Genomic DNA, 40,720 nt, shown 5'->3' on the forward strand with positions numbered 1-40,720 from the left:
CGCGGCTGCAACCCTGCTTGCTCAAAATCTATTCAAACATGGTTGTGCTTTGGGGAAATTATGAGGGGATCCCTCAGTGCTGAGCACCCAAATAAAGCCATTGAAATTAATAACAAAATATATTGGTAAAACTTTTTCATCACCCTAATTCCTAGCCTTTGTTTTTTAATGCTAATTCATAGTGCTTAGCGAAGTCTTCTAAATAGAACGGAGACTCTTTATTGATAATATCATCGGATAACTTTTCATGAATATCCTCAAACCTCTTCCAACTTTGAGCATATTTTCTAGCTGGAATAACCTTATTGATAACCGTGTCTTTCGCTAAAGCATCTGAGTATATAGAAGTAGGTTCAACAAGTGACATAACACTCGAAACCGTACCTTCAACACCTTTCATTAAGGCTTGCTCATGACTTTCGATGTCATTAAATGCTTCTTTAATGGCTGCATTTGGCTTTAAGAAGCTAGCAGTTTGACGGTTATATAAGTTATGAATCGCATCTTCTAAGTTTGCAGAAAACTTTAAAGGGTTATTTTCTGACTTACGAAATGCGGTATGACTAAGTCGATTTGTTTGCTTAAACACCGCTCTGTTATGCAGTGTTTCCATTAAACCAACTAGCATCAAAGAAAATGACTCCCCCAGTTGTTCAAACCATTCCTCTCGGTTATCGCTGGGAATCATCATTGGATCTATACCCACCCCTCTAACAAAAGCCGCAAGTTCACCCCCATTGGTATCAAAGTTGGGAGTCGATAGGTGTTCTGATTGTCGGTTAACTTTCGGTAAAGTTTCAGATACGGTGCTCTGTTTTTCGGGCTTTGGGATATCAATAAAATCATCGACTAAACCAATATCTAGCTGAAAGTCAGAAGGAACACTTTCGTTTAAGAGTTCACTAGCACTAAGGCCTAGGTCAACAAATTCCTCTTCCGATGGACTTGAGACTACTTCAGGGGGGGCGCTAGAAAGACTTTTACTTGTCTCAAGGCTGAATACATCTGTATCTGTTTGAACAGAAACTGAAATTTGATAATCCCCTAAGCTAACCATATCGTCATTGCTTAGTGCTATTTCATTTCCTTGACCCACAGGAGTTACAGCATTATTTACAAAAGTACCATTAGTTGAGAGGTCTTTTATCAAGTATTTGTCACCAAACTTAATCAGTTCTCCGTGGGTTCCGGATACCACTCTTTCAGGATCTGGTAGTGTCCAATCACATTGTTCAGACCTACCAAATGTAACCTTGGCATGTTCATCACTTGATTCAAACACGAACTCACTCTCAATCTCTGGAGTAAATTTGTGAAAACTTGTTATGGTTAAAACCAACTTCATGTAAACCTCGCCAAAGACCTGCTAGATATTATTTTTAATTTTATTATTAACTGCTTTCTTATTAACAGTAAGATTAATAAAAACCTTAATACTGCCATTGAAAATCATGCACGGAATAATGAATCATTTTTTTATCAAAGCAATCACGTATTGTTCAACAATTTTAATTATCCAACCAAGTTCAAATTTTTGACACTTAGACTTTCATCAATAAAAAAACGAATGTTAGTTTGGCCGAGAAATTCTAACATAATGACTTTTCATTGAGCAGAAAGGTATATATTCCCCCATCATTTATACGGAGTTCTTGTGATGGAAGACAGTAATAAAAACAATTCTATAAATAACGAAGAAAGCGGAGATAAAACTAAAATTGTAAAGACTCAAAAACGAGACAATGCAATTAAAACAACTAAACTCACTAATAATGAAACCTCCGTTAAAAATAAAAATGAAACAAATACAAAACTGTCTCAAAAAGAAAACACTCCGTTAGTTAATAAGAAAAAAAACAATAAAGATGACTCATTAAATAATAACAAAGATGTTATTAACAAAAGCTTAATAGGAACGACCGTTAAAAATCGGTATGAAATTGAGTCGGTTATTGGGCATGGTGGGCTTTGCGATGTTTACTTAGCTAAAGATAAGATTCTTGAATCTTCAGGTTCAGAAACACCCTACGTTGCGTTAAAAATATTACAGAAAGAGTTTGCTTCTCAACCAGAGACTGCACGCATGTTAATACGTGAAGCTCAACAAACTCAAAGGTTAAGCCACCCTAATATCATTAGGGTTTTTGATTTTGGTGTTGATGGCGAAATATACTTTTTAGTTATGGAGTATATTAACGGAGAAACATTAGAGAGTTTAATACAGCGTTCTAGGCCCCATGGGCTGAAGTTTAATGCAACTTTATCAATCCTAAATCAGGTACTCGATGCACTCTCATATGCTCACTCTCTTGGTGTAGTGCACGCCGACCTAAAGCCCGCTAATGTGATTTTAACGTCTGAGGGTAACGTTAAGCTGCTTGATTTTGGTGTATCTAAAACACATCAATTAAAGCAGGATCAATATGCGGCTAAACGTAAATCCGAAAATGTTGAAACGCTTGGTTATACTCCCAACTATGCATCACTCAACCTGTTATCCGGTAAGGAACCGAACTTAAGCGACGATATGTTTGCTCTATTTTGTATTGCTTATGAGTTATTGAGTTGCAAACACCCTTACGCAAGAACTCCAGTTAATGAAGCTCTCAAAAAGAAGATCAAGGTCTCTAAACCAACTAACATGCCTGCATCTAAGTGGCCAATATTTTCAAGCGTATTTTCAACTGGCATCATTCCGAACGAGCTGACCCCTGAGCAGTTGAAACGCAAATTGAATATGCGCTATTGGCCTATCGCTAGCGGCGCGGCAGCGAGTATATTATTAGTTAGCGGCATTGTATTTGGTTATCAGCAGCAACAAGAAACCATCGCCAATTTGGAAACCGTTATTAGCAAGCAAAATGATCAAATTGCCGGACAAGAGTGGCAGCTTGATACGCCAGAAGAAAAAAGTTTGGCACTGATTGATAGTGAAAAAAGCTTACATCCAGTCGTTAAGGCTGGCTTATTACGATTACACAAGACCTATATTCTCAGCGAGTTTGAATCTGAAATTGATCAGGTTTTGAATTCTGATGCCAACAACTACCCGAATTATGATGAAATTGAGTCCATACTTGATAAAGCAAAAACCTACTACCCTGACTCACATAAAATAGAAGTTCTTGCCTTAGATATTCAGTCAAGCAAGCACTCCACGTTACTTTCGATAGCAAGGCAAATCAACAGTCAACTTGAAAAGTCTCGGTACAGTAAAGAAGACGGCAGTAAATCCATCTATGAGCTCAAGGATGAGTTAAATCAGATTCATCAAGGTTATCCTTTCACGCCAAGTTCGTTATCTAGCGATGTTTTCGGTCAGCACCTCACTGAAGCACTCAAAAAGAAAGACGCAGCTGCACTTGTTGCTCTTATTAAGGTTGGGAACACCTTCTTTTCAAACGTAGAAGAGCATCAAGAGAACTTACAGATAAGTAATGCGATGAAAGATGCAGTGCTGGAAATGAAATTATATGAGACAGCGCTAGATTCCAACAGCCCTCTACCGTTTCCAGAAGATGCCGCTAGAATCCTGTTCCAAGAAGAGTTTGAAAACTTTTATTCTCGCCTAGAAAAGGCAAGGACGACAACTCATCTCGATAACTTGGTGAAGGATGTGGATCTGTTCTCGAAAAACTTTCCTATTGGTTTTCAGGATGTTAACGATTTAAGATTCAAAACTGCTGATAAATACTTACGCTTCTCCGATATATTGCTTAATAAGCGAAGGACTTCAAGCGCAAGACGCGCTATGAAGAAAGCCAACGAGCTTATGAAGCAAATAGAACAGGACTCTAAGCAAAGCTAGTAATACAAAAGGGACGCGAGTCCCTTTTTTGCCGTAGATTACTTGCCAATATGCAACTAGATTGCTAATTTATACTTGTACTTAATGAGGAGAGTTAGCCTTGACTGAAGGAATAGTCAAAGTTGGCGAACGTCTGGCGTCCGTATGTAACGATAGCCTTAAACTAGGACTGCAAGACACTTACCGACTCGGCGTTTTACTTGGAAACATCCCCTTTGCTACTTGTGTTAAAAACACGCGAGTTGAAGTTTTTCCATCCCTACATTTCGACCATTGCCGTTTGGATATAAGTCAAAATATCTTTAACAATGACTTTCTTTTTGTAAGTTTATCTCAAGCGACAAGCAAACTATTTCTGCTCAAATACTGGTTATGCCATTCATACCTTCGGCTAAGCCTTCATTATCCGAAACATTCCTCTACCTCAACGTTTAATAGGGGTATACATGATTAATTTTGATGTTCTCAATACATACATGGATAACGACGTAGATCTGATCGTCACTGTTTTTTCTACATACCTTGAAGATCACACGAATGATATAGAGCGTATAGATGAGCTATATGCAAGCAGATGTTGGTCAGAACTCTATCTATTAGCTCATAGTTTAAAAGGCATTCTAGAGAGTTTCGGAGAAGACACCGCGGTCATTGCGTTTCAAAGAATAGAAGAAAAAACCAGAAACGATACAGCGCCAGATAGCTCAGATATAGCTATAGTTACTAAAGAGCTAGCTGCAATTAATCAACAAATCTTCGCTTACTTGAAGAATATGCAATAAAGAAATTCAAGGCTTAACTGGGGGAAATATGGCAATGAATAATAGCAATTTCAGGGAGTTGATTGAGTCTCTCAAAGACCTAACACCAACTCAAAAAAGGTACTTACTTAGCCGTACAAAGATGGCGCTAGATGATGAAAGTAATATGTTAAACATCAGTGATATCCTAACACCAGAAGAGTTGGAGGCGTTACTATCACCAGCACCAACAACGAATACAAAATAACAATGATATACAACGCCACCGTCAGATTAACGCTAGGGACCAAGTGAAGCAAATCGACTTTGCTTGGTTGTTAGTTTCTCTCCCAATTCCTTTTCACTACAACAAACGTATTGTTTTCGAAACCTTTTTCCAATTTAAACAGGTCAGATAATTGAGCGACTAACATCAGTCCGCGACCAGAGGAGGACCAACTATCGTCATCCATTAAGTTAGGTGCCTCAATCTGTTTATTTTTATGTTGGATGAACGTCTTTTCATTGATCGGCGCTCCGCAATCAGAGACTCTAAGTTCCACGAAACCGGACACTTGGTCATCCCCAACCCTACACTCCACTTCAATTGGCTGGCCTTCTATTTCACTGTAAGAATGAATATAAGCGTTATTCATGAGCTCAACGACACAAAGCTCCAATGATTGAATTGCATTTAAGGGGATTTGATGACCCATCAAAAACCGAACAACGTCTTTGCTCGCACTTCGTGAGTGAGTAAGGGAGCTCCCGTAAGTTCGTTTAAATTCGCTCTTTGACATTCTTTTCCTTAAAATCGAGCCTCTCACCATGCCATTTTACCTGTAAAAGGCTGGCATCATCATCAAACTCATCTTCGTTGTGCCAAGATTGTACTTTTTTAAAGACGTCTCCCACTTGATCTTCAACTGGCAGCGTGCAAACAGCTTTTATACTCGATGCCAATCGTTGTAGTGAAAACATCTCCTCACCCTGCCTCGCTTCAATCAAACCATCCGAATAAAGCCACAATGCATCGCCCTCATCTAGACTAATTTGGTTACCGCTATATTCCATCGGCTGCATTGCACCAACGATAAAGTTATCGTCACCTATCTGTTCCATCGTTTTCGTACTCGCTCGCCAAACTAAGATCCTGGGGTGGCCAGCCGTGCAATAGCTAAGTCGCCCTGATTTTGTGTTAAGAATGGCGTAAGCCATAGTAAAGTAAAGTTGACTGTTTCTAGTTTGCTGATAACGCCGATTTAGCCGTTCAATCACAGATGCTGGCTCACTTACGCAATAGCCGTCATCTCTCAACTCCATCGTGATCGAATCAGGCCCCTGACTTTGAGATAGTGTCTGTTGAATAGAAAAAGCCATCAAAGCTGAAGAAATACCATGACCAGAAACATCACATACATAAAACGCAACATGGTGTTCATCGAGCTCCAAATACCCCAACATATCACCACCAATCTGGGAGCATGGTTTGTAGACATAGCTAAAATTTACATTCTGAATAGTTGATTCAGCAGGGAGTAGTTGCTCCATCAGATGACTCGCAGACTGTAGGTCTTGGTGGATTGTTTGATAGGCCGCATCTAGCTCTTTGTTTCTCTCTACGAGCTTGTTGTGCAATTCTAAAGTACGAAACCCCGCACGGATTCTGGCCTGAAGTTCCTCTACAGACGTCTTCTTATCTACGAAATCATCTGCGCCAGCATCAATGCCTTTCACGATCGAACTTTGGTCATTTCTAGAAGACAGTAGAACAAAGAAAATGTAACGTTCGCTAACTTTAGATTTTAACTGGCGACACAATTCAATACCATTAATTCCAGGCATCATTAAATCACTCAGCACAAACTGAATATCAGGGCGGTGAGTTAGCACCTCAAGCGCCGCTCTTCCGTCTTCAACTGCAACCACTTCATAGCCCTGCTTTTCCAATGCACTGCTGATGTAAAGCAGTACTGTTTTACTATCATCGACCAAAAGAATGGGTTTCATCTTCCTCCTTAATACGGTTGCTTTACTGGCTAACGCAAAACACTAGTCACTGACTGCTCATTTCTAAAACGGCTGTAGTCTTCGGCTAATAATTGGTGTTGATATCGAGTGTAAGACAACGCTTCATTAGAAATTAGTATCTGATGCTCTTTTTCGATTAACTGACTTTGCAGCCTTTCAATCTGTTCATTCTGCTGTATGTAATTGAGGTACAGTGCGAATAGACCAAAAACCGAAACCATTAACAGGGCGATTAGAATATTATTGATAGTTTTCACTTGAATACTCATGACCTCTCCTTGTCTATTATTAGACTTTCCATGATGAAAGAGAGCGTCTACGGACCAAGAGCTCGAGGCTCTAAAACGCAACGAAGCAAATTGAGGTTGTTTTTCCAATTATAGGCGATAGGAGAAAAAATAAGAAAAATCTGAAAAAATTTAAATATCCTGCTGAGTTAAGAATCGGTAAGGTGGTAGCAGCGAGCTATCATCCACTCGCTGCAATACATTAACTCTGAAATGCAGGTCTAGCTAAAATTTGGTTATACCATCGAGCAATGTTTGGCGACGTCGATAGCACATCAATTTCTAGGCCTTTAATTGCGAAACTGATCAAAATAAAGCCTGTTATATCGACAATAGTAAAATGGTCTACGGCGATAAAATAATTATGTTCAAGCCGCTTGTCTAAGACAGGCAGAAATTCATAGACGCGTTGTTTTGATTCTTCGCCCCATGCTTCAACGCAACGTTCTCTGTCTCCATAAACTCCGGTCATGTTTCGAAACGCCTGAAATGCCGCATTTAGTCCTTGGAACTCCACCACACGATGCCACATTTCCACCTGAGCACGTTCAAGCTGGTTAGCACCAAACAGCGCCAGATCATTTTCAAACGCTTCATCTAGGTAGCGACAAATCGCCACACTTTCACAGATCGTCGTACCATCATCCAGTTCGAGCAGAGGCACTTTACCGTTCACGCTTTTCGATTTAAACGGTTCAGATAGGTTATCGCCCTCACGAACGTTCAGCGCAATTCGCTCAACCTCGCCACCGATTTCCTTTAGAAAAATGCTAACTCGCTTACAACTTGGAGTCATTGCGGTTTCATAGAGCTTCATTTCACATCCTTTTATCTTTTTCTAACCGATTGGTTAGGATATACTGTAGCCAGTTTATAAACGATCAGTCAAGAACTTCACTATCAAAAATTTTCAAACAGTTGTGGGTCTGTTTGCTGAGCGAGATTTTTGATGCCGTTTGTGAGTTCACATGAATTTGGAGGCTGATACCCAAGAATAGATGGGTATTCATCATATTGGTTCAGTTCGAACGCTAGAGGTTCTCTGTACCATCCCTCCAAAGCAATTTAATTACCCGATAAGCAGACCCAGGCAGGTAATTTATGGCAAGAAAAGCCAACTTCGACCGAGATGAAAAGCTTCTCGTGGCTATGGATGTGTTTTGGCGCAAGGGCTTTGCGAACACGTCTATCTCGGATCTCACCGACGAGTTGAACATCAACCGCTTCAGTCTTTACAACACCTATGGTGACAAGCAACAGCTCTACTACGAAGCGCTCGATACTTACTTAAAAAAGGTCTCACTACCGTCACTGAATGATTTGGAAAAAGACGATGCGTCTTTACCTGAGTTGGAATCGTTCCTTAAATCTTTTGCTGAACTGCAACGCAAACGCAACTGTGGGTGTTTTATCCAAAATGCGTTGATTGAGCACGCTGGTGAAGACGATGATGTACTGCGTAAAGGGCATTTCTTATTTGACCATCTTATAGACATCATTGCGGATGCACTGACTAATGCGCAGAAAGAAACCTTAGTGCCAAAAACGCTGAAACCAGAAGAACTCGCTCGTTTTGTTCTCAACAACATGCAAGGTATGCGTGTACTTGGCAAAGCCAAACGTTATGCCGACTTGGATACGGCGCTTTCCTGCTTGCTGGTTTTGATTAGGAAGTGACATGTCGATTGAAGTTATAGCAGTACGTCTTACCAAAGGCATGGACTTAAAGCTGAGCCTAGCGAAATTGGTCGAGCAGCATGGTATCAAAGCAGGCTCGATTGCTTCATGCGTTGGCTGTGTCTCTCACCTCAACCTTCGTTTGGCAGGAGCAGAGAGTACGTTAACCAAACAAGAGCCATTTGAAATCGTCTCTGTGATGGGAACCCTAACGGCTGAACATCAACACGTTCATATCTCGGTGTCTGATTGTGAAGGACGAGTTTGGGGTGGGCATTTGCTGGAAGACACAGTGATTGATACTACCGCAGAATTGATCATCCATTCTTACTCAGAACTTGAGTTCACTAGAGCGATGGACGACTCGACTGGCTATACCGAACTACAAGTGAATCCTTCCAAATAATTAAAAGCTCCAGAGCCTTACAGTGTGGTCTCTGGAGCTTTATTCGCTTATCTCTTACGCTAAGAATTTACTCATATCGAGCAGGCAAATTTCTAGGATCATTCTTCGACTAAATAACAAACCTGATTATCGTCGACTGTTACTTGCCACGTTTTTAGACAGTGCGCTTCGTTTTCTAAGCACTCCCCGCTCGTTAAGCTGAAATGCTGTTTGTACAGTGGTGACGCAACACACATCTCACCATCAATATCACCGACAATCCCTCGACTCATCACATAAGCCTTACCAATTGGGTCCCAATCTTGAACGGCGTAAACACCGTTATCGGGAATGTAGAATAACGCGACATGCTCGCCTTCAATCAACACCGTGGCACCGATGAACGGCATTAGGTCATCAAGCTGACACAATTTCACTTTGGTTAAAGCTGTCATTTACACCTCCTGTTTCACGGGTATACGCTGACCACGCACACGTTGGTACGGTAAGACTTTGCTGCCCGACGTGCTGTTCAAGAAAGGACGGAAGCGTTGCAATTTTTGAGGATTATCCAACGTACTCTTCCACTCACATTGATAAGTATCTACGACGCGCGCCATCTGTTCATCCAAAGAATCACATAGATTTAGAGAGTCATCCAAAATCACTTGTTTAAGGTAATCTAAGCCCCCTTCCATGTTCTCCATCCACACGGACGTGCGCTGTAAGCGATCAGCAGTGCTGACGTAGAACATCAAAACCCGGTCGATCATGGTGATCAACTCTGATTTGGATAAGTCGGATGCAAACAAATCAGCGTGTCTTGGTCTCATGCCGCCATTACCACAAACGTATAGATTCCAGCCGTTTTCGGTGGCGATCACCCCAATGTCTTTACTTTGCGCTTCTGCACACTCGCGAGTACAGCCCGATACGGCAAACTTAAGCTTATGGGGCGCTCGCAATCCTTTGTAGCGGTTCTCTAACTCAATAGCTAATCCGACCGAGTCATCAACACCATAGCGACACCAAGTAGAACCCACGCAAGATTTCACGGTGCGCACCGATTTGCCGTAGGCGTGCCCGGTTTCAAAACCAGCATCAATTAAGGTTTGCCAGATTTCAGGAAGCTGTTCTAACTGCGCACCAAATAAATCCACGCGCTGACCGCCAGTGATCTTGGTGTACAGATCGTATTGCTGAGCAACTTCGCCTAGCACGATGAGTTTGTCTGGTGTGATTTCGCCACCTGGCACACGAGGTACAATCGAGTAAGAGCCATCTTTTTGCAGGTTAGCCATGAAAGCATCGTTAGAATCTTGCAGAGATTGATGTTGAGGCTCCATGATGTGTTCATTCCACAAAGAAGCAAACACAGATGCCGCTGTCGGCTTACAGATATCACACCCATGCCCTTTGCCATGCAGTGCAATTAAGGTGTCGAAGTCTTTGATTTGTTCCACTTGGCAAATATGGAACATCTCTTGGCGACTAAGCTCAAAGTGCTCACAAAGGTGGTTGTTAACCTCTACCCCCATGGCTGCCAATTGAGTATCCAATACCGACTTCACCATATTGCTACAGCCACCACAGCCAGTACCGGCTTTAGTGTTGGCTTTAAGGTCCGTCAGGTTGGTAGTGCCAGCTTGAATCTCGGCAACTAAGTCGCCTTTTGTGACGTTGTGACAAGAACAGATGATGGCGCTGTCTGGCATCTCTCCGTCCAGCATTCCGGTATCAAACAGCAGGTTCGCTGCGTGGTCTGGCAAGACAGTTTTGTTCAAATAACACTGTAAGAGCGCATCGTAGTCGCTATTGTCACCGACGAGAATCGCACCAAGTAATTGGGTGCCGCTCGCATCAACCACCAGCTTTTTGTAGATGCCTGCGACCGCATCTTGCAAGACCATTTCTTGTGCGCCTTCGGTTTGCATTTGTGCATCGCCGATAGACGCCACATCTACCCCAAGTAGTTTGAGTTTGGTGCTCATGTCTGCACCTTTAAAACCTTCGCTCGGCATACCAGTCAAGGCATCGGCAGTGGTTCTCGCCATGGTGTAACCGGGTGCGACTAAACCAAATATCTTCTGCTCCCAAAGGGCACATTCGCCAATCGCGTATATGTTCTCATCGCTGGTTTGGCATTGGTTGTTAATCACAATGCCGCCTCGCTCGCCTACTTCTAGCTCAGCCAGCCTTGCCAACTCATCTTGAGGGCGAATACCTGCGGAAAAGACAATCACATCCACTTCGAGAGGATCTTTGTCTTTAAACACCATACGATGCTTAGCCGTTTCACCATCGCAGATTCGCTCCGTACCCGTCGAGGTGTGAACGGTTAGCCCTAGCGCTTCAATCTTCTCTTTTAACACTAAGCCAGCACCATCGTCTAACTGCACGGGCATCAGGCGGGGAGCAAATTCAATAACGTGAGTTTCTAACCCCAATAGCTTGAGTGCGTTTGCCGCTTCTAAACCCAATAAGCCACCGCCAATCACTGCGCCTGTTCTTGCGGCTTCACATGCCTTTTTGATTTGTGAAAGATCATCAAGCGTGCGATAGACAAACACGTTGTCTCGGTCTTTACCTTCAATTGGCGGCACAAACGGGTAAGAACCGGTCGCGAGCACGAGTTGGTCGTAACCCAGCACATCTTCACCATCAAGCAGAATACGCTTTTGCTCTCTGTCGATGCCTGTTACTTGGCTGCCAAGTACGAGTTGGATGCCATGCATGTCGTACCATTCTTGGTTACTCAGCATCAAATCATCATGAGACTTACCCGCAAACAAAGAGGACAACTGTACACGGTCATACGCAATAAAGCGCTCTGCACCAATAACGGTAATTCGGTGCTCCAAATGCGCGTTTTTCTGCACTAATTGCTCGACGAGGTGTTGCCCGACCATACCGTTACCTACCACAACGATGTGGCTCAATGCGTTCTTTACTGGAATCGTTAAAGGACTGTTCATCGCTGCCTCCTTATGCCGTTTGCGCTGCGGTTTTGGGTTTGTCTTCTTTCGAAGCAGGAATCTCGACTTTGGATTGCTTCTCATAAAGGAACTTCAACACAGCTTGTCGACACTTCTGATACTGCGCATCATCTGCCAGTGCGACACGCTCACGAGGGCGAGGTAGATTTACTTCTAACACTTCTCCAATGGTTGCTGCCGGTCCGTTAGTCATCATCACGATTTTGTCAGATAGCAGCACAGCTTCATCCACGTCATGGGTAATCATGATGACGGTATTGTTTAACTCGGCTTGAATCTTCATCAGTGCATCCTGTAAATGCGCACGAGTTAACGCATCCAACGCGCCAAATGGTTCATCCATCAATAAAACCTTTGGTTGAAGTGCCAGTGCTCTTGCGATGCCGACTCGCTGCTTCATACCACCAGAGATTTCATCCGGCTTTTTGTGCGCGGCATGCTGCATTTGAATCAACTCCAAATAGTGATTCACTTGCTCCTGAATCCACGCTTTGCCCTTTTTGCCGGCAATTTGTTTTACAGCTAGCTCAACGTTTTGATATACGGTGAGCCAAGGCAACAATGAATGGTTTTGGAACACCACTGCGCGGTCTGGTCCCGGCCCTGCCACTTCTCGCCCATCGACGATCACGCCGCCGTCTGTTGGCATGTGTAGCCCTGCAACTAAGTTCAATACCGTTGATTTACCACAGCCAGAGTGACCAATCAGCGATACAAACTCGCCCTTATTGATTTGTAAATCGACGTTCTTAAGCGCGATGAACTCGCCATCTGGCGTTGGGAATCGCATCCCTAAACGCGTTAGATCTAATAATGCTTTTTCCATGATCTTTTCCCTTATCTCAACGCTTGTTGTTTATTCCAAGACAGCCACTTTTGAAGTTGCAGCATGCCTCTATCGAGCATCAAACCGATAAAACCAATAGTGATGACTGCCACCATGATGCGCCCCAATGATGCTGAACTGCCGTTCTGGAACTCATCCCAAACGAACTTGCCTAACCCAGGGTTCTGAGCGAGCATTTCTGCCGCAATCAACACCATCCAAGCGATACCTAAAGAGAGACGTAAACCTGTGAAGATCATTGGAATGGCAGAAGGTAAAACGATGGTGCGAATGTGTTGCCACCACGAAAGTTGAAGCACTTTACTCACGTTGATTAAGTCTTTATCAACGCTCGTTACACCCACTGCGGTATTTATCAGCGTCGGCCATAAGCTACACAGCGCTACAGTGATCAGAGAGTTAATGAACGACTTAGCAAACATCGGGTCATCACTCACATAAGTGGCACTTACAACCATAGTGACGATAGGCAGCCAAGCTAAAGGTGATACGGGCTTGAGCAGTTGAATGATTGGGTTGAACGCTTGATACAGCCCTTGATTAAGACCAAGCACGATGCCAAGTGGAATCGCGATAACCGTCGCCAGCAAAAAGCCCGCAGTCACAGTCACTAAGCTTGTTATGATTTGATCGAAGAACGTCGGCTTACCTGTGTAGGGACGAATCTTCACTTCCGCGTCTGGATTCTTGGCTAACTTCGCAGCATTGCGTTTTTCCTGACGCTCGATAAACGCTTGTTCCTTTTCTCGCTCTTGCCAATGGTCATCGACAAGGTTGCTGAACTGCTGAAAAGTTTGCACAGGTCCCGGTAGCGTACCTAATGAAGTTTGCACTTCTCTCGCTGCTAAGTGCCACATTGCCAAAAAGATCAGCAAGCCAATGACGGGCAAAAGCACCAGCCGACTTCGGTTCACTACTTGCTTAGCAGGAAACAGGGAAATGACATTACTAGACATACTCACTCCTAAGAAATTTACATCCTTGTTGCCACAAGCGAATTCCCTCGCCTGTGGCGTTTATCGTTATGGTTAAACCTTGTCTTTTCCTTTAAGCCCGATAGAGAACTTCTCTAGATATTTATTTGGCTCGCGACCGTCATAAACGATGTTGTCGATAAAGTGTGTTTGTGGCGCACGGAAACCATCTTCAGCACTAAAATCTGGGAAGTCTTTTTTGCTCAACACACCATCTTCAATCAGTGCTTGAGCCGCTTGTTGGTAAATGTCCGGACGGTAAACCTCTTTTGCGACATCCATGTACCAATCATCGGATTTCTCGCTTGAGATTTGCCCCCAACGGCGCATTTGAGTCAGGTACCAAATCGCATCGCTGTAATACGGATACGTGGCGTTATGACGGAAGAACACGTTGAAGTCTGGCACGTCTCGTTTGTCACCTTTCTCGTATTCAAATGTGCCCGTCATTGAGTTGGCGATAACTTCGGCATCGGCTCCAACGTATTCGCTTTTTGATAGCATCTTCACTGCTTCTTGGCGGTTGGCATTGTCGTTTTCATCCAACCAATGCGCCGCTCGAATTAAGGCTTTCACTACGCGTATGTGTGTGTTTGGATACTTCTCAGCCCAAGCTTTGGAAACACCGAATACTTTCTCTGGGTTGTTCTTCCAGATCTCGTAATCGGTCACGACTGGTGTGCCAATGCCTTTGAATACGGCTTGTTGGTTCCATGGTTCGCCTACGCAGTACCCTTTGATCGTGCCCGCTTCCATTGTCGCTGGCATTTGTGGTGGCGGTGTAACACTCAAAAGAACGTCAGCATCCAACTGGCCACTGTTATCGCCTGAGTCTGGTGCGTAAAAGCCTGGATGAATCCCACCTGCCGCTAACCAGTATCGCAACTCATAGTTGTGCGTCGATACAGGAAACACCATGCCCATGTTGAACGGTTTACCTTTATCCAGATAGCTGTCGACCACAGGCTTCAGTGCATCCGCTTTGATTGGGTGAACAGGCTTGCCATCCGGTTGTTTTGGAATGTATTGCTTCATCTGCTCCCAAGTATCATTGGAAACCGTGATTGCGTTGCCGTTCAAATCCATACTGAACGCAGTAATCACTTCTGCTTTTGTGCCAACACCAATCGTTGCGCCCAATGGCTGACCAGCAAGCATGTGCGCGCCAGCAAGCTCACCGTCGATGACTCGGTCTAATAGCACCTTCCAGTTTGCTTGTGCTTCTAAAGTGACGTACAAGCCTTCGTCTTCAAAAAAGCCTTTCTCATAAGCAACCGCCAGCGGTGCCATATCGGTTAACTTAATAAAACCAAACTTCAGGTCTTCAATTTCTGGCTCACCCAACTCTGCCTTTACGCTGACCGTGGTGAATACCGATAACGAAATTGCTGACACTTTCAGCATCGAACTCCATTTCATTGGTTTGCTCCCATAAAAAAAGCGCCACTACTCCGAAGAGCAGTAGCGCCGTTGCTAAGTCTACAATTACCGCCGTTGATAATTGAGATAAGCGATTCAACAATAAACCCAATTCTTCTAATCCAATTACTGTGCCAACTTATTTTTTACAGTAAATACAATAGATTAATATATCTTGTCGTTTGTTATTCCCTGTTATTGCTTGCTGATAGTGCAACACGCACCACGTTAGAAAACGCCCCCTACCCCCAAAGTGGTAGAACAACTAATCCAACACTTCCAAAGTAGTTATCAAATTCTTGGCAACCTGTGCGAGCGTTTGGCTCGATTGCATGGCTGAATTTCTTAGCGCTTTATAAGCCTGATCTTCATCAACGCTGTGCATCTTCATAAGCAGACCTTTGGCTTTTTCCACCAGCTTGCGCTCTTCAATCTTATTGGTCAGTAATTCAATTTCCGATTGCATACTTTCGAATTTCGCTCTCACTAGTGTCGCATGTTCAATCCAAGGCTGAAGCGCAAACTCACTATCGTGCGGCATGAGCACATAGTCCATTTTTTCTGATAACCGATTGATATCATTAGATGATAACTGCTTTAAGACGATAAGAAGTGGTGCCGATTTTCTGCGGCAGAAATCGACGATCAAACGCAGTTCCGCGGTTGGTTGCTGCCATCCAACCACAACGCTTGCCGACGGTTCTCGTTGCATTAACGTTTCTAGTTGTGCCAATTGGCAGCCGATGATGTTGTCGTAATCTTTGCTCAATAAGCCGGACAATCGAGCCTGCTCTTGGAGGCTATCACAACATACTATGATGGGTGTTTTTGACGTTGATTGAGTCATGCACATTCCTTGTTTATATCTCACTCACTAAGAGAGACATAACAAGGAATGTGCCAACTAAAGTAGACGCGCTTTAACTAGAGGCGAGATGTTCTTTGAAGAAGCCGAGTGTGCGCTCCCAAGCGAGTGCTGCTTCTTCCGGTGCGTAGCGTGCTGTTGAGTCGTTATGGAAGCCGTGGTTGACGTTCTCATACATTAGCGCTTGATACTGAGCGTCGGTTGCAATTAACTGCTGCTCATAGGCAGGCCATGTGTCGTTAACACGCTTATCGAGCCCTGCAAAGTGAATCATCAAAGGCCCTTTGACTTGCTTTTGGATCTCTTGCGCCGCTGGTGTTCCATAGAAAGGCACACCTGCATCGAGCTCTTCTGGCATTACCGCTGCAAGCATGTTGACAATGTATCCACCGAAGCAGAATCCAACCGCGCCCAATTTACCGTTTCCACCCTCGTATTGTTTGAGGAAGTTAGCGGCTGCAATAAAGTCTTGTTCTATCTTGGCTCTGTCCATATCTTTCTGCATAGCGCGACCCTCATCGTCGTTCCCCGGATAGCCGCCGAGTGGATAAAGCGCGTCTGGAGCGAAAGCAATAAAGCCATCTTTTGCAAGTCGTCTTGCTACATCTTTGATATAAGGGTTCAGACCTCGGTTTTCATGAATCACCAACACGGTCGGCGATTTCAAGGTCTTCTTCTGTGGCATCACCAAATAACCACGCCCTTCTCCATGCCCATTTGGAGATGGAAAGGTTTCGTAAGTTGCTTTGATGTCAGGATCGTTAAATGAAACTTGTTCTGCGAGTGCGTAATTCGGGGTTAACGCATCGACCAGTGCTGTCATACTAAAGCCGAGCACAGCAAGGCCACCCAGCCTATTAAGAAACTCACGGCGCGTGATTTTTCCGTGGGCGTATTCGTCGTACCAATCGAAGGCTTCTTGCGGGATCGGGTGAGAAGCCTTTTCACTAGGAGTGGTATGCTTTAGAACCATTATCCATGTCCTCTGTGTCTTACCATATGGGAATTTCTAATTCTCAAACGCGAAGTAAAGAATGAGCGCAATTGAGGTCAAAACTGCAGTTTCACCTCTCTGATACGGGCAAGGTGGTGAAACACATCATTGGCGAGCTAGGATCTTTTACCTTCTTCAAACAATAGATAATGGATTCAGATTCAACAACTTTGCGTCGTTGGTTTTACATTAATTGACAATAGTGCGTTATTGTTGGCCACAATAGGCTTGCCAGTATGAGAAGGCACGTTCGAATGCTTTTTCTCTGTCGTGCATTTGTGCAAACAAGACCACTGTCATGGTGGCAAGAACCGTATTCGCCATTTGGTTCATGTCATCTTCTGACGTCCCAAACGGGCAGTTTGTAGGCATTGGCACCTCAGACAGCATTTGTTCCGTCCAGTAGTGCGATGTCACGCCGCTTGTTTGGCTTAACCATACCGTTTGGCTTACTTTCGGGTTGTATTCTGACTCACCCGATTGTCCTTTGAATGACACAACGGCATGAGCGGTTTGACCAATCTCGTATTCGACTTCAGCATGAAGTTGTTGAAACCCAGGATGGAAGCTACCACGAATACCAACCGTCGCCTGCCCCGGATTCAATGCACGAACCACGGTATTAATCGGCGTTCTAAGCCCATAACGATTCTTCCAACCGATCATGGTTTCTGCTTGAGGAGCGAACGCACTGAGCGGCAGATACACGATGTTTTGCGTTTCTAAGACACGCTTTGCTTCTTCTGCTGATTCCGCTTTCTCGATAGCAAACTTGTCGAGGTAATCTTCTGCGTGTGAACGTCCAGATTGGCGGTCGTGATAGCCGTGCATCAGCACTTTATGGCCATTATCGGCGAGGATCTTCGCTGCCAACAGGTGCCAAGGTTGACCTGCCGCTTCACGTTTGCCTGCATAACATGGCCAATCAATGTCCGCACCAATAGCAGGCATGCGGGATTGGAATGCTTTCACAAAGCCAGCGATTTCTTGTTGAGTTTCGTTCTGTACGCGGATCAGCATCAATAACATTGCCATCTGATCGTCGTCGCACTCACCGTTTAGGTATTCATCCATAACTCGAAACGCTTGGTCAAAGTTCAGTGGTTTTCTACCACGTTCGCCACGACCGACTGTTCTAATACATTCCAAAATGCTGCTCATATTCCCTCGTATTCCGTCACTGACTGTACGGTTTCTATTAGTTGTTCGCGCAGTTTGACAACTTCTCCCATCACAATCAATGCTGGGCTCACGCCTTTAAGTGTAATCGATAAATCATTGAGCTGATTGAGTTGTGTAACGTGCACTTGTTGTTGAGGGCTACAACCATGAGTGATGATCGCGACTGGGAAATCTGCTCTCAAACCGGAGTTGATTAATCCCGTTTGTATTTGCGATGACTTTTCTAACCCCATATAGAAGACTAACGTTTGTCCGCTTTGCATCAGTTGGCTCCACGCTTCAAATGCACCTGTTACCACTTGCCCTGTAACAAAGGTAACGCTGCGAGCAACGCCACGATGAGTCAGCGGAATCAAGCTGTTTGCTGAACATCCAATCGCAGCAGTAATACCGGGGATGACTTCGTACGCGACTGAGTTTTTGACGAGCGCTAACGCCTCTTCGCCTCCACGACCAAATACAAAAGGATCTCCCCCTTTTAAGCGCACAACTCGCTTTCCTTGTTGAGCGAGCGATACTATCAAATCACAAATTTCTTCCTGACCAATACTAGGTTGTCCGCATCTTTTGCCCACGTAAATCCAATCAGCTTGTGGCGAAGCCAACTCCAAAATATCTTTGTTAACCAAACGGTCGTACAGCAGCACCTCTGCCGACATAATCGCTTTCACTGCCTTTACGGTTAACAAGTCAGGATCGTGCGGCCCTGCTCCAACAATCGAGACAAAACCTTTGTGGTTCGCATCTAGATCTACTGAATGGTCTCCTAAAAGTTGGTTCAGTTTGCTTGCTTGGTCATGCTTAGAAAAGCGAGACGAACGTTCTTGTTTCTGACTCGCTTGTCCTTTCTTAAACCAAGACTTTTGATAAGGCGCTTCCATGTGCTTATCCTCTTTATGACTTACTTTATTTGAATAGCCAGACTTTGCTGGTTCGCTTGCTGTTTGCCCTTTTGATGCTGATGGCTGTCGACCATTTGTTTGATTTGAGAGACGCACGAGCCACAGTTAGTGCCGCATTTGAGTTTGTTTTGAAGTTGAGTCAGTGACGTGCAGTCTTGTTTCTCCATCGCGTCATGTATTTGTTTATCAGTGACACGGAAACAACTACAAACCAGTTTGGCACTGCTTTGCGATTGAGTGATGGTAAGCAGTTGCGATAGCTCCATCGGTTTGCCAATCAAGCCGGTAAAGTTGGTGTAGTCGGTTTGAATCGGTTCACTAGACACCACCAAAACAGAGCGAATGATACGAACGTCTCCAACAAGGTCGTAATCCACCGCTAGCCAACCCTGGGCAATATCTATCGTAATTCTGCAGCTCTTTTCCGTTCGACAAAAACTCTGCTTCTTTGGTCGCTTATCGTGTGCAAAGCGCCAAATGCCCAAATTGCTTTCTGCTTGAAATGCGCTGTAGAGAAATTTACCGGAATCAAACTGTGTACCGATGAACATACCGTAGGTTTTTACCGCCGAATCTTGCACTTCAACATAAGATGACTTAAACGCAGGCTGCCCAGAAATAGGGTCTTTTGCGCTGTTTACTATTGCGTTAACACCGCTTTCACCGCCATATCGACCCGCCCAGTGCATTGACATAAATAGCTCTTGAAAACCCAAACCTTCATCAATGGCAACTTTGGCATAAATACTGGTGTTTGAAGTAGGCTGAAACAGCTTGGTGAGTTGTCCTGCTTTTAAGCGATTTTGAGTAGCAGAGAGAGTGTTCATGTACACGGTTGGTTCTAACTCAGAGGCGGCAAGGTGGGCGATATGCCCTGTGCGCGTCATGGTATGCCATTGGTCGCGTTGTCTGCCCGTATTGAGCCACCAGCCTTTTGTTCTCTCTAAACGCGTTGGAGATTCACTGGTCACGACAAAACGCGCTTTACCATCTGGGTGCGAATAGACGCCATCAGCAAAAGGACGCTCTCCTCCCCATTGTGTCGGCACCCACTCTTCGTATTCTTGCTCAGTTAAGTTCGAGTGTTGAGACAGGTCGAGCTTCAATGGCGAATCTGCATTCATGCCTGTCATTGCCGCATATTCCCTGAATACCGACCGCTCAGAAGTAAATGCAAAACCATTTTGTGTCTTTTCCAATGCACACAGAGCTTGTCCGACTTGGCTTATCGCCCACCAATCTGATTTTGCTTCACCCGGAGGCGCTTGAAACTGGCGCTGCCTAGAAAGTCGACGCTCAGAGTTGGTTACCATGCCTTGCTTCTCACCCCAACCAGCGGCGGGCAGCAACAGATCCGCGTAATGCGCTACATCCGAATCCGCTGTGATATCCGAAACAATCACAAACGGACAAATCTCTAGTGCACGTTTTACCAATTGGTTATCTGGCAAAGAGACAACAGGATTGGTTGCCATGATCCAGAGAACTTTAATCTCACCACGTTCTACCGCCTCAAACAGTTCAACAGCTTTTAAACCGGGCTGAGTGGCAATTTCTGGTGAATCCCAAAACGCCTGCACTTGCTTTATAGACTTTGCGTCAAAAGCACGATGAACCGCTAACTGGTTTGCCAATCCACCGACTTCTCGCCCACCCATCGCATTGGGCTGACCTGTAATAGAAAACGGCCCACAACCTGACTTGGCAATTTTACCCGTCGCCAAGTGTGCATTAATGATTGCATTGCCTTTGTCGACGCCATTTTCGGCTTGGTTTACCCCTTGGCAAAACAACGTAATTGCGGTTGGGCTTTGCGCAAACCATTGGAAGAATGTCGTGAGTTTTTCTTCTGAAATGCCAATGGAAGACGTCAAATTAGTGACATCGTAACGCAAATCAGAAACTTCTTCTCTAAGTGCATTAAATCCGTCGGTATAAGAATTTATGTATTCAGAATCAATCAATTGTTGTTCAATAAGAAACTTGAGCAGCCCATTGAAGAGTGACACATCACCATCGTTTTTAATCGGTAGATGCAAATCCGCTTGCTGTGCGGTGACCGTTTCACGCGGGTCAATGACCACCAGCTTGAGGTTAGGATTGTTTTCTCTCGCTTGTTGAATACGTCGGAATAAAACAGGGTGCGTCCAAGCGGTATTAGCACCGCAAATGATCAATAGCTCAGTCTTATCAATATCGTCGTAATTGACGGGAACGACATCTTCACCAAATGCTCGTACATGAGCCGCAACCGCCGAAGACATACACAAACGCGAGTTCGTATCGATGTTTGCGCTGCCAACATAGCCTTTCATGAGTTTGTTGGCGACGTAATAGTCTTCCGTTAACAACTGCCCTGACACGTACATCGCGATGGAATCCGGTCCAAACTCCGCTTTCGCTTGATGAATCTTTTCAGCAATCAGATCCGTGGCTTGTTGCCATTGCACCTCTTGCCCTTGAGGTCGTTGCTTGGTGACAAGCTTTGGATACAACAAGCGCGAAGGCATATTCAAGCTCTCTGCCAGCGCGACACCCTTCACGCACAGTGATCCCGCATTTGCAGGATGACACGCATCCCCAACGATTCCTTTCGCATTGACCTCGACACCACATCCAACACCACAATAGGGACAAGTGGTTTTTTTGCATCCTTGCGACATAACACCTCCAGTGCGATTCAGCCCAACTTACTAGCAAAAAAAAGCCTCTCCCGAATCGAGAGAGGCAGCAATGCCTTTAACGCTGTTAGTACATTTTCAAAAAGTAATACCCTATACCGCTCTCGCCTGCTATTAAGAGCGGCGCATCGAGTTATCGATGAACGTTTATGTAAAGCAAGTGAGGTGCCAAGATTAAAAACCCTTACCATACAAAGGGTTAGCTTAAAACCAATTATAGCAACGTAATGCTACGCACTGATTGTGTGCAAATTTCGGTCATTATCGTGCAGTATTACTTTACTAATTCCATAACTAACCTGGATTCTTCGTCACCAAAATAATGCGCTTCTTCTTCTAACGTTTTAAAGCCAAAGGAGAGGTATAAAGACAATGCAGGTTGGTTCTTAGGATCGACAGTCAATTTCACGCTTGAGCCTAACGTCAACGACGCAATAACGTTTTCTAGGAGGGAACGCGCAATACCTTTACCTCTATGTTGAATATCGACGGCCAATGACATGATCCAATATTGATGTGCATTTGTGCTAGTCGTTAGCAATATATACCCTGCGACCTGCTCTCCCTCTTTTGCTACCAGTAAACTCTCTCCCCAACAATCAAAAGCTTGCCGAAAGAAAAATTGAGGATAGGCGTGTTCTCCAAATAAAGTATTTTCGAGCTTATATATGGCAAATAAGTCCTCTTTTTGCGCAGACAAGATGTCCATTCAATGACTCCTTCTTTAACATGAATGGCAGCAGTATACCTAAATCTCATCTAAATGACGGGACACAAACATCTCAATTAAGTGCTTAAGAAATGTAATATTCTTCCTGAAAATTAGGCCTAACTCACTTAGAACATACATCCGTGATTAAGTTTTAACCGCAAAATCAAAAACCACACAAGATGAAAATTTCAATACATATAACCATTAAATGCATTACATTTAAGAACTTTATTCTGGTTTATTGAAAAATTCATAGTTGGATAATTTACAACCACCCCAAATTCACAGCATTATTCACCAAGCTTCGCGTGTGATAATAAACACTAAAACCTTTACCATTTTCAGCATTATTATTTTTATAAAAGCGAGTTTTAAAGTGAAAGAATCTCGAAATGCCTTAAATCCTAGTGAAATAAACACAACCACAGCTTGGTCAAAACATGATACACATTGGGTTCTTAGCCTATTTGGAACAGCCGTTGGCGCAGGCATCCTGTTTCTGCCAATTAACCTTGGGATTGGTGGTTTTTGGCCTTTAGTCGCGATGGCAGTACTTGCTTTTCCAATGACCTATCTTGCGCACCGTGGCTTAGCTCGTTTTGTACTATCTTCTAAGATCAAAAACGCAGACTTCACTGATGTAGTGGAAGAGCACTTCGGCGCAAAAGCAGGTCGTTCTATTTCACTGCTGTATTTTCTTTCGATCTTCCCAATCCTGTTGATATATGGGGTTGGAATAACAAACACAGTAGATAGCTTCATGGTAAATCAGGCTGATATGGCTTCTTTACCTAGACCTTTGCTTTCTGGCGTACTAGTGTTTGCACTAATTGCTATTATGATGGCGGGTGAAAAAGTAATGCTACGGGCCTTTGCCATCATGGTGTTCCCACTTGTTGCCATTCTTGCCTTTCTATCATTTTACTTAATACCGAACTGGACCATGCCTGTCATGGATGTGCCAGAAGCGTCAGCTTTTGCTAGCACTATGTGGTTAGCAGTTCCTGTAGTGATTTTCTCGTTTAGTCACGCAGCTGCAATTTCAAGCTTTGCAAATGTACAACGTCGCCATTACGGTAAGCAGGCAGATGCCAAATCCGAAGTTATTCTTCGTCGCACTAGCATTATGCTGATTGCCTTTGTTCTTATTTTTGTATTTTCCTGTGTACTAACACTGTCACCTGAACAATTGGCTCAAGCAAAAGAACAAAACGTATCCGTATTGTCTTACTTAGCGAACGCAACCGATAATCCATTTATTGCAACACTTGGTCCTTTAGTAGCGTTTGTTGCTATCACTTCATCTTTCCTTGGGCATTTTTTAGGTGCGCGTGAAAGCTTAAATGGTTTAATTAACAAGCATTTTAACCTATCTGAGAAGCGTGTTGATCGTATCAGCGTGGCAGCACTGTTCTTCTCAATCTGGGCGGCCGCGATCATGAACCCAAGTATTCTTGGTATGATGGAAGCATTGTCAGGGCCTGTTATTGCAATGATCTTATTCATTATGCCAATGTTAGCGGTGTATAAAATCGAGGCGATGAAACAATATCGAGGAAATGTCTCTACTTACTTTGTTCTAGCAGCAGGCATTGTGGCGGTAAGTGCATTGATTTTTAGCTTCTTCAGCTAATAACTAAAGACTAGCTTGGATTTTCAGGGGAATACCTTACACAAGGTTAAGGTGATTCCCTGAATTTTCTTACTCTTTAAAAGGTAATCATCGTTACCCTTGACTCTTAAATAAGAGCGAAAACACCCGCAATCATAAGCACTGAAGCGATGCAGGTACGGCCGATAATGCCGAAGTGCGAAGGTTGAATCATTTCATTATGCATAGTTAATCTCCTATTTATTATAAAAGCCATTTTTTATTGGCTTAATAACACTATGTCTAATATCCAGTTTTTTAACAACCCATACAAACATTAAATATTTATGACAGAAACGTAATTTTTTACACTTCGCCCTGATTTTGAGCGATGAATCCGCGGCTTAAATCATTAGATTGAGTCCACCGAATATGCTCGCCTACCTGTCATCGTTACCTTATCTATACCATCGCCTAATCATTGCATAAGTTTTCAATAGATTTTGTTTTATAAATCATAATATTATAGAGATCCTTCTCGTATCTCACTCCCAAAACACTTTGCCACTGGGAATCCATCCGCACTTAACCAACAAGAAATGGTAGACTTAACTGGTATTCGGTTAAGAGATCACATTTTATTAATACGCTCATGCACTTCTCAATTAAAAAACTGGCTTGCGCACTTTGTACTGCACTTGGACTTTTCTTGCATCCGACTAACGTACTGGCGAGTACCGAAAAGCAAGCTTATCTGGAAGAACACATTTCAGCAGAAAGCAAGCCCATGTTAAAACTCTACTTTCGCTCGATGGGTAAGCCGCGATCAATTCAAAAAGATGAGTTAAATGCGCCACAGAATGCATCAGCGGAGTCTCTTGCTCTGTATTACTTTGCACGAAAGTACCTTAAGCGTTACGAAGGCGTTCCATTACCGAAAGATATGCCCGATTTAATCGAATTCGGTAAAAAGCACCATTTGGAATGGGTCGTCGCTGAAGCACAGCTCAATAAGGCTGTAACAATGATTGAGCAAGACGATAACTGGAACGCAGAATTGTTACTCCATGACGTTGTTTCTACAGCCCGTGATCTTGGTTATCTAGCATTAGAAGGCCGTGCTTACCGCTGGTTAGGCAATCTAGAAGTATCTCGAAATCAACTACGCAGTGGCCTAAAATATTATCGCAATGCCTATGAGTTATTAGAAAAAACAGTATTTGAAATACAAGTCGCGATGACACTGAACAACATTGGGACGGTCTACATCGACGCATCAGATTGGGCTCGGGCCAACAGTTACCTAACGCAAGCTCTCGACACTTACCTAGAGAGCGAATATCAATACGATAATAGCTTTTTTATGGGGGTTATCTACGCAAACCTTAGCATCGTTCACTCGAGCCTCGGAGATAACAGAAAAGCGGAATATTATTTCAATGAAGCCATTCGACTTTCAATGCAAACGGGGTCTGACACAGTCAAGCACCACTCTTTATCCAGCTTTTCACAAATGTTGAGCTCGGTAGGAAAAATTGATGATGCATTAATGGTCGCACAACGTTGCGTAGACCTGCCCATTCCAAAAAATCTAGAAATGCTAAAAACGTCTTGTTACGAGGCATTTGCAGAGGCTTACCTCGCAAACAAACAATACGATAAAGCTATTACAACAGCGCTTAACGTTCTAGAACAAACCAAGTCAACCAGTGAATTAGAGCTGCGGCAGCGTATTGATATGCTTTCGGTACTGGTAAACGCTCATCAAATTCTTAATGACTATGAAGCCGCTTTTCATTATTTAACCCAATTAAGAGAGCTGGAGGCTGAGTTTTCTCATCATATTCATGGTGAAGAGATGATTAACATTAAGTTTGATCTCGAAGCTAAGTTAGCCCAGAAAGAACTCAAATTGCTAGAAACAAAAAATGCGCTACAAGCGTCTGAACTGCGTTCGCAGCGCTATCGAGAAATGTTCTACTTTATCGCTATTACGGCAATTGGTGTCGTTGGTTTTCGTTACGTACTGCGCGTTAGACGTATTAATAAAGCACTCACTCAAGAAAATACTACCGATCCGTTAACTCAACTGCATAACCGTCGCTATCTTCACATTTGGCTGGACAAAATGGCTCGTAGAAGCCCAGATAGAACATTTGCCTTAGCAGTTTTAGATGTTGATCATTTTAAAACCTTTAATGATCAATATGGACACGATATTGGCGATAAAATGCTGACTCATATTGCCACGCTATTTAATGAATCCACTCGCTCTGGTGACCTACTCATTCGTTGGGGTGGAGAAGAGTTTGTCCTATTATTCGAAGTACAGCGAGCTGAAGATTGCGCTAAGTTTTTGGAGCGATTGAGATATACTGTTGAAAACACGCCATTGGTGGTTGACTCTAAACCATTAAACGCGACAATTTCCCTTGGAGCAATGGACAAACTGTCGGCACAAATAATTAAACAAGAATGGGATCAATGGTTTTTCTTGGCAGACCAAGCTTTGTATGATGCGAAGCAAGCTGGTAGAAACCAGTTCGTCATTCATCCTACATCATAAAAAAGCACACATGAAAAAAAATCTAATCATTATTACTTTTGCGCCTCTATTTCTTATGGCGTGTAGTAATCAGCAAGCATCTCAACTGGGAATGCGCAGCAGCAGTGTCAACGTGTATGCCCAGCAAATGAGTAACACTCAACTATGTGAAACTCTCTACTACAACCGTGCAACTAACCAAACCAAAGTGGCGATTGGTGCTGAGTTCAATCGACGTGGATTAAACAAAAAGTGGTGTGATAAAGAATTCGATAAGTTGTACATTAAAAAGTGGATTGATAACGTGCTGCCTAAGAAAAAAGCCGAACCCAAGAAACCAATCGCAACTATTCAACCCGCTTCAACTAAATAACCCACCATCTTGAAGCAGACGGTACACTCGTATTTTCTGCTTTTCATTTTTCATGCATGTTCGATGCGACATATAAAAACCTCATGGTTTCAGTAAATTAACAAAGACTTATGTTGTCCATCGAACTTTTAATGTAAACAAGTTGTAAATGGTTTTCGTCCTTATTCTTTGTCGTTAGCTTTGTTTGTTCCTGTTAGCGGAATATGAAACAGGAACTAAAAAATTCCAAACAAAGACATGAGGTCAAAAATGGAAATACGCATTAATCGCCTATTTGCTGCTATGTTGGCAGTAGGCATTGCACCTGCCGTCTCGGCGTTTGATCCACTCTATTCTGAACAATGGCACTTAGACAACACGGGGCAAACTGCGTTTGCGGCTAATCCTGCTGTTGCTGGGAACGACTTAAACACTAGGCTCACTCAGGCAATGGGGATTGCAGGTGTTGGTGTGAAAGTTGCCGTCATTGATTCTGGAGTTCAGATCGATCACCCCGACCTTGCAGGTAATATAGTTACAGGTAGCAGAAACTTCGTCGAAGACTCTTCATTCCCACCAAGTTATCCGGTTGATACTAATGGTCATGGCACTGCTGTAGCCGGTTTGATTAGCGCCGTCGGCAACAACGGTGAAGGCGGACGCGGTGTCGCTTCTCACTCTTCCCTCATCGGTTTTAACTGGTTAGCCAACCAGACATTAGAAGGCTGGTTAATCTCCCATGGCATGGACCCAGCAACACGCGATGTTCGCGTATTTAACCAAAGTTACGGTTTCAGCCCTATAAACCCGATTACTTTTGATGAAAGCGACCCTCAACTAAAACTTGAAATGGACGTGATGAAAAACGTCAGCGAGAGTAACGCCTGGGGTCGAGGTGCTGTATTTGTAAAGTCAGCAGGTAATGGTTACCGCTATTTCAATACAGGGCGATTCTTCGTATTGCCAAGTAACTTCTTTGCTGGTGGAGACAATCAAGGCTTACCGATGCACAACTCTGCTCAGTCTTATGATAACGCCAATTACTTCAATTTAGTCACTAGTGCACTACGAGCGGATGGTACGCGAGCGAGTTACTCATCGGTGGGGTCGAACGTGTGGGTTGCAGCACCAGCAGGTGAATATGGGCAAGATTTCCCTGCTATGGTCACCACTGATTTAATGGGTTGTGAAGAAGGGCAAAATACCAGTGATGGCCTTGGCATTAATGGGTTACACGGCGGAACGGAGCTCGATCCGAACTGCAACTATACCAGTACGATGAATGGAACCTCATCGGCTGCGCCGAACACATCGGGTGCCATCGCGGCAATCATGTCAACCAACCACGCACTTTCTGCTCGTGATGTACGTGCTTTACTAGCGGAGACAGCAAAAGTAACGGATAAAGCGCATCCAGGCGTACAGCTTGAATTTACTAACCATAATGGTGAACAGGTTAGCTACGAGGCAATTGCCCCTTGGCAGAAAAACGCAGCAGGCGTAGATTTCCATACTTTTTATGGCTTCGGCGCTGTAGATTTAGATGAAGCGATGCAACGTGCTCGCATGACGAATCGTGTTTTGCCAACTCAAGTCATTACGCCATGGGTTAATAACGCTACAGAAGTAAGTGTACCCGATGCAAGTCTAGTTGGTGGTTCTTCAAGTATCGCCATTGCCGATGAGCTGACAGTAGAATCCGTTCAAGTGACATTGACACTGGACCACGCTCGTCTGCCCGACTTAGCTATCGAGCTCATTTCGCCATCAGGGACTCGTTCCGTTTTGCAAACACCGCGCAATGGTCTTGTTGGTCAATCTCTTGATTCATCGATTACTGGCTACAAAGATCAATTAATGTTGTCTAACCAATTTTATGGCGAAGATGCAAAAGGCGAATGGACGTTGCGAGCAATAGATACGAACGGCGATGAAGTCTATTCTTACATTGCATATTTCAACTCTTCCACCATCTATGACGTTCCAATGGCAAACAACGCTCAGCCCGGTGTTATTAAGAACTGGTCGATGCGCATATTTGGACACTAAGGAGTCAATAACATGAAATACAAATCATTTTCTATGCTGGCTCTCGTTATCATGACGTCGAGTGTATACGCTGAGCAACAGCTCTCTCAACAGCCTGCACCAGAACTGTTTGTGCCATCAGAAGCGGTTGAGATTAATGGCCAAGATTATCGAAAAGTGCAAACTGGCACTATTAGAACCCTATCTGAAGACGTAAAACTTCAAGCGGGTGATGAGGTGTTTAAGAATGCGTTTAGTAACGTATCCAAAGCCACTGGACTGGTTTATATCACCGTAAACAATCCTAACGAAGCGAAAGCAGTCGCCAAAGAGTTAAAATTAGAAGTTATCTTCGCAGAGGGGGAATCAGCGGTGTTAAAAGCATCTCAAGATCAAGATCTGCTAAGTATTAGCGACTACCTAAACGCAGACAGCCGGGTAAAAGCGTCTAAAATTGAACTAAACAGCGGTAAATACCGTGCACAATAATTCTCTAACAAGAGAAGTTGGCCTGTAAAACCATGCCTCAGCGATTGCTGAGGCATTTTTATGGGTAGGAACAGATAGGCTATTATTCTTTAATAACATTTCGCATAACCAGTATGATACCTAAACACCCTACTCGCCTGCGCCTGTCATTTCTTAAACAAAATAATTTCCGTTCTTAGCTCTTCTTCCGTGGTTTCCTTCGGGCTATTCAGATAGCGTTCGATTCCTAAAGGACTGGTTTTGACTTTCATATCACTCTGACGAACCAAGTTCATCGCTAAAGCCCATGCATTTCCCAAAAACTGATATTCACCTCGGTGTTCAACGACAAATGTTTCACTCTCAGGAATGGTACCGGTAACCGCCCCTTGAGGCGCTGGTACTGAGTTATGAAGAGGAAAGCAAGTGATAAACTCGAATGTACCTTTCTGCATATCCATCGACTGGTAATAACAAAACAATTCACCATTCACGGATAGGGTTTCGTCACTAATTAACTGTTCTAGTTGCTGAACATGCTTCTCAATTACCGAACCTAATTCCTGCAAGCTAGCCACACCCTTGATCCCAATGTAATGAATTTGAGGCAACGTTCGGTTACCTATTTCGACTAAGTCTGAATGCACTCTTCCGGTTTCAAGCTTACTTTTGAGCATGCGTAACCCACGTTGATAATCCATCTCTATCATCGACTTAAACATACTTTTCAGAAAGAACAGATACCAAGGGACGCGAGATTGCATTTGCCATTCGACTAAACAGCCATTTTGTGACGGCGTCACGATTAGAGTCACCTTTCCATGGCTCTTGATTGGGCGAAAGAAATGTAGCTCCATATCTAATCGATGCTCTTGAGTACTTTCCAGTACAATCGCGCCAGTCCCAATACGCTGACCATTCCATTGATAACCAGCTCCAACGTGGCCCTGATTATCACTGAATGTCAGCTCGCAGCTTGGTTCAAGAATGATCCATGGTGACCAGCTGGGCCAGTTATTGAAGTTCTTGAGATAGCCAATAATTTCACTTTGATTCTTATTAATTTCAATACTTCGGCTGACCTGATAAGAGAGCATAACGGTTCCTCGAGTTTCCGCTTCACTAACTTCAGTCTAATTCAAATTCCAGTTTTTTCTTGTTTGACTAAGGGTTAGATGCGTACGACAAGAAAAATCCAGAGCGTTAATTCTCACTTGAATCAATACGCGCAAAGCTAAGAGCAGAACTCCACTTTTGCACTAAATCGAACACCATCATCGTCCAGTACTAACGCCCACCCCATCCGTTCACATATTCGTTGTACGATAACAAGCCCACAACCATAACCAGCGTTGTACGTCTCGTTGCCATCGTGACGGTTTAGGATCTTAAGCGCATGACCTTTCAACTCAATTTCAATATCTCCCACACTATAGCTAAAGGCGTTTTTAATCAGATTGTTGATAACAATGGTCACAAAACTCTCTGGTGCCTTCACTACACCACTATGTTGTTCGTGCAAAGCGTAGTTCGAATCTTGCTTGGCAAATAAAGGAGCCAGCTCTTCCAGTTGTTTTTGTAAACAAGTAAGAAGCTGATGCTCTCCGTAATGTTGAGGCTCTATTTTCTCTTTACCAAGTAAGAGAAACGCTTCTGTCAGTACACGCATCTCGTCACAAGCTGACTGCATCCTCGTGATGGCTTTTTGCGCAACTCGAGGTTGATCAGGAAGACGCGTCAGAATGTCTGTTGAGCCTTTAATCACCATGATTGGCGTTCTCAACTCATGCGATGCAAAACGGCTAAATTCTTGCTCTCGTTTGAAATAGCCCGCGATATCGTTCTTATTATCCAGCAAAGTCTGCTCTATCTGGCGTGTTTCGCTGAACTTAGTTTCAACTTGGAAAGCGGGTTGATCCGGTGACATTTGGCTAATTTTGTCTTCAATTTGCGCTAATGGCCGAGACAATATTCGCACCATGTAAATGCCATACCCAACCATGACAAATGAAAACAAACCACCGAGCAGCAGCGTAAACTGATGCAGCGAGCTTTCGTATTCGTCCAAGTAATCATCTGAGTCATCTTGAAATACAATGTACATAAGCCCCTTCCCTGAGGGGTGGTTCAATACAACAAAGTGTTTGTCTTCTTCACCAAGCAGGTATTCGTAAAAACCAGGTGAAGTAAAAGAGAGCAACCAATCGGGTGTCGGTGCTTCACTCCAATATGAGTTGAATTCCAATACGTTTGGCAATGGCGCATCCCAGCCCTGTTTCTCGAAATTCTCACTATAAAGCGCAGCTTCAGTATCTAGCCAGTGATGTAAACTCAGCACTTCCAGTTTGTTTTCTGCCACATAAATCAGCGACCAAAAAAGAGTAAACATCACAAACGTCATGACCCCAAAACCCCAACGGATCTTGCGATAAATGCTTGGATATTCGTTATGCTTTAAGTCGGTAACCTTGTCCATGAATAGTCTCTAATCGTGATTCTTCAAAACCTTTGTCTAGCGCGGTTCTTAAACCGTAAATATGGCTACGAAGTGCATCACTTCCGGGTGGTTCGTCTCCCCACACACTATCGATCACTTCTGTGCGCGTGACCGCTGCTGGAGCACGTTGGAGGAGCAATTTTAAAATTTTAGTTTGAATTCGACTCAGCTTAATTTCTTTGTCTTTTCTCGTTACTTTTCCTGTCCGCGCATCTAAACAAATATCTGCAAATTTGAGCGTTCCGATATCTTGTCTTGGACCACGATTAGCCAAAGCATGAACACGCAAACTGAGCTCTTCCATCGCAAATGGCTTCATTAAATAATCATCTCCCCCCGCTTTAAAAGCCGCGATTTTGTCCTCTAGCGTATCTTTTGCCGTTAGGAAGAGAATTGGCGTTCCACATAACTTATCTTGTCGAAGCTTCTGTACCGTACTGATGCCATCGAGCTTCGGCATCATGATATCCATGATGATTACATCGTAATGATTTTCCTCGATTAACTTAATCGCAGCCTCTCCATGAAACGCACAATCGATAATCATGCCTTCTAGCTCAAGATAGTCTGCAATCGTCTCCGAGACGTTATGGTTGTCATCTACAATTAAAATTTTCATAAAATCACATTTCTTCACGATCTCTTCACGATATGCCCAATAAGATACAGGCAATTTCCTAAACTCGCTCGTAAATTGAGGTTAATACAATGAAAAAACTCGCTCTTATTTCTGTAGTAGGTTTGGCATTGTCTGGTTGTGGTGGTTCAGGTGGTGGCAGCAATAGCGATAGCACATCAACTCAACCAGCAGTGAAACCAAGTGTAGCGATTGGCTCTGTTGAAGCGGTCAACGCTGAAGAAAGCACGTTAACCGTCAATGGACATACGTATCGTGTGTCTGAGGTGGTTTATGACGACACACAAGTGCAACTGGCCGATGTAAAACCAAAAATGGTGGTTCGCGTGGGGTCAGATATTCGGCAAGCTTCGAATAATGGCGTCCGAGTCACACTTGAACCAACCATTACAGGACGTGTCACAGCGATTGATCATGTGAAGAAAACATTTACGGTAAACGGCGTAGATCTGCAGTTTGACGGTTTAAGTGATGATATAGAGGTCAACGACTGGGTGATGGTGTCATCATTGCCAACTGCTGATGCGGGTTATCGAGTGCTGTCTGTGGTCGAAATCGACGTAGATAACGATTACCCAGCCCTTGGAAGCTACTACGAACTGGAAGGTCGCATTACTAGTACCGATGAAAATGCTGGCACGTTTGAGCTTGGTACAAATATAACCGTATCTTACGACAACATTAGCCAACTTAGCATCGGCCAATGGGTGGAAGTAGAAGGTGAAATGCAAAACGGTATCTTCATGGCACATGAGGTACAAGTTGAAGACTACGACGATCTAAAAAATGACAGCGATGTGGAAGGTATCGTGACTTGGGTTGCCAAGGATTATAGTGAGTTCTCTCTAAACTACCGAGGAGCATTCTTCATCGATAACGCAACACGATTTGAAGACGGCAGCAAAGCGAACCTAAAACAAGGCCAAGAAGTGGAAGTAACGTCTATCATGAAAAATGGCAAACGCATCGCTACCGTTATTGAGTTTGAGCAACCAGACTTTGACGATAACAACCAATGGCAAGGTAAAGAATTTGAATGTGAAGGATACGTATCAAACTACGATGCTGAAGCAAGAACATTTGAAATCGAGCGTTGCGAAAACGACGCAGATCAATTGCTAAACAACACGACCGTTGTGATTGATGCACAAACACGCTTCCAAGGCATCGAAGAACTTAACCTAAATGGTGCTCGTGTCGAAGTCGAAGGTGTGATCATTAACGACCAAAATATTGCCCGTGAAGTGGAGTTAGACGTTTACGACAACTAATCCCTTCTACGCTTAAGAAAAAGTGTCACTTCGATGGCACTTTTTCTTTTTACCTTACTTTGCTTCCCAAGCTCAAACCAACAAATTCTCAGCCAAAACCTTTTCTCTCCGTTACACTTTACCTATGTTTCACAACATTGGTGACAACTATGAAAAAACGCAACCTCATTTTGTTAATCTTGTTTTTTGGTTCAGCCACGAGCTTAGCTAGCGTGATGGATCCTGACTGCGATGCAGAAAAGGCAGCTAAAGCCGCTGCGACAAAAGCCGTGGTTGGTGTTGGGGGGCGCTGTACGCCTAAAGAGGCACTGAAAGATACCGCAGTTGATGCAGGAAAAGACAAATTGCCAGATGAAGGGATGGCGGGTAAAGCTGTTGATGCAATGACACCGGAAAAAGAGAAGAAAACGGTGAAAGACGTAACCAAAAAGCTCAATAAAGATTGATACGCTTTCTTGTAGTTAACTTTAATAGCGAAACTCCCCCCTCCCCAAAAAAAAGAGCGCCGATTGACGCTCTTTCCGAACTTTAATAGATAACCAATTATGCGGTCTCTGCTTCACCTATCCAATGATAATGGTGGTTGGCTTTTTTCCCCACTAAACCGAGCTCTGCCAATTCTTCAAATACCTTGTCTACCTCTTCCGCAGACAGCCTAAACTGTTTAGCAACGGCTTTTTTGGTGCACGTAATTTGATGCGTTTTAAGTGCATCGCTAACTTGCTCTAACAAGGTTTTCGGTTCCTTTGGTTCTTCTGGCTCCGGCGCAGCTGGTATTTCTTGCTCTTCTTCCTCTTTTATATGAGGAAGATAACCCGCAGGCGCTGGGTCTATATCGCGAACTGTTTTCAATATCATGCCCTCATTTCTGCGATAGAAATATCGGAACCGTTGCTCTTCACCAATCAAGCCAACAAAAAATGCAGCAAAGAAGTCCAAAAGAATCGAAAGAAATACAACCAAGCCAAGCTGAGCTTGCTGAGAGGTAGTACCAAATGCGTTGGCTAGGCTATCAATCAAACCAATCACTGAGCCTTGCGTAACCGGCGGTAAACTATCACGCTCCATAGCCAAGCGTTGCTGCTCTTCACGTAAGGTTTTGTTTTGATCCTGAATGCGAGTTACACCAGTCGCGATACGCTCCATCTCGATGTATTTCTGCGCTGCCATATTGTTGAGCTCAATCTGCTTATCGATTGCCGCAATCTGACGATTAAACGCTTCCACTTTCGCCTGCTCTACCGAAATATGACTTTGTGCACTATTGGTTGCACTATTAATGCCACCAATACTACCGCCAATGGAAATCGCAGCTAAGACTAAATAAAACACGAGAGCGGTTGCTGCTCCTGTGTAGTTGCGATGGGCTCGGCGCTCACCGTATTCATACCAAGCGTAAAATTTACCCGCTTCAAAAATGATCGCTAAACCACCAAATAAGGTTTGCATCATCGGATTTTCGTCGATAGACAAAAACAGCAATAGAGAAAAAATAGTCGATGCTAAAATCGCAGCACCGGTGAATGCATATACACTCACCATGGCAAATCGACCTTTAGGGTATCGATATCCAATCTGTTGTTCGTATTTCATTTGAGAAATTTCTTAAGATTAATCGCCCCTCCGACTAAGTAGGACGGACGTTTCTGGCATGTACAAAGGAGCGCAGAATACCGTATCCTTTATTAAATTACTGTCATAATTCCGTTAATGGAAAACAAGTGAAGATTCGGTGTGCATTTTGAATCGATATCAGCCAAATCTAGCACGTAAAAACACCACCACGACACCCACTAACCGAAGCTTCAGTGGCATATAAGAGAGATTAATTCGGTATCTTCAAAAGCGACTAGGCAAGACTGACAAGTTGAATTGGAGGTTGTGAATGTCAGCCGAATCAAGACATTAAAGCGTTAAAAATAGACAATAAAACAAATAATGCACACTTGCATCACCTTTTAGTAAACTGATAATTACATTGTTTGGTTAATTTGTTAGTATCCCGCGCCGAAGAAGATAAGCACTTAATTGTATGGAAAACACTCTAATACAGCACAAACACCATCGCTTGCACGCTATTGCGGTTATTATCGCGGTGTTGTTTCAGTTGTATTTAGCGTCCACAGCCGCTCTTAACCCTACACAAGTTCACAGCACAACTTGGCTCAACAAAGTCCAAAGTGAAAAGGTTTTACTGTGTACCGCAGATGGTTTCAAATGGGTGGATATCAATACGTTGATTGAGGCTAACGCTCAATCTTCTTCTAAGCTCATCCAAGATCTTAACTTACACGACGGCTTCCAGTTTGAATGCCCGCTTCTTCAAGCTGTTCAATTCTTTCTTTTAGTTGCGATTGGGCTTTACCTGACAACCATCCATTGGCTGCGCCGAGTAAAGTATGCACTGACGACTTATCACTTTTCAAAATGCGATAAGCTCGTTTACAAACACATCGCGCCTAAGCACTCTCCGCCGAGTGTTTTTCCTGCCTAACAGGCATCTAATCATTGACAACTTTATTCAAAAATAACGATGACTCTGTTTGTTGTCCATTCAGAGAAGCTATTAATTCAAAAGGAAAAACACATGCTTAAATCATTAAAAACCGCCGCTATCGCGCTTATTGCTGTCATCGCTAGCCCACTGAGTTTAGCGCACGATTATGAAGCAGGAAAAATTCATATCGACCATCCATGGAGCCGCGAAGCGCCACCAAACGCACCTGTTATCGGTGGTTTTTTTCAATTAACCAACCACGGTGACAGTGAAGATGCATTGATCGCAGCAGAAAGCCCAATCGCAGGGCATGTCGAAATTCACACGCATAAGAAAGAAGATGGTGTGATGAAAATGATTAAGATTGACGAAGTGCGCGTTCCAGCCAATGACTCAGTGTTGTTTAAGCCAGGCAGCTTCCATTTAATGATTTTTAACCCAACACAAACTCTTAAAGAAGGCGACCGCTTCCCTATGACGTTAACATTCAAAAACGCGGGTAAAGTGGAAGTAGAAATGGCGGTTGAAAAACAAGGTCACATGGAAAAACACATGCACCATTAATGACGTAAACAAAAGTGCCCGCTGATTTAGCGGGCATTTTTATCTCAGCTTAGTCAAAATCATTATTCCGGTAGATCCTAACTCGACTCTTCAGAATAATGGTGATGAATAACGCTCGGCGAAACGGGGTCACATATCATAACAGCGTGCTCGGGCAAGAGATTCTAAATCACGCTCGTCCCTCACTATTCAGAATGACCTTGAAAGACTTAAGATCCTAAAAAGGTTCCCTACCCGCTTAAAACTCAACCTCTCGACAAAGTTCTCCAACCATCACTTGGCAAGCCTAAATGAAATCATAAGTTTGGCAACAAAGACCCACTGTTAATCGGCTTTCTTTCTACTTGAAACAAACCTCAGCCCAACGAGCTAAGCCGGCAGTTACTGAGCCAAAATAGTTTCCACTGACAACCGGAATACTTGGCAGTACGGTTTGCACCGCATCGCGCAAGATTGGCGAGCGTGCCGAACCTCCAGTCATAAAGATAGCATCGGGTTTAACTCCAGCTTGCTCTACCGCTTCTGTCACCAACGCCGTCATTTTATTCTTTGGCGACTGGATCGCTTCGATCATTTCGTCACGTTGTACATCAACTTCAATCGTTTCTGATAGTAAGTTGATGCCAGTTCGGTAAGAAGCTTGTTCTGAAAGTGCCACTTTTGCCTCTTCGGCACGGCGAACAATGTTGTAGCCTAAAGACTCATGATACACCTCTAGCAAACGAGCAAGTTTTTCTGGCTCTTGAGCCTGCTTTTGAAGCAACTTTAACGCTGATAGGTTCTCTCGCGAATAGAAGTCACTCTGCGCTTCTACATTATTGATTGCTATCGGGTTCCAGAATTGGGTAGTCGGCATCACAATGCCTGACTCCATTTTACTTCCCATGCCAAAAGGGAACATGAGCTGCTTAAATGCTAGCGCGATATCAAGATCATTCCCGCCGACACGCTGGCCACTGTGAGCTAACAAGCTTGCGGTCCTATCTGCTTTGCCGCGCCAAGACGGTCCCATTTGGATCAACGAACAGTCCGTTGTACCACCGCCAATATCGACTACTAGAATGATTTTATCTTCGCTGAGTGTCGCTTCATACTCTAGGCCCGCCGCGACAGGCTCAAACTGAAACTCCACATTTTGGAAGCCCGCACGTTTCGCTGCCCGCAACAAAATGCGTTCAGCCTGAATGTTAGCCGTTTCACCGCCACGCCCATGAAAGTTAATTGGTCTGCCGATCACAGCATCGGTAATACTTTGCTGCGCATCGCTTTCGGCTTGCGACTTAATATTGTCCATCATCGCGCAGACAAGGTCTTCGAAAAAAGCCAATTGCACATCACGCAAGCCAGATGCACCAAGAAAAGACTTCGGCGATTTCACATAATAGATATCGCGAGGATCTTCCAAATAGAGATTAAGTGCATCCTGACCAAACGCAATGTCGTCGGATTCTAAGTCAATACTTTCTTCTCGGTTTAAATTGATTGCCCGGCGTAAAACCTGCTCACCAACTTGATCTAATGGTTTAATATCTCGATGGCGAAATAAATGCTCGGATACCGATTCACGACTCGGTGCAGCAAGGGTGGAAGGAATAAAAGGGCTGTTTCCTTCTAGATTAAGCAGTACTGGCTCACCCGGTTCCATTTTAGCCACTGAACAGTTTGCAGTACCATAGTCAAAGCCGATAAACATTGTTTCTCCCACTGTCCCACTGATTAGTGGCCTTTTGACCGTTAAAAAGCTGGCAATGCTAACTTAATGGCATAAGAATTACTATCCTAAAATCGAATGTAATTTAACGTGGAAAACCTATCTAAGGTACACTATTTTCTCTTTTTGCAGACGGCACAACAACCGCTACCAATAAAGCTAAAAATAGGAACACAGGGCTAAGCATTAATCCATGCCAGATTGAATACCCATCATGGAACAGCCAGAATATACCAAGCGTCAGTAGGTACGAAAAGTAGCTGCAAAACACCAAGCTAATCGCGACAAAGCGCTTTTGATTAATAATAAGAATCCGCACTAGATACTGGCTAAGAATACCAGAGCAGCGCATGGCAAGTTGCCAATTAATGATAAAGAAAGCAAGCGCAATAAACCCAGCTACGACCAGTGCATCATGCGTGCTTAAAATGAAGTAGCTACCAAATCGGCTTATGATGACCGGATAATCGCCTTCGTATATCGTTGACCAAGATATTGCGTTCGCTGCTGCTACGTAATTGGCAAAATAAGCAATGGCGTAGAAAGTCGTTTGAGAACTGAACGGCTGAAATACGTCTGTACAAAACCCTCGCCATTCTTCTTTGTTGGCGGTAGGCCCAACCCAGTCACGTTTTTTTTGAGCGGTACGCCCGGCAAACGCAGGCTCGTTGCGAAACAACAGCCAAAATATATAGAGTGCAAGTATAACCAAGAGTATCGAAAACATACCCTTCCCCCTCAGAAATTATCGGCGCCACTGCCAATGGCGTTGGGGTCGTAAACTGCACTTCCCTGCTATACCTATTTGATTTATCAAAGACTTAATATTTTATTACCACCAAAATTCATTTAATGGCATGCTAAACAGCGATATTTTCACGCTTTGTGCGTGAAGTTCGAAAGCCTACTTTTAGGTTTAGCACAAAAATAGCTACAGCAAAGCGTAAGATAGGGATTCCGCACCCATCAATGAAGATGAGGCGTTAAGCAGAAGCTGCGACCGCAATGAGAAGAGAAGGATTCAAAGCGGTCATGCATGGGCGAGAGGAGCAACTATTTCTCTAACTTTTCTTCAAATACACCAATCTCTCTGCCCAACCAAATCGCGCGTTCTGTGTGATCGAGCAACTCTTCTTCGCTTACTGGGTGAATAAGCACAGAAAAATCGCCTCGAATCGTATCAAGCCACGCCAAGAACTCTTCACTCAATGATTCTAGGTGAATTTCAAACATCGGCATCTTGTGTGGGCCAACTAACCTTCCAACTAATGGAAACACACGCAGCACATCTTGACGCTCTTGACGGATGATATCGTTCAAGGCTTGCGCTTTATCTTGTTCTCTTAGGGGAAAATAAACATGAGCGTGGTACATAACTTCTCCATAATCACTTCCGCTTGAGCACCACCTACTTTGGATAAGCTCAAGGACTGCCGAGGGTATACATTTGTAATGCCGTCACCCTACCTTGATTCCACTCAGTTGGGAAGAAGTTATGCATTCTCATAAGGTCGAGGCTTCGAGCACAACAAAAATTTGCAATTCATCATATAGCAACTGTTTGAGTTGATTCATTAATAATGACTCACTTTGTCAAATTTTACAGCCAAATTTTGTTGCAAATATGTTTCATTAACCAGTAATTAAATTCGAGTTTAAAAATACCACCAACAAAATAGCAGCATATTACTCTGCAAAATCAGGGTGTAAGCAAAACTTTACTACTGAGCGAAAGTCAAAATGAAGCATAATTTAACAATTTGTTTACACTTATTGTATCTGGCTATACCACGATTTAGTTAGAGGGTTAGATACAGAAAAGCCTTTCTCTGTATCTTGCGGTGAAATAGCCGCAGCGATGTTATCGACAAATAGTTTAAGGGACGAACAGATGCCTACCGCTATCGAAAGCACACGCAACCTTAGGTATGGCCTTTGCGCTGATATCAGAGTTTGAGTACCCATACAAACTCTGGTTTTGTATGAACAGCTGCAGTCCAAAAGACCCGCAGCGTCAAAAGGAGCTTGAGATGAACGTTCAGGCATTACCCATGCATCG

The 40,720-nt window shown here is 43.7% G+C and carries 38 protein-coding genes; 14 read left to right on the forward strand and 24 right to left on the reverse strand.

The genetic code is table 11. The features are described 5' to 3' along the window. Positions 1–151: 151 nt before the first annotated feature. Complete coding sequence (gene tagH, locus R8N47_RS22035) at positions 152–1,345, reverse strand: type VI secretion system-associated FHA domain protein TagH (protein WP_053307738.1); 1,194 nt, start codon at positions 1,343–1,345, stop codon at positions 152–154. Positions 1,346–1,657: 312 nt separating this feature from the next. Between tagH and R8N47_RS22040 the strand changes: the two genes are divergently transcribed. The 3 genes from R8N47_RS22040 (at position 1,658) to R8N47_RS22050 (ending at position 4,816) form a co-directional block, all read left to right on the forward strand. Continuing rightward, on the forward strand, positions 1,658–3,808 hold the full coding sequence (locus R8N47_RS22040; RefSeq protein WP_064354661.1) for a serine/threonine-protein kinase: 2,151 nt from the start codon (positions 1,658–1,660) through the stop codon (positions 3,806–3,808). Positions 3,809–4,254: 446 nt separating this feature from the next. Continuing rightward, a complete protein-coding gene (locus R8N47_RS22045) occupies positions 4,255–4,590 on the forward strand; it encodes an Hpt domain-containing protein (protein ID WP_025767707.1) in 336 nt (111 codons plus the stop codon). A gap of 34 nt (positions 4,591–4,624) precedes the next feature. Then, positions 4,625–4,816, forward strand: a complete 192-nt coding sequence (locus R8N47_RS22050; protein WP_025767706.1) for a hypothetical protein — start codon at positions 4,625–4,627, stop codon at positions 4,814–4,816. 70 nt (positions 4,817–4,886) lie between these two features. On the opposite strand, the gene R8N47_RS22055 is transcribed toward R8N47_RS22050, so the two are convergent. The 4 genes from R8N47_RS22055 to R8N47_RS22070 all read right to left on the reverse strand — a co-directional run bounded on the left by R8N47_RS22055 (position 4,887) and on the right by R8N47_RS22070 (position 7,683). Next, complete coding sequence (locus R8N47_RS22055; RefSeq protein ID WP_246542892.1) at positions 4,887–5,264, reverse strand: ATP-binding protein; 378 nt, start codon at positions 5,262–5,264, stop codon at positions 4,887–4,889. Positions 5,265–5,328: 64 nt separating this feature from the next. Then, a complete protein-coding gene (locus tag R8N47_RS22060; protein WP_064354659.1) occupies positions 5,329–6,558 on the reverse strand; it encodes a PP2C family protein-serine/threonine phosphatase in 1,230 nt (409 codons plus the stop codon). Between the two features lie 29 nt (positions 6,559–6,587). Continuing rightward, a complete protein-coding gene (locus R8N47_RS22065) occupies positions 6,588–6,848 on the reverse strand; it encodes a hypothetical protein (RefSeq protein ID WP_053303685.1) in 261 nt (86 codons plus the stop codon). A 220-nt stretch (positions 6,849–7,068) separates the two neighbouring features. Beyond that, on the reverse strand, positions 7,069–7,683 hold the full coding sequence (locus tag R8N47_RS22070) for a glutathione S-transferase family protein (protein WP_005387550.1): 615 nt from the start codon (positions 7,681–7,683) through the stop codon (positions 7,069–7,071). Positions 7,684–7,967: 284 nt separating this feature from the next. Between R8N47_RS22070 and R8N47_RS22075 the strand changes: the two genes are divergently transcribed. Both R8N47_RS22075 and R8N47_RS22080 read left to right on the forward strand, forming a co-directional pair. Then, positions 7,968–8,543, forward strand: coding sequence for a TetR/AcrR family transcriptional regulator (locus R8N47_RS22075; RefSeq protein ID WP_005375904.1), 576 nt, complete (start codon positions 7,968–7,970; stop codon positions 8,541–8,543). Position 8,544: 1 nt separating this feature from the next. Beyond that, positions 8,545–8,949 (forward strand): PPC domain-containing DNA-binding protein, encoded by a 405-nt coding sequence (locus R8N47_RS22080; protein ID WP_064354658.1) that lies wholly within the window; start codon positions 8,545–8,547, stop codon positions 8,947–8,949. 98 nt (positions 8,950–9,047) lie between these two features. Here R8N47_RS22080 and nirD read toward each other — a convergent pair whose 3' ends face one another. The 11 genes from nirD to R8N47_RS22135 form a co-directional block, all read right to left on the reverse strand. Beyond that, positions 9,048–9,383: a nitrite reductase small subunit NirD gene (nirD, locus tag R8N47_RS22085; protein WP_064354657.1), complete on the reverse strand. Its 336-nt coding sequence runs from the start codon at positions 9,381–9,383 to the stop codon at positions 9,048–9,050. Then, positions 9,384–11,903: a nitrite reductase large subunit NirB gene (nirB, locus tag R8N47_RS22090; protein WP_064354656.1), complete on the reverse strand. Its 2,520-nt coding sequence runs from the start codon at positions 11,901–11,903 to the stop codon at positions 9,384–9,386. 10 nt (positions 11,904–11,913) lie between these two features. Beyond that, a complete protein-coding gene (locus R8N47_RS22095) occupies positions 11,914–12,750 on the reverse strand; it encodes an ABC transporter ATP-binding protein (RefSeq protein ID WP_005450080.1) in 837 nt (278 codons plus the stop codon). Between the two features lie 11 nt (positions 12,751–12,761). Then, positions 12,762–13,727: an ABC transporter permease gene (locus tag R8N47_RS22100; RefSeq protein WP_005375889.1), complete on the reverse strand. Its 966-nt coding sequence runs from the start codon at positions 13,725–13,727 to the stop codon at positions 12,762–12,764. Between the two features lie 72 nt (positions 13,728–13,799). Further along, entirely contained in the window at positions 13,800–15,164 is a 1,365-nt protein-coding gene (locus R8N47_RS22105) for a CmpA/NrtA family ABC transporter substrate-binding protein (RefSeq protein WP_005375887.1), read from the reverse strand. Positions 15,165–15,429: 265 nt separating this feature from the next. Then, positions 15,430–16,011 (reverse strand): ANTAR domain-containing response regulator, encoded by a 582-nt coding sequence (locus R8N47_RS22110; protein ID WP_025767697.1) that lies wholly within the window; start codon positions 16,009–16,011, stop codon positions 15,430–15,432. Positions 16,012–16,084: 73 nt separating this feature from the next. Continuing rightward, the gene (locus tag R8N47_RS22115; protein WP_045405199.1) at positions 16,085–17,002 is read right to left on the reverse strand and encodes a dienelactone hydrolase family protein; all 918 of its coding nucleotides are present in this window, start codon (positions 17,000–17,002) and stop codon (positions 16,085–16,087) included. A 228-nt stretch (positions 17,003–17,230) separates the two neighbouring features. Next, the gene (locus R8N47_RS22120) at positions 17,231–18,184 is read right to left on the reverse strand and encodes a glycosyl transferase family protein (RefSeq protein ID WP_064354655.1); all 954 of its coding nucleotides are present in this window, start codon (positions 18,182–18,184) and stop codon (positions 17,231–17,233) included. After that, complete coding sequence (gene cobA / locus R8N47_RS22125; protein WP_213913592.1) at positions 18,181–19,086, reverse strand: uroporphyrinogen-III C-methyltransferase; 906 nt, start codon at positions 19,084–19,086, stop codon at positions 18,181–18,183. The genes R8N47_RS22120 and cobA overlap by 4 nt, the downstream gene beginning before the upstream one ends. A 20-nt stretch (positions 19,087–19,106) precedes the next feature. Beyond that, complete coding sequence (locus R8N47_RS22130; RefSeq protein ID WP_064354653.1) at positions 19,107–21,770, reverse strand: nitrate reductase; 2,664 nt, start codon at positions 21,768–21,770, stop codon at positions 19,107–19,109. 292 nt (positions 21,771–22,062) lie between these two features. After that, positions 22,063–22,497: a GNAT family N-acetyltransferase gene (locus R8N47_RS22135; RefSeq protein WP_064354652.1), complete on the reverse strand. Its 435-nt coding sequence runs from the start codon at positions 22,495–22,497 to the stop codon at positions 22,063–22,065. Between the two features lie 379 nt (positions 22,498–22,876). Between R8N47_RS22135 and R8N47_RS22140 the strand changes: the two genes are divergently transcribed. The 5 genes from R8N47_RS22140 to R8N47_RS22160 all read left to right on the forward strand — a co-directional run bounded on the left by R8N47_RS22140 (position 22,877) and on the right by R8N47_RS22160 (position 29,505). Further along, entirely contained in the window at positions 22,877–24,133 is a 1,257-nt protein-coding gene (locus R8N47_RS22140; RefSeq protein ID WP_017820237.1) for an aromatic amino acid transport family protein, read from the forward strand. A 610-nt stretch (positions 24,134–24,743) separates the two neighbouring features. Continuing rightward, entirely contained in the window at positions 24,744–26,657 is a 1,914-nt protein-coding gene (locus R8N47_RS22145) for a tetratricopeptide repeat-containing diguanylate cyclase (RefSeq protein ID WP_081248207.1), read from the forward strand. Between the two features lie 10 nt (positions 26,658–26,667). Beyond that, complete coding sequence (locus R8N47_RS22150; RefSeq protein WP_025998581.1) at positions 26,668–27,009, forward strand: hypothetical protein; 342 nt, start codon at positions 26,668–26,670, stop codon at positions 27,007–27,009. Positions 27,010–27,258: 249 nt separating this feature from the next. Beyond that, positions 27,259–29,037 (forward strand): S8 family peptidase, encoded by a 1,779-nt coding sequence (locus tag R8N47_RS22155; protein ID WP_017634214.1) that lies wholly within the window; start codon positions 27,259–27,261, stop codon positions 29,035–29,037. 12 nt (positions 29,038–29,049) lie between these two features. Next, the gene (locus R8N47_RS22160) at positions 29,050–29,505 is read left to right on the forward strand and encodes a hypothetical protein (RefSeq protein WP_005375850.1); all 456 of its coding nucleotides are present in this window, start codon (positions 29,050–29,052) and stop codon (positions 29,503–29,505) included. 146 nt (positions 29,506–29,651) lie between these two features. Here R8N47_RS22160 and R8N47_RS22165 read toward each other — a convergent pair whose 3' ends face one another. From R8N47_RS22165 to R8N47_RS22175, 3 genes are all read right to left on the reverse strand, one after another. Further along, positions 29,652–30,581 (reverse strand): SRPBCC family protein, encoded by a 930-nt coding sequence (locus tag R8N47_RS22165; protein WP_053307749.1) that lies wholly within the window; start codon positions 30,579–30,581, stop codon positions 29,652–29,654. Between the two features lie 137 nt (positions 30,582–30,718). Next, complete coding sequence (locus R8N47_RS22170) at positions 30,719–31,960, reverse strand: sensor histidine kinase (RefSeq protein ID WP_017634216.1); 1,242 nt, start codon at positions 31,958–31,960, stop codon at positions 30,719–30,721. Continuing rightward, complete coding sequence (locus tag R8N47_RS22175; RefSeq protein WP_025998582.1) at positions 31,932–32,600, reverse strand: response regulator transcription factor; 669 nt, start codon at positions 32,598–32,600, stop codon at positions 31,932–31,934. The genes R8N47_RS22170 and R8N47_RS22175 overlap by 29 nt, the downstream gene beginning before the upstream one ends. A gap of 89 nt (positions 32,601–32,689) precedes the next feature. Here R8N47_RS22175 and R8N47_RS22180 point away from each other — a divergent pair, with 89 nt between their 5' ends. Together R8N47_RS22180 and R8N47_RS22185 are read left to right on the forward strand one after the other, a co-directional pair. After that, positions 32,690–33,889, forward strand: coding sequence for a DUF5666 domain-containing protein (locus R8N47_RS22180; protein WP_064354651.1), 1,200 nt, complete (start codon positions 32,690–32,692; stop codon positions 33,887–33,889). A gap of 149 nt (positions 33,890–34,038) precedes the next feature. Next, on the forward strand, positions 34,039–34,335 hold the full coding sequence (locus tag R8N47_RS22185) for a hypothetical protein (RefSeq protein ID WP_017634219.1): 297 nt from the start codon (positions 34,039–34,041) through the stop codon (positions 34,333–34,335). 97 nt (positions 34,336–34,432) lie between these two features. On the opposite strand, the gene R8N47_RS22190 is transcribed toward R8N47_RS22185, so the two are convergent. After that, entirely contained in the window at positions 34,433–35,482 is a 1,050-nt protein-coding gene (locus tag R8N47_RS22190; protein WP_017634220.1) for a hypothetical protein, read from the reverse strand. Positions 35,483–35,921: 439 nt separating this feature from the next. Here R8N47_RS22190 and R8N47_RS22195 point away from each other — a divergent pair, with 439 nt between their 5' ends. Together R8N47_RS22195 and R8N47_RS22200 are read left to right on the forward strand one after the other, a co-directional pair. Then, a complete protein-coding gene (locus tag R8N47_RS22195) occupies positions 35,922–36,383 on the forward strand; it encodes a hypothetical protein (RefSeq protein WP_005388493.1) in 462 nt (153 codons plus the stop codon). A gap of 93 nt (positions 36,384–36,476) precedes the next feature. After that, positions 36,477–36,950, forward strand: a complete 474-nt coding sequence (locus tag R8N47_RS22200; RefSeq protein ID WP_005375841.1) for a copper chaperone PCu(A)C — start codon at positions 36,477–36,479, stop codon at positions 36,948–36,950. Between the two features lie 340 nt (positions 36,951–37,290). Here R8N47_RS22200 and yegD read toward each other — a convergent pair whose 3' ends face one another. The 4 genes from yegD to R8N47_RS22220 form a co-directional block, all read right to left on the reverse strand. Next, positions 37,291–38,643: a molecular chaperone gene (yegD, locus tag R8N47_RS22205; protein WP_064354650.1), complete on the reverse strand. Its 1,353-nt coding sequence runs from the start codon at positions 38,641–38,643 to the stop codon at positions 37,291–37,293. A 121-nt stretch (positions 38,644–38,764) separates the two neighbouring features. Next, positions 38,765–39,388 carry a hypothetical protein gene (locus tag R8N47_RS22210; RefSeq protein WP_064354649.1) on the reverse strand — a complete coding sequence of 208 codons (624 nt, stop codon included), beginning with the start codon at positions 39,386–39,388 and terminating at the stop codon, positions 38,765–38,767. A 326-nt stretch (positions 39,389–39,714) separates the two neighbouring features. After that, on the reverse strand, positions 39,715–40,035 hold the full coding sequence (locus R8N47_RS22215; protein WP_053307765.1) for a DOPA 4,5-dioxygenase family protein: 321 nt from the start codon (positions 40,033–40,035) through the stop codon (positions 39,715–39,717). A gap of 396 nt (positions 40,036–40,431) precedes the next feature. Then, positions 40,432–40,720: hypothetical protein (locus R8N47_RS22220; protein ID WP_318185865.1), on the reverse strand; the 289-nt coding region annotated here is incomplete at its 5' end.

The sequence above is a fragment of the Vibrio sp. 2132-1 genome (assembly GCF_033344315.1).

Bases quoted from the DNA above. Each gene is read 5' to 3' on its own strand.
- tagH (WP_053307738.1), bottom strand. From the start codon at position 1,345: ATGAAGTTGGTTTTAACCATAACAAGTTTTCACAAATTTACTCCAGAG.
- R8N47_RS22040 (WP_064354661.1), top strand. From the start codon at position 1,658: ATGGAAGACAGTAATAAAAACAATTCTATAAATAACGAAGAAAGCGGA.
- R8N47_RS22045 (WP_025767707.1), top strand. From the start codon at position 4,255: ATGATTAATTTTGATGTTCTCAATACATACATGGATAACGACGTAGAT.
- R8N47_RS22050 (WP_025767706.1), top strand. From the start codon at position 4,625: ATGAATAATAGCAATTTCAGGGAGTTGATTGAGTCTCTCAAAGACCTA.
- R8N47_RS22055 (WP_246542892.1), bottom strand. From the start codon at position 5,264: ATGGGTCATCAAATCCCCTTAAATGCAATTCAATCATTGGAGCTTTGT.
- R8N47_RS22060 (WP_064354659.1), bottom strand. From the start codon at position 6,558: ATGAAACCCATTCTTTTGGTCGATGATAGTAAAACAGTACTGCTTTAC.
- R8N47_RS22065 (WP_053303685.1), bottom strand. From the start codon at position 6,848: ATGAGTATTCAAGTGAAAACTATCAATAATATTCTAATCGCCCTGTTA.
- R8N47_RS22070 (WP_005387550.1), bottom strand. From the start codon at position 7,683: ATGAAGCTCTATGAAACCGCAATGACTCCAAGTTGTAAGCGAGTTAGC.
- R8N47_RS22075 (WP_005375904.1), top strand. From the start codon at position 7,968: ATGGCAAGAAAAGCCAACTTCGACCGAGATGAAAAGCTTCTCGTGGCT.
- R8N47_RS22080 (WP_064354658.1), top strand. From the start codon at position 8,545: ATGTCGATTGAAGTTATAGCAGTACGTCTTACCAAAGGCATGGACTTA.
- nirD (WP_064354657.1), bottom strand. From the start codon at position 9,383: ATGACAGCTTTAACCAAAGTGAAATTGTGTCAGCTTGATGACCTAATG.
- nirB (WP_064354656.1), bottom strand. From the start codon at position 11,903: ATGAACAGTCCTTTAACGATTCCAGTAAAGAACGCATTGAGCCACATC.
- R8N47_RS22095 (WP_005450080.1), bottom strand. From the start codon at position 12,750: ATGGAAAAAGCATTATTAGATCTAACGCGTTTAGGGATGCGATTCCCA.
- R8N47_RS22100 (WP_005375889.1), bottom strand. From the start codon at position 13,727: ATGTCTAGTAATGTCATTTCCCTGTTTCCTGCTAAGCAAGTAGTGAAC.
- R8N47_RS22105 (WP_005375887.1), bottom strand. From the start codon at position 15,164: ATGAAATGGAGTTCGATGCTGAAAGTGTCAGCAATTTCGTTATCGGTA.
- R8N47_RS22110 (WP_025767697.1), bottom strand. From the start codon at position 16,011: ATGACTCAATCAACGTCAAAAACACCCATCATAGTATGTTGTGATAGC.
- R8N47_RS22115 (WP_045405199.1), bottom strand. From the start codon at position 17,002: ATGGTTCTAAAGCATACCACTCCTAGTGAAAAGGCTTCTCACCCGATC.
- R8N47_RS22120 (WP_064354655.1), bottom strand. From the start codon at position 18,184: ATGAGCAGCATTTTGGAATGTATTAGAACAGTCGGTCGTGGCGAACGT.
- cobA (WP_213913592.1), bottom strand. From the start codon at position 19,086: ATGGAAGCGCCTTATCAAAAGTCTTGGTTTAAGAAAGGACAAGCGAGT.
- R8N47_RS22130 (WP_064354653.1), bottom strand. From the start codon at position 21,770: ATGTCGCAAGGATGCAAAAAAACCACTTGTCCCTATTGTGGTGTTGGA.
- R8N47_RS22135 (WP_064354652.1), bottom strand. From the start codon at position 22,497: ATGGACATCTTGTCTGCGCAAAAAGAGGACTTATTTGCCATATATAAG.
- R8N47_RS22145 (WP_081248207.1), top strand. From the start codon at position 24,744: ATGCACTTCTCAATTAAAAAACTGGCTTGCGCACTTTGTACTGCACTT.
- R8N47_RS22150 (WP_025998581.1), top strand. From the start codon at position 26,668: ATGAAAAAAAATCTAATCATTATTACTTTTGCGCCTCTATTTCTTATG.
- R8N47_RS22155 (WP_017634214.1), top strand. From the start codon at position 27,259: ATGGAAATACGCATTAATCGCCTATTTGCTGCTATGTTGGCAGTAGGC.
- R8N47_RS22160 (WP_005375850.1), top strand. From the start codon at position 29,050: ATGAAATACAAATCATTTTCTATGCTGGCTCTCGTTATCATGACGTCG.
- R8N47_RS22165 (WP_053307749.1), bottom strand. From the start codon at position 30,581: ATGCTCTCTTATCAGGTCAGCCGAAGTATTGAAATTAATAAGAATCAA.
- R8N47_RS22170 (WP_017634216.1), bottom strand. From the start codon at position 31,960: ATGGACAAGGTTACCGACTTAAAGCATAACGAATATCCAAGCATTTAT.
- R8N47_RS22175 (WP_025998582.1), bottom strand. From the start codon at position 32,600: ATGAAAATTTTAATTGTAGATGACAACCATAACGTCTCGGAGACGATT.
- R8N47_RS22180 (WP_064354651.1), top strand. From the start codon at position 32,690: ATGAAAAAACTCGCTCTTATTTCTGTAGTAGGTTTGGCATTGTCTGGT.
- R8N47_RS22185 (WP_017634219.1), top strand. From the start codon at position 34,039: ATGAAAAAACGCAACCTCATTTTGTTAATCTTGTTTTTTGGTTCAGCC.
- R8N47_RS22190 (WP_017634220.1), bottom strand. From the start codon at position 35,482: ATGAAATACGAACAACAGATTGGATATCGATACCCTAAAGGTCGATTT.
- R8N47_RS22195 (WP_005388493.1), top strand. From the start codon at position 35,922: ATGGAAAACACTCTAATACAGCACAAACACCATCGCTTGCACGCTATT.
- R8N47_RS22200 (WP_005375841.1), top strand. From the start codon at position 36,477: ATGCTTAAATCATTAAAAACCGCCGCTATCGCGCTTATTGCTGTCATC.
- yegD (WP_064354650.1), bottom strand. From the start codon at position 38,643: ATGTTTATCGGCTTTGACTATGGTACTGCAAACTGTTCAGTGGCTAAA.
- R8N47_RS22210 (WP_064354649.1), bottom strand. From the start codon at position 39,388: ATGTTTTCGATACTCTTGGTTATACTTGCACTCTATATATTTTGGCTG.
- R8N47_RS22215 (WP_053307765.1), bottom strand. From the start codon at position 40,035: ATGTACCACGCTCATGTTTATTTTCCCCTAAGAGAACAAGATAAAGCG.